The organism is Arthrobacter sp. SAFR-044 (genome assembly GCF_051965175.1).
Classification (GTDB): Bacteria; Actinomycetota; Actinomycetes; order Actinomycetales; family Micrococcaceae; genus Arthrobacter.
The window spans coordinates 253,736-311,406 of record NZ_JBQCMK010000005.1 but is presented as its reverse complement, the minus strand read 5'-3'; the positions used below and the strand labels follow the sequence as shown (position 1 = coordinate 311,406).

The window sequence follows — 57,671 nt, the reverse complement described above, 5'->3', positions numbered from 1 at the left end:
TTTTGCAAGTATGACGCATGAGCCTTTTCGTCACCTGCCCTGTCGAGAGCGTCGAGCGCGCGACCGCCTTCTACACCGCCCTCGGCTGGACCCTCAACCGGGAGATGTCCGATCATAATGTGTCATGCTTCGCGATCGCGCCCGAGCAGTACGTCATGCTCGGTAGCCGCGAGATGTATGCGAGCGTCGGCGGCGCCGAGGAGTTGGTCGGCGGACCCGATACCCCCTCGAAGGTCACGGTCTCGTTCGACCTCGGCAGCCGTCAGGCGGTCGATGAGCTCGTCGAACGTGCCGGTGCCGCTGGCGGTCGGATCGGGGATGTCGACGACTACCCATTCATGTACCAGCGCCAGTTCGACGATCCTGACGGCTATCATCACTCGCCGTTTTGGATGAAGCCGGACGCCGATCCGACGGTGTGAGCGACCTCGCCGCGGCCCTCGACAAAGTTGGAGCACGGTGGGCCCTGCTCATCGTGGAGCAGCTTCTTGACGGGCCGCAGCGCTACGGCGATCTGCAGCGCGACCTCGGAGTGCCGACCAACATTCTCGCGACCCGCCTGCGCGAGCTCGAAGCGGCCGGGGTACTGTCCCGTCTGCCCCTCCGGCACAACACCCGGGCCTACGCGCTGACTGATCGCGGGCTTGCCTTGCGTGAGGCCATCGTCGCGCTGGGACGCTGGGGCAGCGGGCAGGCCTAAGCGTGGCGCGCTCAATCGCGATACCCGCCGACGAGGCCCTCCGCAGCCTACCGTGCCGCTGCCAACCACAGGACAGAGGTAGCTGTTCCGCGGCGTGCAGCTCTGTACAACGAATACCGGCTCACGGGAGACTGGCCCATGCGCAAACTGACCTTCGGCATGAACGTAAGCGTGGACGGCTACATTGCCGCTCCTGGCGGCGACCTGGGGTGGAGCGCGCCAAGCGACGAACTGTTCCAATGGTGGTCCAACCGGGTGGGGACGACGGGGCTGTCGCTGTATGGGCGGAAACTATGGGAGACGATGAGCTCCCACTGGCCGACCGCCGACCAGCAGCCTGGCACGACACAGGCGGAGATCGAGTTTGCCCGCCGCTGGCGGAACATGCCCAAGGTGGTGTTCTCCTCGACGATCAGCACGGTCGACTGGAACTCGCGCCTGGTTACCGGCGACGCGGTTGCGGAGATCACCCGGCTCAAGGCCGACGACGGCGCCCCCATGGACATCGGCGGTGCCACACTGGCCGCGGCGGCCATGCGGGCCGGGCTGATCGACGAGTACCTGATCGTCACCCATCCGGTCCTGGTGGGAGGGGGCACGCCCTTCTTCACAACCCTGGACAACTGGGTGAACCTGAGCCTGGCGGGGACCCGGACGTTTCCCGACGGCGTGCTCCTCACCAGATACGAGACCAAGAGCTGAACGCGTCAGCAGTGAGAGTGCCCGGGCAAGAGCTACTGCGTAATATGCAACAGCGCTACCAAACTGCGCAGAGGCGGTTTAGAACGAAGGCCGCTGCCACAACCAGTCCTATAAGCGCGGAAGGCCAGATATACCGCAGCTAGTCACCGTCCACGCTGAAGAACCGGTCGTTGAAACCTAAGAAGCCATGGGCCTCCACCCGCTGTAACTGCACGGTGATGTACCCCGCCAGACGTATGACCAGCACGGACCCGGCAACGGCAATGACGACAGTGACCGCCGCTCAAAGGCGGGCACCGGATTGTTCCTTTGTGCCCAACCCAACGCACGCGCAACGGGCCTTAGTAGGACCCCTACAAAATGGCCCCTGTTCCGCCCCGGTAGCGTCGGCTGTACATTGGATTCCGCTTGTACAACCCCGACAGGACCATCATGAGCAACACCGAGACCACCACAGAAACCAGCAAACGGACGCAGCGCCGCCGCTGGAACGGAACCGACCTGGGACTGATCGCCGTCTTCGCCGCCCTCGTTGCCGGCGCAGCCCTGGTGCCGGGGCTGGCCCTGAACGGCTTCGGTGTCCCCATCACCTTCCAGACCCTGGCCGTGATGCTCACCGGCCTGGTGCTGGGCCCCGCCCGCGGATTCGCCGCCGTCGGACTTTACACCCTCCTGGGCCTGGCCGGCCTGCCCATCTTCAGCCAGGGCCGCAGCGGCCTGGCCATCCTTGCTGGGCCTTCGGCCGGCTACATCATCGCCTTCCCCATCGCCGCCGCGGTGGTGGGTTGGCTGGCCACTGTGGTCATCCGGCGGACCACGAAGGCCCGCGCCCTATGGTTCTTCCTGGCCGCAACGGCCACGAGCGTTGTCTTCGTGCATACGCTGGGCGTCCTGGGAATTGCCCTCAACTCCAAAGCCACCCTGGAGCAGGCCTTCCTCAGCGACCTGGTCTTCTATCCGGGGGACATCATCAAGAACGTCCTGGCCGCCGCCGTCGCCGTCGCCCTTCACCGGGCCTTCCCCGACGTCCTGGTGCGCCGCGTACGCCACCGCGCCCTGGGCGAAAGCGCTTAGGACGCCATGCCCGCAGTGGCCTTCGACCAGGTAACCGTCGCCGTCGAAACGGAGAATTCCCCGCAGCCCAAGGTCCTCCTTGACGCGGTCAACCTGAGGCTGGACGAAGCACGGGTAGGCGTCATCGGCGCCAACGGATCCGGCAAGTCAACGCTGCTGCGCCTGGTCAACGGGCTTATCCAGCCCACCACCGGCACCGTTACGGTCGACGGCGACGATACAGTGGGTGCCGCCCGGAAGGTCAGGCGCAACGTGGGGTTCGTCTTCACCGATCCCCTGTCCCAGCTGGTGATGCCAACGGGGCGGGAAGATGTGGAATTGTCGCTGCGCCGTTCGGTCCGCAACGGCACCGAGCGGCGGCGCCTGGCAGAAAAGGCCCTCGAACGCCTGGGCCTGCTGCACCTGGCAGACCAAAGCATCTACGAGCTGTCCGGCGGCGAACGGCAGCTGATGGCGCTCGCCGCCGTGCTGGCTGTGGACCCGGCGGTGCTGGTCCTGGACGAGCCCTCCACCCTCCTGGACCTGCGCAACCGCGAACTGCTTCGCAGGACCCTGACGGACCTGGACCAGCAGATCATCATGTCCACCCACGACCTTGACCTGGCCCTGGACATGGACCGGGTCCTGGTCATTGAACAGGGCCGCGTGGCCTTCGACGGCGCCCCGGCGGACGGCGTGGCGGCCTACCGCTCATGGTGCCTGCAGGGGCTCGACGCCACAAGGCGGGACGCGACGTGAGGGGCCACGGGTTCCTCCTGGCCAACTACGTGCCCGGTACCTCCCCGGTGCACCGGGCCCCGCTGGCTCTGAAGTTCCTCCTGGTCCTTGGTTTCGGCTTGCTTTCCTTCGTCATCGTGGACTGGCGTATCTCCGCGGCAGTCCTTGCCGTTCTGGCCGGACTGTGCCTGGTCAGCGGCGCCGGGGTAAAAAGGCTGTGGCGCGCCGTCCGCCCGCTGGCCCCCGTACTCGTTGTCATCGGACTGTTCCAGTGGTGGCAGCTGGGCGGACCCACCGCGGCACGGATCGTGCTGAACATCCTGGTCTGCGTCGTGGCAGCGTCCCTCCTCACGGCCACCACTCCCGTACAGCGGATCCTGGACGGTGTGGTCCACCTGGCACGCCCCTTCAGGAGGTTCGGAGCAGATCCTGAACGCTTCGCCCTGACCATCGGCATCATGCTCCGCAGCATCCCGTTCATCGCCGGCACCTTCGCCGACGTCCGCGACTCCGCCAAGGCCCGTGGCCTGGAGCGCAACCCCCGCGCCCTGGTCCTGCCGGTCTTTATCACGTCGGTGGCCTACGCCCGCCAAACAGGCGAGGCACTGGCCGCCCGCGGCCTGGGCGAAGCGGAAGACTGAGGGCCAGGACCGTCAGCTACAGCCGCCGGTACTCCAGGAGTGCCGCCGTCCCCATGCCACCGGCCATGCTGATCAGGGCCAGCCCCAGGGCGCCCTCGGTGTCCGCCCGCCGTGCCTGGGCCAGCAGCCGGGTCACCAGCACGGCACCCGACGCACCGTAGGCATGCCCCAGCGCCAGCGCCCCGCCGTCGAGGTTCGCCCGGCCGGGATCGATCCCCAGCTGGTCCAGGCACGCGAGTGTCTGCGAAGCGAACGCCTCGTTGAACTCCACCAGGTCCAGCTCGTCGGCTTTCACACCTGCCGCAGCCAGGACACCACTGGCAGCCGGGACAGCGCCCATCCCCAGCACCTGCGGAGCCACGCCGGCGGTACCGGTGCCGCGCACCAGCAGGCCATGGCGCACCCCCCGTTGACGGGCCCGTTCAAGGGACGTTACGACGACGGCGGAAGCGGCGTCCGCGTCGAAGCAGGAGTTTCCGGCGGTGACAGTTCCTCCGGGCACAAAGGCGGCCGGGAACCGCGCCATGACGGCCGGCGTCAGGTTGGCCCGCGGGCCGCCGTCCAAGGAGACGGTCCCCGCGGAGGTTTCCAGCGGCACGAGTTCGTTCGTGAAGCGTCCATCCTGGATGGCAGCGATGGCTTTCCTGTGGCTGGCCAGCGCGAAGGCGTCCTGCCGCTCGCGGGCAACGCCGTATTCTTCGGCCACCGTTTCCGCGGCCACGCCCATATCCGGGTCCCCGAAGCTGTCCGGCACAAACTGGGCGCGCCGGTAGAACTCCGGGCCGCCGTCGTCCTTTATGTGCGCCCGCAGGGGCGCGGTACTGGTGCTCTCCACTCCCCCGGCCAGGTACAGCGGGCTGCCGCCGGCGGCGACCAGTCGGGCGGCAAGGACGATGGCGTCCAGGCCTGAGCCGCACTGCCGGTCCACAGTGATGCCCGGCACCGTGACGGGAAGTCCGGCCTCCAGCAGGGCCAGCCTGGCCACGTTTCCGCCGCCGCCCACGGCGTTGCCGATAACGACGTCAGTGACGGCCGCGGGGTCCAGCGCTACTTCCGCCACAAGCGTCCGGAGGACCGGCGCCAGGAGTTCGTGGGCGCGCAGGCTCCGCAGGGCGCCGTTGACGGGGTACACCGGGGTCCGGCGTGCGGCGATGATGACCGGCTGGCGTTCGGGCGGCAGGAGGTCAGGCGCCAAGGGCACGCACCCTGGGGTCCCGGGTGTTGATCCACTCCAGCAGGAGGTTCCGGCTGACCTTTCCGCGGTCCGTGGTGGGAAGCTCCTGAAGCAGGTAGTACTGCAGGGGCCGCTTGTGCCGGGACAGGATGTCCTCCAGGCCGGCCCGCAGCTGGGTGGCAGTGATTCCGCCATGGGCCGGCACTACACCCGCGACGACGCGCTGGCCGCGCAAATCGTCCGGCATGCCGGCAGCGACGGCTGCCGCAACCCCGGGGACCGCTGCCAGGGCCAGTTCCACCTCGTGCGGGTAGACGTTCCGCCCGGCGGTGAGGATCATGTCGGCGCGCCGACCCAGGATGTGCAGCTCGCCGTCGGCCAAGTAGCCCTGGTCCCCTACCGTGTACCAGGCGCCGAAGGACCGCAGCGCTTCGCCGTCGTCGCCCCAGAGGTAGCCATTGCTCACCATGCCGCTGCGGACGCAGATGTTGCCGTACCCGCCGTCGGGGACAGGGGCGCCGTCGTCATCCAGGATCCGGACGTCGACGCCAGGAAACGGCCGGCCGATTCCGGTTCCACCGGCGGTGGCAGCCTGGCCGGGTGCCAGGCCAAGGCCGGACACGAAGCTCAGTTCGGAGGCGCCGTAGTACTCGTAGATGGTGGCGTTGGGCGCCCAGCGCCTGGCCGCTTCGAGGGTGCGGGCATCGAGCTTGGAACCGGCGCAGATGATAGTGCGGATACCGGACGCATCGACGCATCCGGTCATGCCGCGTTCGCTGAGCATCCGCAGCATGGTGGGCACCAGGACCAGCCGGGTGACGCGGTCGTGGGTGATGGCCGCATGGACGTCCCCGACGTCGAACGTCTCGAGGGTCTGGAACTCCGAACCGGCGTACAGGCACTCAGCCAGGGCGTAGAGGTTCAGGCTGGCGGCCAGCGGGCCCGGCGCAAGGGTCACGTCGTCCTGGCGCAGCCCGAAGAATTCGATCGACGCGTCGAAGGACTGCTGCCAGGACTGCCGGCAGCGGGTGAAGGCCTTGGGTATGGACGTGGTTCCGGAGGTGAGGCCGATCAGGAAGCTGGAGTCCGGCGGACCGTCTGCCAGCTGGTCATCCGGGGACACGGGGGCCGGATCAGCGCATGCTTCCACCCGCCGGGCAATGTCTTCCTGCAGCGGGGCGGCCCACGCCGGATCCAGGACGGCGCATTGCCGGCCGCCCGCCACGGCGGCTGCGAATTTCACGACAAAGTCCACGGAATTAGCCTCACACAGCGCCGTGACCGACTTGGTCCCGGCCATCAGTTCAGCCGCAGCGTCCCGCAGCTGTTCCCAATCGAGGCGGCGTCCGGCGATGACGACGGCGGTGTCGTGCGGCCGCTGCCCGGCCCAGCGCTGGAGCTTGTCGAGGAAAGGCACGGACCAACTTTACCGGCCGCGCGGATTGAGCGCCCGGCCCGCGGGTAATGTGACGTTATGAGTTTCAACGACAATGTGCAGCTTGATCCCTCCCAGGTCCAGGACCGCCGGGGCATGGGTACCGGCGTGAAAGTCGGCGGCGGCATCGGCGGCGGCCTGGTGCTGCTCGTTGCCCTCCTGCTGGGCATCAACCCCAACATGCTCGGCGGCCTGACTGACGGCGGCAATGCCGGTCAGTCCCAGGGCACCGCACCCGCCTGCAGCACCGGCGCGGACGCCGATGCCCGGCTGGACTGCCGGATCACGGGCACCGTGAACAGCCTCAACGCGTTCTGGCCTGGCTACCTTAAGCAGTACAACGTGCAGTACCCGCGGCCGGAGGCAGTGATCTTCAGCGGCGGCACCAACACCGCGTGCGGCGCCGCCACCTCGGAGGTGGGCCCGTTCTACTGCCCCACCGACACCACGGCGTACTTCGATCCCGGGTTCTTCCAGGAGCTCGTGGACCGCTTCGGTTCCTCCGGGGGTCCGCTGGCCCAGGAGTACGTGGTGGCGCACGAGTTTGGCCACCACGTCCAGAACCTGCTCGGCGACCTGAAGCGGGCGCAGCAGGATCCGCAGGGCCCGGAGTCCGGTTCCGTCCGCACCGAACTGCAGGCTGACTGCTACGCAGGGCTGTGGGCCAAGTACGCCTCCACCACGCCCGACCCCAAGACCGGGCAGCCCTACCTGGAGCCGCTCACCCCGCAGGATGTGAATGACGCCCTGTCCGCAGCCGCTTCCGTGGGTGACGACCGGATCCAGAAGGCAGCCACCGGACGGGTCTCCCCCGAAGGCTGGACCCACGGCTCAAGCGAGGAACGCCAGCGCTGGTTCTCCCGGGGTTACCAGACCGGCGACATCAACCAGTGCGACACCTTCAGCGCCGCGACCCTCTAACCCCATCGATTGCTCCGTAATTGTCGTTCTCAGCCCTGAGAACGACAACTACGGAGCAATCGATGTGGGACGACGACGGCGGGCCACCTTTCCTGCGAAAGGTGACCCGCCGTCGTCGTACTTTTTTAGATGTTGAAGCCGAGGGCCCGCATCTGGTCCTTGCCGTCATCGGTGATCCGCTCGGGACCCCATGGCGGCATCCATACCCAGTTCAGGCGCCAGTCGTCCACGACGCCGTCCAGGGCCTGGCCCACCTGCTCCTCGAGCACATCGGTGAGCGGGCAGGCGGCGGTGGTGAGGGTCATGTCGATCAGGAGCGCGCCGTCGTCGTCGGAGTACTTCAGGCCGTACAACAGCCCAAGGTCCACGACGTTCACGCCGAGCTCAGGATCGATGACGTCCTTGAGCGCCTCTTCGACGTCCTCCAGGGCCGTACGGCCCGGCTTGATTTCGGTCATGACAAGTCCTAACTAGGCCTGTACTACGGCTTCAGCGGCAATGGTGGCAGCGCCGGCGCCCTTGGCGTAGCGGTCGTAGCCTTCTTCCTCGAGGCGGTCGGCCAGCTCGGGGCCGCCCTCCTCGACAACCTGTCCGTCCACGAACACGTGGACGAAGTCAGGCTTGATGTAGCGCAGGATGCGGGTGTAGTGGGTGATGAGGAGCGTACCCATGTTGCCCTCGGAGTGCACACGGTTGACGCCCTCGGACACGATCTTCAGTGCGTCAACGTCGAGGCCGGAGTCGGTTTCGTCAAGGACGGCGAATTTGGGCTTGAAGAGCTCCAGCTGCAGGATTTCCACGCGCTTCTTCTCACCGCCGGAGAAGCCTTCGTTGACGTTGCGCTGGGCGAAGTCAGCGTCGATGCGCAGCTGCTCCATGGCAGCCTTGACGTCCTTGGTCCAGGTGCGCAGCTTGGGGGCTTCGCCGTCGATGGCGGTCTTCGCGGTACGCAGGAAGTTGGTCATGCTGACACCGGGGACCTCCACCGGGTACTGCATGGCCAGGAAGACGCCGGCGCGGGCACGCTCGTCCACGCTCATCTCCAGCACGTCCTCGCCGTCCAGGGTGATGGAGCCGCTGGTCACGTTGTAGCGGGGGTGTCCGGCGATGGTGGAGGCCAGAGTCGACTTGCCGGAGCCGTTGGGACCCATGATGGCGTGGTTTTCGCCGGTGCGGATGGTCAGGCTGACGCCCTTCAGGATTTCCTTGGTGCCCTGTTCCGTCTCAATGCTGACGTGCAGGTCCTTGATCTCAAGAGTAGACATATGTCTTGTTCTCCTCTGCGCCGCGCCTGCCGGCTGCGGTGCGCTCTGTGTCTGGAAGTGTGGTTCGTAATTCTGTGGTGCTAGCTGAAGTTAGGAGCTTCGGCGCCGTTAAGGACGTGGGTGACGTCCACGTAGACCTCATCCCCTGCGATCTCGACGGCGAATACCGGGACGGGATCGTAGGCGGGCAGCTGCAGCGGCTGGCCGCTGCGGAGGTCGAACTGCGAGCCATGGCCCCAGCATTCGATGGTGCAGCCCTCGACGTCACCTTCGGACAGTGAAATGTCCGCGTGCGAGCAGGTGTCGCCGATCGCGTGGATCTCCCCCATGGAATCCTTGACGATCGCCACAGGGTAGTCGTCGATCAGGATCCGCAGCGCCTGCTTCACCTGGATTTCGTCCACCTTGCAGACAAGCTCGCCCTTTGGCTGGTCAGTCATCTGAAAACCGTGCTCCGTAGCTTCTAGTTGTCCGTCAGTGCGAGTTCGTGCTCAACAGCCTCGGTCAGCCGCTCCTCGATGGAGGGGACCTTGATCTGCTGGATGATCTCGTTCAGGAAGCCCCGGACCACCAGTCGGCGGGCAACATCCTCGGGGATGCCGCGGGCCATCAGGTAGAACAGGTGCTCGTCATCCATCCGGCCGGTAGCGCTGGCGTGGCCTGCACCCTCGATCAACCCTGTCTCGATTTCGAGGTTGGGCACCGAGTCGGCGCGGGCACCGTCGGTGAGCAGCAGGTTGCGGTTGGCCTCGTAAGTGTCGGTGCCTTCTGCTTCCTTGCGGATCAGGACGTCACCAACCCAGACGGCGTGGGCGTTGCGGCCCTGCAGGGCACCCTTGTAGAGGACGTTGGACTTGCAGTTGGGTACCGCGTGGTCCACGAAGAGACGCTGCTCAAGGTGCTGGCCGGCGTCCGCGAAGTACAGGCCGAACAGTTCGGCCTCGCCACCGGGGGCGGTGAACCGGGCCGACGGCGTGACGCGGACCAAGTCGCCGCCCAGGCTCACCATGACGTGCTTGAGCTTGGCGTCGCGGCCGATCTTTGCCTGCTGGGAGGAGGCGTGGACGGCGTCGTCATTCCATTCCTGGAGCGAGACAACCGTGAGGTTGGCACCGTCTTCGACGATGATTTCCACGTTTTCCGAGACCACGGCGGAGCCCTTGTGGTTCAGGACCACAACAGCCTTGGAGAACTTTTCGGCGACGATCACCAGGTGCTGCGCGGCAGCGTCGAGGGATGTGCCTTCGATGTCGACGGTGATCTCCGTCAAGGCTTCGAACTCCGCTGGGATGGTCACCACCGTGGCCTGGGCGAAGTTCTCCCAGGCGTTGGCGGAGACACGGTCCTCGGGGATGCCGGCGGTACCGATCCGCTGGTCGTCGCGGCCGACGCCCTCGACAACGACGCCCTCCGGGCCCTTGACGATCACGGTGGGAGCCCCGCCGGACAGGACCTCCGAGTGAAGGCCGCGGAGGCGCTTGAGCGGGGTGAAGCGCCAGTCCTCCTCCATGCCGGTGAGCGGCTTGAAGTCAGCGAGCTTGTAGGACGTCAGCCGGCCGGCACGTGAGCTGTCCGGTACGCCGACCCCGCCGCCGTGGGAGTGGCTCTTGGCTGAAGCGCCCGCAAGCGGGGCCTTGCCGTTGGCGTTGATCGGCGAGAGGCTCTCGCCCTCTTCGGTGAAGCCGTCAATGAACGGCTGGGCTGAGGGCGCGCCGATGCGTGCCTTTTCAGTAGTGATTTCAGTCATCGTTATCCGACGGACCCTTCCATCTGCAGTTCAATGAGGCGGTTCAGCTCAAGTGCGTACTCCATGGGGAGCTCGCGGGCAATCGGCTCGATGAAGCCGCGCACGATCATCGCCATGGCTTCGTCTTCGCGCATGCCGCGGGACATCAGGTAGAAGAGCTGCTCTTCGCTGACCCGGGAAACAGTCGCCTCATGGCCCATCACAACGTCGTCCTCACGGATGTCGATGTACGGGTAGGTGTCCGAGCGGCTGATGGTGTCAACGAGCAGCGCGTCACAGCGGACGGTGTTGGCGGAGTGCTTGGCGCCTTCACGGACCTGGACCAGGCCGCGGTATGCTGCGCGTCCGCCGCCGCGGGCCACGGACTTGGAGATGATCGAGCTCTTGGTGTTCGGCGCAATGTGCACCATCTTGGAGCCGGTGTCCTGGTGCTGGCCTTCGCCGGCGAACGCGATGGACAGGGTCTCGCCCTTGGCGTGCTCGCCCACCAGGTACACGGCCGGGTACTTCATGGTGACCTTGGAGCCGATGTTGCCGTCGACCCATTCCATGGTGGCGCCTTCTTCGCAGATGGCACGCTTGGTCACCAGGTTGTACACGTTGTTGGACCAGTTCTGGATGGTGGTGTACCGGACGCGGGCGCCCTTTTTCACGATGATTTCCACCACGGCGGAGTGCAGCGAGTCCGACGTGTAGATCGGCGCGGTGCAGCCTTCGATGTAGTGGACGTAGGAGTCCTCGTCGGCGATGATCAGGGTCCGTTCGAACTGGCCCATGTTCTCGGTGTTGATGCGGAAGTATGCCTGCAGCGGGATGTCAACGTGGACGCCCTTGGGGACGTACACGAAGGAGCCGCCGGACCAGACGGAGGTGTTCAGGGACGCGAACTTGTTGTCGCCCACCGGGATGACGGTGCCGAAGTACTCCTGGAAGATCTCCGGGTGTTCCTTCAGTGCGGTGTCGGTATCCAGGAAGATGACACCCTGCCGCTCAAGGTCCTCGCGCAGCTGGTGGTAGACAACCTCGGACTCATACTGGGCAGCGACACCGGAAACAAGACGCTGCTTTTCGGCCTCGGGGATGCCCAGCTTGTCGTAAGTGTTCTTGATGTCCTCGGGCAGGTCGTCCCAAGTGGCGGCCTGCTTCTCGGTGGAGCGCACGAAGTACTTGATGTTGTCGAAGTCGATGCCGGAGAGGTCCGCGCCCCAGGTGGGCATGGGCTTGCGGTCGAAGTACTTCAGGCCCTTGAGGCGCAGGTCAAGCATCCATTCGGGTTCGCTCTTCTTGGCCGAAATGTCCCGGACTACCTCTTCGTTGAGCCCACGGCGGGCATTGGCGCCGGCGTCGTTCTTATCAGCCCAGCCATACTCGTAGGTGCCGATGCCGTGGAGCTCGGGATTCTTTTCCAGAATCTCCGAGATCACAGTGTTTTCGGCGACTGCTTTCTCTGATAGTTGGTCCGTCATCACGGCCTTTCTTGCTGATGGTTGTTTACTTCATTCAGGCTGGCGGGGGCTGCCTCCGGCGCGAGGGCCGGCCTGGCAGACAGCCTGCCTGTGGGAATGTGGGTGGTGCAGACATGGCCACCACGGGCCAGGGTGGAGAGCCTGCGTACGTCAACTCCCACCAGCCTTGAGAAGACTTCGGTTTCGACGTCGCAGAATACCGGGAAGCGCGTGGCGAGCTGCTGGATGGGGCAGTGGCCCTGGCAGAGCTGCACGCTGGAAAGCGCCGCCGGAAGGGGTGCCTTGGCCTCGATGGAGGCTGCGGACGCCACGAAGTTGTCGCGGCTCAGGGCGGCCGACAGTGCTGTGGCACGGTCCCGGATGTCCGGCCCGGCTTTTTCTATTTCGGGTGCATATCGCCGTTCCATGTCCGCGAACCGCTCCTCAGCGAAGGCACGCACCGCGTCCGGGCCCGCGGCTTTCTGCAACTGCTGCAGTGCAAGCGCGGCAATGTCCAGGTAGTCGTTGCCCAGGCTCGACTGGCCCTGTGAACTAAGGACGTAGCGGCGGGCGGGGCGGCCGGCACCAGCTCCGGGCTTGGCCACCCGCTTGACTTCGATGACGCCGGCACGCGACAGGTGGTCCAGGTGGCGGCGGACTGCGGCAGGGGTGAAACCGAGCATGTCCCCCAGCTCGGCCGCACTGATTGGTCCGTGTTCCAGGACGGCTGCGAGGACCCGGTCCCGGGTTCGCTCGTCGGCATCAGCCACAGGGCTGGATACCGCGGGCGCGGGGCCGGCCACGGGCACAGCAGTATCGTTGGTCATGGAATACACAACACAATCATGTCGTAATTTAGTCCCGGGCTCCAGTAAGGGCAGGCTGACCTTGGGTCCGGCACGAATATGACCGGCGCCCTTCCGGGCCTGCGGCGCCTGACGTCCGGGGCGCTGCCCTGCGGACGGCACTAAATACTACATCCCGTAGAATACTGTGGTGCGATCCCCCCAGTCCCCCGTCCTGTCCATCCATGGGCTCATCAAGGATGTTGGCCCGCTTTCCAGCCTGGACGGAAAGATGCTCAGGGTTGTCAGCGGCGTCTCCCTCGTCGCCGAGCGCGGCCAGGTCACCGCCCTGTTGGGCGCGAATGGCGCCGGAAAGACGACTACCCTCGAGTGTGCCCAAGGACTGCAGAAACGCAGCGGCGGCAGCATCTCCCTGCTGGGCCAGGACCCCGCCACGGCCGGCGCTGACCTTCGCTCCCGCGTGGGCGTGATGCTGCAGGACGGCGGGCTCCCGCCGTCGGCACGGCCCCTGCCGCTGTTGCGGCATATCGCCGGGCTGTATGCCCGCCCCTGGCCGCTGGAAGACCTGGTGGGCCGGCTCGGCATCGATACCTTCAGCCGGACCAGTGTCCGGCGTCTGTCCGGCGGCCAGAAGCAGCGCCTGGCACTCGCCGCCGCCCTGATCGGCAGGCCCGAAGTCCTCTTCCTGGATGAGCCCAGTGCCGGCTTGGATCCGCAGTCCCGGCAGCTGGTGTTCGACCTGATTGCCGAACTGCGTGACGGCGGCATGGGAATCATCCTGACCACGCACCTCATGGACGACGCCCAGCGCCTTGCCGACTATGTGTACATCATCGACGGCGGCCGCAACGTCGCCGAAGGAACCGTCCAGGAGCTGCTGCGGCGCAGCCCGGTGGCAGACCACGCCGGCGAGCACGTCCGGACCCTCGTGTTCGAGGCACCCGCCGGGCTGGACCTGGCTGCCGTGCTGCCGGACGACGTCGACGTCTCTGAAACCCGCGCCGGCAGCTACGCCGTCACCGGCGCCCTCACGCCGCACCACCTCTCCGCGCTTGCGCAGTGGTGGGCAGCGAAAGGCATCATGCCGGCGTCGATGAGCCTCCAGGCGCGTAGCCTTGAAGACGTCTTTTTGGACATATCGGGAAAGGACATCCGATGAGTACCGCAGCGATCCGGGAGGTGCAGCAGCCCGCGTCCCTGCTGCGCCGCGTCCTCCTGCAGGGCAAATACGAGGCACTGACCATGCTGCGGAACGGCGAACAGCTGATCCTTGCGGTGGTGTTGCCGCTGCTGGCCCTTGTGGGCCTGACCGTGACGCCCTTCCTGGACGGCATGGGTTCCAGCCGCATCAACGTGGCCGTTCCGGGGATCCTTGCCCTCTGCGCCATGTCCACCGCTTTCACCGGCCAGGGCATCGCCACCGGTTTCGACCGCCGCTACGGCGTGCTCCGGTTCCTGTCCACGACGCCCCTGGGCCGTGGCGGCCTGATCGCCGGCAAGGTCCTCTCGGTCCTGGCCGTCCTGTGCCTCCAGGTGGTGGTGGTGGGCCTTGTTGCCTTGGCACTGGGGTGGCAGCCGACGGCGGCGGGCTGGCTTCCGGGGCTGGCGCTGCTTGCGCTGGGTGCAGCGGCTTTCACCGCGCTGGGGCTGCTTGTGGCCGGAACCGTCCGGCCGGAAGCGACACTGGCGATCACCAACCTGCTGTGGATCCTCCTCGGGGCCATGGGCGGCATCGTCATCCCGGCCGAACGGCTGCCCGCCGCGGCGCAGGCCGTTGTCCATTTCCTGCCTTCCGGCGCCCTCGGTGAATCGATGCGCGCCGCTTTCCTGGGCGGGGCCGTGAACGGCGGTGCCGCCCTTATCCTGCTGCTCTGGACGGTCATTGCCGGTGCCGCAGCCATCCGTTGGTTCAAGTGGAATTGAGATAATCGTGACCACGGCTTCACGCCTTCCCCAGTTCGCCGGCCGCCTGGCGTCGCGGCTTCCCCGCACGGTGGACGTCCGCATCCGCCGCCTTGCCGTCGCCTCCCTGATCGGCCAGACGCTTTTGGTGGTCACGGGCGGGGCTGTCCGCCTCACCGCCTCGGGCCTCGGCTGCCCCACCTGGCCCCGCTGCACGTCAGACTCCCTGGTGAACACCCCTGCGATGGGTATCCACGGCTTCATCGAGTTCGGCAACCGGCTCCTGACCTTCGCCCTGGCCGCCGTGGCCGTGCTCATGCTGGTCTATTTGTGGAACCTGCGGAAGGAACGCAAGGACCTCTTCCTGTTGGCCCTCGGGCTGCTCGCCAGCATCCCCGCACAGGCTGTCATCGGCGGCGTCACCGTGCTTACCAACCTCAACCCGTGGGTGGTGGGCCTGCACTTCCTGGTGTCGATGGCCCTGGTGGTGTTCGCCACCCTGCTGGTGAACCGCGCCTTCGGCCGGACCGGCCGCTTCCCCGCCGGCCGCCCCGCGGAACTGCCCGCCGTGCTGCGCCCGGTGACGGCCGCCGTCGCCCTTTTCTCCGCAGTGGCAGTCATGCTCGGCGTGGTGGTCACGGGTGCGGGTCCGCACGCGGGTGACGCCGACGCTCCCCGCAATGACCTCGACTGGGACCTGTTCTCCCACATCCACGCGGTGCCGGCGTACCTGGTCACCGCCGGAACCGTGGTGGCGCTGGTGCTGGTCATCCGGCGCCATATCACCGGCCCCTTCCGGACAGCCGTCCTGATGCTCCTGGGCGTCACCATCCTCCAGGCCATCATCGGGTTCACGCAGTACTACAACGGCATCCCCGCGTTGCTGGTGGCAGCGCACATGCTCGGCGCGGCGCTGCTCATGGCAGCATCGACGAATGCCTGGGACATCGCGCGGTCCAGCAGGGTGAAATAGGCCGAGGCCCGCAGGCGCCCCCGTCCCTTCCCGGGACCGGGGCGCCTGGCGCGTTTAAGGCGGCTGGCTAGCGGCCTGCTGCGAGGGCGCTGCCCTAGCGCGCGGGGTCGAACGCAGGATCCAGGGTCTTGATGCCGTCGGCGGAGACCTGGACGACCCGGGCCGTCGCAATGTCGTAGAAGAGTCCAGTGGCCTGCACCCTTCCGCCGGCAAGGGCAGGGCCGGCCACCGGGTGGTCCTGCAGCTTGGCCAACTGCACCGCTACATTAACCAGTGAGAGCTGGTCAAGGGTGCCGTAGCCCGCTGCTGCGGCCTGCCTGCCCACCGGGTGCCCTGCCAGCAGTGCGGCATAGCTGGGCCGTGCATGGTCCAGCCACAGCTTAAATGCCGGGCCCAGGGAACTGTTGTCCCCGCCGTCGGCTTCCGCAAGCAGCGCCTTCATGGCACCGCAGTTGGAGTGTCCGCAAATGACCAGGGAATGCACGCCAAGGCCGGTGACGGCAAATGACAGGGCCGAATCGATCGAGGCGTCCCGCCCGTGGCTGCACACCACGTTGCCGATGTTCCGCAGCGTGAGCAGATCACCGGGACCACTGCTGGTGATCAGATTCGGGTTGACGCGGGAATCGACACAGGCGACGAACAGGCTGTCGGGATTCTGGCCTTCCGTCAAATCATTCCCCAGCGGGCGGACCTGGTGGGCAAACCGGCGGTGGTATTTGTTGATGCCCGCCAGCAGCGGTGCCTTCCGGGGCGGGAGCGGCAGTTCGGCGGCTTCCTCCCGCCTTGGCGCCTGGTGTCCGGCATCCTGGAAAACGGTGTTGCCGTGCTCCTCAATGCTCACGGCGCCGCCGGTGGCCTGGTGCTGGAGTTGCCAGGCGAGCAGGGCTTCGCGGAATGAGTGGTCAACGTAGTCAGCGTTCAGCTCCACCACCACATCCCTGCCGGCCGGTACAACCTGGAGGACGGGGTTGAGCTTTGGCAGCGCGAAGAAGCTGCAGGAACCGGCGACGGTCACACGCCATGGCGACGACGGCGCCGCCGGCGGATGCGCATGGATCTGTGCCCGCAGGACGCGCCAGAGCACGTTGGCGGCGGCGAGGGCGAGGCCGATCATGACGCCCTCGAGCAGGTTCAGGAACACCACGCAGGCCAGGGTTACGGCATAGACCGGCAGGTCCCCGGTCCGCAGGCTGGTGCGGATGTCCGCCACTTTTACCAGCCGGGCACCGATCACCACCAGCAGGCCCGCCAGGACGGCCAGCGGGATCAGCTGGATCAGGCCGCCGAAAAGGGCTGAGAACGCAAGGATCCAAACGCCATGCAGCACCGCGGACATGCGGGTGGCCGCGCCGGCTTCCACATTGGTGGCGCTGCGCACGATCACCCCCGTCACGGGCAGGCCGCCCAGCGAGCCGGAGATGATGTTTGCCGTGCCCTGGCCAATGAGCTCCCTGTTGAGGTCTGTCCGTGGACCGGTTTGCATCTTGTCCACGGCCACCGCGGATAGAAGGGATTCAATGCTGGCAATCAGGGCCATGGTCATGACGGCGAACGCGAAGGCGCGCCAGTTTCCGTCGGGGAGCTGCGGCAGGGCGATGGCGTCGAAGATCGAACCATCGAGGGAGATGCGTTCAACGCCGGGCGCAAAGGCCACGGCAAGGGCGGTTCCTGCCGCGACGGCGGCCAAGGGCCCGGGAATCCGCCGCACAAAGCCGGGCAGGAACTTCCAGCACAGCAGGATCGCCACGACGGCCAGCCCCAGCAGGGCAGCGTGCAGTTCGAGGTTGGTAATAGCCGCCGGCAGTGCGGCGAGGTTCTCGAGGGCGGATCCTGCCGGGCGGGATCCGAGGATCACCTGCAGTTGCTGCAGGATAATGGTGACGCCGATCCCGGCGAGCATGGCCTTGACCACTACCGGCGAAACGGCCAGGGCGGCCCGGCCCACGCGGCTGATGCCCAGCAGGAGCTGGACGACGCCGGCTGCCGCGGTGATGGCACACGTAACCTGCCAGCCAAACTCCTGGACCAGGCCGGCCACGACGACGGTCAGCCCGGCTGCCGGTCCACTCACCTGCAGGGGTGAGCCGCCGAGGCTTCCGGCCACGATGCCGCCAATGGCTGCGGCGATGAGTCCCGCCATGATCGGCGCGCCGGAGGCGGCTGCAATCCCGAGCGAGAGCGGGAGTGCCACCAGGAACACCACCAACGATGCCGGCACGTTGGCGGCCGGGCGGGCGAGGAACCGGGGCCTGCGGAACTTGAAGCGATCGCCGCTCCCACCTGGCGGGCTGTGGCTGGGGGCGGGGACGGCGGTGGGACGGGCTTCCATGGATCTTCCTTTGTTCGGGGGAAGGGTCCGCCCCACCCTAAGCAGGCATTCACGGCAAATGACATCGAAAGTGATAGATATGACAAATATGTCATATCGTTCGCAAGGGCAACAAAATCGAGGGTCGACGGCGCTTTCGGCCAACAAGCCGGGCCCCATTAGCGCCTTTTAACGAGCAATGGCGGCCCCCAGGTGACGTGGGGCCGCCATTGCTTACTCGGACCCGGCTATCCGGTAATGGCCTGTCCAACAAACGGGTCCACCGCGAGGGCGATAAACAGCAGCGTCAGGTAGCTGATGGAACCGTGGAACACCTTCATGGCGCGCTTGTCGGAAATATCCTCGCGGTGGGCGCGGGAGTACAGCGCGTGGGATTCATAGAGGAACCAGGCGCCCGCGACGACCGCCGTCACCGTATACACCCAGCCTGCCCCGCCGGCCGGGATCATGAGCAAGGAGGAGGCCACCATGGCCCAGGCGTACAGCACCACCTGGACAGAGACGACCTTGGCCCCGGCGATGGCCCCGAGCATTGGGACGTTGGCGTTGCGGTAGTCCTCGCCGTAGCGCATGGACAGGGGCCAATAGTGCGGCGGCGTCCAGAGGAAGATCACCATGAACAGGATGACGGCGGGCCACTCCACCGAGTTGGTCACGGCAGCCCACGCGATCAGCACGGGGAAGCAGCCTGCGGCGCCGCCCCACACGATGTTCTGTGCCGTGCGGCGCTTGAGGATCATGGTGTAGATGACCACGTAGAAGAAGATGGCGCCCAGGCCCAGCCAGGCAGAGAGCGGATTGGCTCCGAACCAGAGGATCACGATGGCAGCCGCGCCCAGCAGCCAGGAAAAGACCAGGGCTTCCCGCGGGGTGACTTCCCCGGTGACCAGCGGCCTGTTTTCCGTCCGGTGCATCAGTTTGTCGATGTCCCGGTCGATGTAGCAGTTGAAGGCTCCGGCACTGCCGGCAGCAAAGGCACCGCCCACCAGCGTGGCAAGGATCAGTCCAATGGAAGGAAAGCCCCGCTCGGCGTAGATCATGGTGGGCAACGTGCTTACCAGGAGCAGTTCGATCACGCGCGGCTTGGTGAGGGCGAGATACGCCTTGGCCTTACGGGCAAATCCGGCGCCGGAGGCCCGGGATGCGTTCAGCGGCGTATCTGTTGTGCTCACGGTGGCAGTCACCCGTTCTGTGTGGCAGTTGAGGCTGGCAGGGCAGCTCCGGTCGTGCGGCCCGGACCCGGGCACGGCACTCAAGGAAGAAGGAAACGCTTCAGGTGCGTGCAACAGCCGGGACACCCCGGGCGGCGATGGGGATGCGCACCCGGCGTTGGCCTCCAAATATCATACCGCGCCGCAGGCCCGCTCCCTGCCCTGCAATATGCGCAATTGATTGCTCGCGGGCCTATTCGAGCAGATTAACTCAACCTCTTGAGATGGTGATTCACAATAGGGGAAATTGCGTCCAAAACGTGAGATTTGCGCCGCCCGCAGTATGGATACGGGCTAAGCTGTCACCAGATCAGCACGCAGCAGGAAAGCGGTGGAAAACGCATTCCCGCTTGCTGTCCGTGACTGAATGCAAGGATCAACGTTTCGATGGTGAACGGCTGGTACACACCGCAGCGGGCGCCAAACAGCGCGCCCTTGGCCGGATCCGGTGTACCGCCGCCATCAGCACAGAGAGGGGCCCGGTTTTCGTGCCACATTTGGAAGAGCAAGAACTGTCATGGACCAGCTTGGACCAGAAGGCTGTAGACACCATCCGCATCCTGGCCGCGGACGCCGTGGAGAAGGTGGGCAACGGACACCCGGGAACCGCCATGAGCCTGGCCCCGGCCGCATACCTTCTCTTCCAGAAGCTGATGCGCCACGACCCGCGCGACCCGCAGTGGCTTGGCCGTGACCGGTTCATTTTGTCCCCCGGCCACACCTCCCTGACCCTTTACATCCAGCTGTTCCTGTCCGGTTACGGCCTGGAACTGAAGGACCTGGAGGCGCTGCGCACCTGGGGTTCGCTGACCCCGGGGCACCCTGAGTACAAGCACACCGCCGGCGTGGAAATCACCACCGGCCCGCTTGGGCAGGGCCTGGCGTCCTCAGTGGGCTTTGCCTACTCCCAGCGCCGCCAGCGCGGCCTGTTCGACGCCGATGCTCCCGCCGGCGAATCGCCGTTTGACCACACCATCTGGGTCATCGCCTCCGACGGCGACCTCCAGGAAGGTGTCACGGCCGAGGCTTCCTCCCTTGCCGGGCATCAGGAACTGGGCAACCTCGTGGTCATCTACGACGAGAACCACATCTCCATCGAGGACGACACTGACATCTCGTTCACCGAGGATGTCCTGAAGCGTTACGAGGCCTACGGCTGGCACACCCAGCGTGTGGACTGGACCCGGACCGGCGAATACAAGGAAGACGTCCAGGAGCTCTACAGCGCCCTGCTCGCCGCCAAGGCCGAAACCTCCAAGCCGTCCATCATTTCGCTGCGCACCATCATCGGCTACCCGGCCCCCAAGAAGCAGAACACCGGCAAGATCCACGGTTCCGCCCTCGGCGCCGACGAGGTCGCCGCACTGAAGGAGGTCCTGGGCTTCGACCCCGCCAAGTCCTTCGAGGTGGACCAGGAAGTCCTGGACCACGCACGCGCAGTGGTGGAACGCGGCGCTGCAGAGCACAAGGCATGGGAGGAGTCCTTCAACGCCTGGCGCGAAGCCAACCCCGAGGGCGCCGGGCTCCTCGAGCGCATCGAGGCGCAGGAGCTTCCCGAAGGCATTGACGCCGCCCTTCCCGTCTTCCCGGCCGGCAAGGATGTCTCCACCAGGGCAGCTTCCGGCAAGGTCCTCAACGCCCTGGGCCCGGTCCTGCCCGAGCTTTGGGGCGGCTCCGCCGACCTTGCGGAGTCCAACAACACCACCATCGAAGGTTCCCCGTCGTTCGTGCCTGCCTCCAAGCAGACCGGAGCCTGGTCGGGCAACCCGTACGGCCGGGTGCTGCACTTCGGCATCCGCGAGCACGCCGCAGCGTCGATCGTGAACGGCATCAGCCTGGCGGGCAACACCCGCGCGTTCTCCGGAACCTTCCTGATCTTCAGTGACTACCAGCGCCCTGCCATCCGCCTCGGCGCCCTGATGGGTGTGCCGTCGCTGTACGTCTGGACGCACGACTCCATCGGCCTGGGCGAGGACGGCCCCACCCACCAGCCCGTGGAGCAGCTGGCCTCGCTGCGTGCCATCGTGGGCCTGGACGTGGTTCGCCCCGGCGACGCCAACGAAGTGGCAGCGGCCTGGAAGGCCATGCTGGAGAACCACGCCAACCCTGCAGGCATCGTGCTGACCCGCCAGAACATCCCCACCTGGGAACGCGGTGCGGGTGACGCCGACGGTGACACCTTCGCGTCCACGGCAGGTGTGGCAAAGGGCGGCTACGTCCTGGCTGAGGCTTCGAAGGACGGCGCCACGGTCCCTGCTGACGTGATCCTCATTGCCACCGGCTCCGAGGTCCAGCTGGCCGTCCAGGCCCGCGAGGCCCTCCAGGCCGACGGCATCGCCGCCCGCGTGGTGTCCATGCCCTGCGTCGAGTGGTTCAAGAAACAGGACGCCGCCTACCGCGAGTCCGTCCTGCCCGCCGCCGTCAAGGCGCGTGTGTCGGTTGAAGCCGGACTGGCCCTGGGCTGGCGTGAATTCGTCGGCGACGCCGGCCGGTCCGTCAGCCTTGAGCACTACGGTGCTTCCGCAGACTACAAGCGCCTCTTCCAGGAGTTCGGCATCACGGCAGAAGCAGTTGCCGCCGCCGCCAAGGACTCCCTCTCCAGCCTGCAGGCCTGAAACCTAAACTTTTAGGAGATACAACAATGACTACTCCCACCCAGCAGCTCTCCGACGCCGGAGTCTCCATCTGGCTCGACGACCTCTCCCGCGGACGCCTCCAGACCGGCACCCTCCGCAAGCTCATCGAAGAGAAGAATGTGGTTGGTGTGACCACCAACCCGTCCATCTTCCACGCCGCCATCACATCCGGCACCGACTACGACCACATCATCGCCGGAAAGGCAGCCGAAGGCGCCAGCGTCGAGGACACGATCTTCGAGATCACCACCACCGACGTCGCCGACGCCTGCGACCTGTTCGCCCCGGTCGCTGCCGCTACCAGGGGCGTCGACGGCCGCGTCTCCATCGAGGTCGACCCGCGCCTGGCCTGGGACACCGCAGGAACCATCGCCGAGGCCAAGCACCTCCACCAGCGCGTCAACAAGGACAACGTCCACATCAAGATCCCGGCGACGCTCGAAGGCCTCGAAGCCATCACGGCTACCCTGGCCGAGGGCATCAGCGTCAACGTCACCCTGATCTTCTCCCTTGAGCGCTACCGCGCAGTCATCAACGCCTTCCAGTCCGGCCTGGAGCAGGCCAAGGAAAAGGGCCACGACCTCGCGAAGATCCACTCCGTTGCGTCCTTCTTCGTTTCCCGCGTGGACACCGAGATCGACAAGCGCCTTGACAAGATTGGCACCGACGAAGCCAAAGCCCTCAAGGGCAAGGCCGGCGTGGCCAACGCCCGCCTGGCCTACCAGGTCTACGAGGAACTCTTCGCCACCGAGCGCTGGGCCCTGCTGGCTGACGCCGGCGCACTCCCCCAGCGCCCCCTGTGGGCCTCCACCGGAGTGAAGGACCCGGCGTACCCGGACACCCTGTACGTCACCGAACTCGTGGCCCCCGGCGTCGTGAACACCATGCCGGAAAAGACGCTGGACGCCACCTTCGACCACGGCGTGGTCACCGGTGACACCGTCACCGGCACCTATGATGAGGCGAACGCAACGCTCGACGCCCTGGAAAACCTCGGTGTCTCCTACAACGAGGTCGTCGCGCTCCTTGAAACCGAAGGCCTGGACAAGTTCGTGGCCAGCTGGAAGGAACTGCTGGCCGACGTCGAAGGTGCCCTCGCCTCTGCACGGAAGGCTTCCTAACACCCATGAGCACTCTCAGCTACGACGCCACTGGCGCTGCCCAGCAGGCGCTTGAACAGCACCTTCCCGCCCTCGTCGAAGACCGGATTGCCACCCGGCTCTTCGCCAAGGACCACACCCTGTGGGGTCCGGACGCCGAATCCGAGTCCGCAGTCCGCTTGGGCTGGGTGGAGGCCGCAACGGTCTCGCAGCCCTTGGTCAAGGACATCCTTGAACTCCGTGACTCGCTGCGCGCCGAAGGCGTCAGCAGGATCGTGCTCTGCGGCATGGGCGGATCCTCGCTGGCTCCCGAAGTCATCGCGGGAACGGCCGGCGTCGAGCTGACAGTGCTGGACAGCACGGACCCGGACCAGGTCCGTGCTGCCCTCGCGGACCGCCTGGCCGCCACGGCCATTGTGGTCTCGTCCAAATCAGGCTCAACCCTGGAAACGGACTCCCAGCGGCGAATCTTCGAGCAGGCCTTCACCGAGGCCGGCGTGGATGCAAAGAGCCGGATCATCATCGTGACCGACCCGGGTTCACCGCTGGATAAGGCTTCCCGCGAAGCCGGCTACCGCGCAGTGTTCAACGCAGACCCCAACGTCGGCGGGCGCTACTCGGCCCTGACCGCGTTCGGCTTGGTTCCCTCCGGCCTGGCGGGTGTGGATATCCAGGCGTTCCTGGACGAAGCCGAGGAAGCTGCCGAGATCCTCAACGATGACGCCCCGGAAAACATCGGGCTCGCGCTGGGCGCGGCGCTGGGCGGGACCACCCCGCTGCGGAACAAGATCGTCATCGTCGAGGACGGCTCCGGCATCGTTGGCTTCGCCGACTGGGCTGAACAGCTCATCGCCGAATCCACCGGCAAGCTGGGCACGGGCGTCCTGCCGGTCGTCGCAGGTCCGCAGGCCCCGGAGGTAACATCCGGCGCCCCCGATGTGCTGGTGGTTCGGCTCGTGGCAGCGGATGCCGATGTTGAGCTAGGCGAAAACCAGGTGGCCATCGCAGGCGGCCTTGCCACCCAAATGATGGTGTGGGAGTTCGCCACCGCCGTTGCCGGCCGCCTGCTGGGGATCAACCCCTTCGACCAGCCCGACGTCGAAGCCGCCAAAGTGGCGGCACGCGGACTGCTGGACGCCCAGCCGGAGCCCACGCCGGCGGCATTCGTTGACGGTGCCATCGAGGTGCGCGGCGGCGACTGGCTTGGCGATGCTGCGACCGCTGAGGGCGCGGTCAAGGCGCTGCTGGGTACCTTGGCTTCCGACAGCTACCTGAGCGTCCAGGCATACTTCGACCGGTTGGCCTTTGCCGGCCTCGAGGGGATCCGCGACGAACTGGCCGCTGCCACCGGCCGTCCGGTCACATTCGGCTGGGGTCCCCGCTTCCTCCACTCCACCGGGCAGTTCCACAAGGGCGGCCCCGCCATCGGCGTGTTCCTCCAAGTAACTGCCGCTCCCGCGGAAGACCTCGGCATCCCGGACCGGCCGTTCACCTTTGGTGAGCTCATCGCTGCCCAGGCAGCAGGCGACGCCCAGGTCCTGGGTGAACATGGCCGTCCTGTGCTGCGCCTCCACCTCACCGACCGTGCCGCCGGCGTGGCCCAGCTGCAGGACGTTGTTGCTGCGCTGTCCACCCGCGCATCCGCAACCGAAAGCTAAGGCGCAGAAGCAACCATGCCAGAAACTGAATACGGCAGGAAGGGCGCGGGCCGCGGGCGTAATCCGTTGCGCGACCCGCGTGACCGCCGTTTGAACCGGATCGCCGGTCCGTCGTCGCTTGTGTTGTTCGGGGTCACGGGGGACCTTGCCCGGAAGAAGCTGATGCCGGCGGTGTACGACCTCGCCAACCGTGGCCTGTTGCCGCCCAGTTTCGCCTTGGTCGGGTTTGCCCGCCGGGAGTGGGACAAGGAGGACTTCGCCGCGGAGGTGAAGGCCTCGGTGCAGGCCCACGCCCGGACGCCGTTTGATGAGGCGGTCTGGAACCAGCTGTCCGAGGGCATCCGGTTTGTCCAGGGCGAGTTCGACGACGACGCGGCCTTTGAGCGGCTCGGCGAGACGATCAAGGAACTCGACGATGTCCGGGGCACCCGCGGGAACCACGCGTTCTACCTGTCCATCCCGCCGAAGGCGTTCGAGCAGGTCTGCCGGCAGCTCTCCAAGCATGGCCTGGCCCAGGCGGACGGAGATAAGTGGCGGCGGGTGGTGATCGAGAAGCCGTTCGGTCATGACCTGGAATCGGCCCGGCAGTTGAACAACATTGTCGAGTCGGTGTTCCCGCCGGACGCGGTGTTCAGGATCGACCATTACCTGGGCAAGGAAACGGTACAGAACATCCTGGCGCTGCGCTTCGCGAACCAGTTGTTCGAACCGTTGTGGAACGCGAACTACGTGGACCATGTCCAGATCACTATGGCCGAGGACATCGGCACCGGCGGCCGGGCTGGGTATTACGACGGCGTGGGCGCGGCCCGGGATGTGATCCAGAACCACCTTTTGCAGCTGCTGGCGCTCACGGCGATGGAGGAACCGATCTCGTTCAACGCCGATGACCTGCGGGCGGAGAAGGAAAAGGTCCTGGCCGCGGTCAAGCTCCCGGAGGACCTGTCCACGCATTCGGCGCGGGGGCAGTTCACCGGCGGCTGGCAGGGCGGGGAGCAGGTCCAGGGGTACCTGGAGGAAGAAGGCATCCCTGCCGATTCCACCACGGAAACCTATGCCGCGGTCCGGGTGGACATCCATACCCGCCGCTGGTCAGGGGTTCCGTTCTACCTGCGCGCGGGCAAGCGCCTGGGCCGGCGGGTGACGGAGATCGCGGTGGTATTCAAGCGCGCCCCGAACCTGCTCTTCCGCGACCATGCCGAGGACGACTTCGGGCAGAACGCGGTGGTCATCCGGGTCCAGCCGGACGAGGGAGTGACCATCCGTTTCGGGTCCAAGGTCCCCGGTACCCAGATGGAAGTCCGCGATGTAACGATGGACTTCGGCTACGGGCACTCGTTCACCGAGTCCTCCCCGGAAGCGTATGAGCGGCTGATCCTGGACGTGCTGCTCGGTGAGCCGCCGCTGTTCCCGCGGCACGAGGAAGTGGAACTGTCCTGGAAGATCCTTGATCCGTTCGAGGAATACTGGGCAACCCTGGACGAGCAGCCCGAGCCCTACGCCCCCGGCTCCTGGGGGCCGGCCTCTGCTGATGAGCTGCTGGCCCGTGACGGACGAACCTGGAGAAGGCCATGATCGTTAACCTGCCCGATACCACCACCTCGAAGGTGTCCAAGAAACTCATGTCCCTGCGCGAGCAGGGCGGCGTGATTGCCCTGGGCCGGGTCCTGACCCTTGTGGTGGTGACCAAGTCCGGCCTTGAGGAGGAAGCGATCGAGGCCGCGAACGACGCCTCGCGGGAACACCCCTGCCGGATCATCGTGCTTGCCGACGCGGGGAAGGACGCGCAGGACCGGCTGGACGCGCAGATCCGGGTGGGCGGGGACGCCGGTGCGTCCGAGGTGATTGTGCTGCGCGGCTACGGGCAGCTCGCGCACGAGTCCGAGTCCCTGGTGGCTGCGCTGCTGCTGCCGGACGCCCCGATCGTGGCCTGGTGGCCGCATGGCGCTCCCGAGAACGCGTGCGAAACCTCCATCGGTGCGATCGCGCACCGCCGCATCACGGATTCCGCGAACGAACCCGACCCCCAAGCCGCCCTGGAACGGATCCACCGGACCTATAAGGCCGGTGACACGGACCTCGCCTGGACCCGCCTCACCAACTGGCGGATCCAGCTCGCAGCAGCCCTGGACGAAGTGGACTCCTCGCCCGTGACCGCCGTCGCCGTCGAAGGGGCCTCGGACTCACCCTCGACCATCCTGCTCGCCGCCTGGCTCACCCTGACGCTGGACGCGCCCGTCACCATCGTCGCGGACCCCGCGGGAACCGGCATTCGCCGAGTCCGGCTGACCCGTCCCGGCGGCGACGTCCAGCTCTTCCGGCCGGGTCTCTCCATCGCTGAACTCACCCAACCAGGCCAACCCGCCCAACGGATCTCCCTTCCACGCCGCAGCCTCCGTGACTGCCTCGCCGAAGAACTGCGCCGCCTGGACCCCGACGAAGTATTTGGTGAAGTGATTACTATTGGACTGCCACGTACCAATCTAAGGAGTGTCCGGCCCAGTGAGCGTTGACCCACGAGTAAGCATCCATCCTGATTCGTCCGTCCTCATGGCCGCCATAGCGGCACGCCTGATCACCAAGCTCGTTGATGTCCAGGACAAGTACGGCGAAGCCACCGTGGTGCTCACCGGGGGAACGGTGGGGATCGGCACGCTGAAGGCTGTGGCAGACTCTCCGGCGGCGCCCGCCGTCGACTGGTCCAAGGTCAACTTCTGGTGGGGTGACGAACGCTTTGTTGGTTCCGCTGACCCGGAACGCAACACCAAGCAGGCGTTCGATGCGTTGCTTTCGCATATTGCGGTGGACCCGGAACGGGTCCACTCGCCCGGTTCTTCGGACGAGTTCGGCACGGCCGAAGAAGCGGCTGAGGACTACGCACGCCAGCTGCGGGACGCCGCGGCAGCCGAGCACGCGGCTGACATGTCCGACGACAGGCCGGACGAGCCGTCCTCGCTCCCGCGCCTGGATGTGGTGCTGCTCGGGGTGGGTCCTGACGCACACATTGCTTCCCTGTTCCCCGAGCAGGCCGGTATCCGGGAGAAGGAGCGGACTGTCGTTGGTGTCCGGAACTCCCCCAAGCCGCCCCCGCTTCGGATCTCCCTGACCCTGCCTGCCATCAACACGGCCGCCGAGGTCTGGATGGTTGTGGCAGGCGAAGACAAGGCCGGAGCAGTAGGACTCGCCCTGGCCGGGGCCAATCCGGTGCAGGTACCTGCGTCCGGCCCCCGGGGAACCTCCCGTACCCTGTGGCTGATCGACGAGAATGCAGCGTCACGTGTCCCCGAGCAGCTGGTCCGGAAGGACGCCGCGGGCGCGTAGCTTTTCTAGCGCTCCGGCCAGGACGTCTTCGGCGTCCTGGCCGGAGCGCCGTTCTTTAACGTATTCCAGATGGGTCTTGTAGCCGTCGTCGAACGGGTCATCCGGCGCCGCCGCCTGGCCGTCGCGGGAAGCGGGCGCACCGCACCGCCGGCAGTCCCATGTCTGGGGAATCTGGTCCTCAGGCATCTTCAGGAACACGGGCTGGGTCTCATGGCCCTTGGCACACCAGTAGGACACCCTGATCCGCGGCAGTGGCCGCGACGACGGGTCATTGTCCTGCAGGCTCGACCCTGAGCCCGCGACAACCCCGGCACGGGTGCCCCGAAAGCCTGATGCTGGATGGACCATGACAACTCCTGCCTCGAAGCGGACGCCGTAGCCCTGCAGCTTAAACAAAACTGTGGCTGCCGGGTGAACCGACAGCCACAGTTTAGATGCCCGGGCAGGGCGGCGGGAGTGCCACAGGACCCTATCCGGCGGATCCTTTAGGAGTCGCCGGCACCGCTGAACCGCATGATCAGGCCAAGTGCGATGATCACGACGCCCCAGGTGACGCCCAGGACGATGGTGAAGCGGTTCAGGTTGCGTTCTGCCACGCCTGAGGAGCTGAGCCCTGAGCTCATGCCGCCGCCAAACATGTCGGACAGACCGCCCCCGCGTCCCTTGTGGAGGAGGATCAGCAGCGTCAGCAGGAGGCTGGTGATGCCCAGGAGGATCTGCAGAATGACATGAAGAACGTCCACGACGGCCTTTCGAAGTTGGAAATGCGGGAGTTTGTACCGGTGACGGACTAGTCCGTGACCAGGTGGCTCTCGAACCTGACAATATTAGCAAACTCGGCCGGGTCAAGGCTGGCGCCGCCCACCAGGACGCCGTCCACATCCGGCTCCTGCAGGATGGCCGCGGCATTGTTGGCCTTGACCGAGCCGCCGTACAGCAGGCGGGTTTTGGCTGCCACGTCGGCGCCGAAAAGGTTCTGGAGCTCGGCGCGGATGGCAGCGCACATCTCCTGCGCGTCTTCGGGTCCGGCTACTTCGCCGGTGCCGATGGCCCAGACGGGTTCGTACGCAACAACCAGTTCGGCTGCCTGTTCGTTGGTCAGGCCCGCCACGCCGGCGCGGAGCTGCTGCAGCGTGTGCTCCACATGGGTCCCCGCCTGGCGGATCTCCAGTCCTTCGCCCACGCAGAGGACGGGGGTGACGCCGTGCTTGAAGGCGGCTTTGACCTTGGCGTTGAGGACGTCGTCGGACTCATTGTGGATGGTGCGGCGTTCGCTGTGGCCCACCAGGACGTAGGCGCATCCGAGCTTGTTCAGGAACTGCCCGGAAATGTCACCGGTATAGGCGCCTGAATCGAACTGCGAGAGGTCCTGGCCACCGTAGGCGATGTGCAGGTCATCACCCTGGACCAGGGTCTGCACGCCGCGGAGGTCCGTAAACGGCGGGAAGACGGCAACCTCTACGCGGTTGTAGTCATGCTTGGCGTCGGACAGCGTCCAGGCGAGTTTCTGCAGGAGGGTAATGCCCTGCACGTGGTCCATGTTCATTTTCCAGTTGCCCGCGATGAAGGGCTTGCGGTCGAAAGCGCCGTTCGTTGACGTAGTCACGTAATCTCCAAAAAGTTCTTGATATGTGTTCGGCCGGCAGGTTGCCGCGGGCAACCTGCCGGCCGGAGGACTGCGAGGCCGCGTACTACCGGTCCAGGACGCTAAGTCCGGGAAGTTCCTTGCCCTCGAGGTATTCCAGGCTGGCGCCGCCACCGGTTGAAATGTGGCCGAACTGGTCGTCACTGAAACCGAGCGTGCGCACAGCGGCAGCCGAATCGCCGCCACCCACCACGGTGAACCCATCAGTCTCAGTCAAGGCCTGGGCGATGGCACGGGTGCCTGCAGAGAATGCCTCGAATTCGAAGACTCCCATGGGGCCGTTCCAGAAGACGGTCCGGGCTCCCTTGATGCGCTCCGCAAAGGCAGCAGCGGTATCAGGCCCAATGTCCAGGCCGATGCCCTGGGCACCAAAACTGCTGCCCTCAATGGCGTCAGCCGCAACCGTTTCGTACCCAGCGTCGGCAGCAAACTTCTCTGCCACCACCACATCAGTGGGAACCACGAATTCCGTGCCGGCATCCGCGGCACGCTTCAGGTAGTCCTGGACGACCGGAATCTGGTCCTCTTCAAGGAGGCTCGAGGCAACCTTGTAGCCCTGGGCGGCCAGGAACGTGAAGAGCATGCCGCCGCCCACCAGGATGGTGTCAGCTTTGCCGATCAGGTTGTTGATGACCGCGAGCTTGTCCGAGACCTTGGAACCGCCGAGAACCACCACGTAGGGGCGCTGGGTGTCGGTGGTCAGCTTGCGCAGGACCTCCACCTCGGTGTGCACCAGGTCGCCCTGGTACGACGGCAGCCGGGTGGCGACGTCGTAGACGCTGGCGTGCTTGCGGTGGACGGCACCGAAGGCATCGTCCACGTAGGCGCCGTTGCTGCCAGTGAGCGCCACCAGCTCGTCAGCGAAGGCGCCGCGTTCGGCGTCGTCCTTGCTGGTCTCGCGGGCGTCGAAGCGGACGTTTTCCAGAACCAGGGCTTCACCGTCCTGAAGGGAGGCCGCGGCTGCCTTGGCAGCGTCACCGACGGTATCGGCAGCCAAGGTGACCTTGAAGCCTGCAAGTTCGGCGAGGCGGTCCACTGCGGGGCGAAGGGAGTATTTGTCCTCCGGGGCGCCCTTGGGGCGTCCGAGGTGGGCTGTTACCAGCACGCGGGCACCGGCGTCCGTGAGCTTTGCCAGCACTGGGAGCGAGGCCTTGATGCGGCCGTCGTCAGTGACTGTAGAGCCGTCGAGCGGCACATTCAGGTCACTTCGAACCAGAATGTACCGCCCGCGGACACCTTCAGCGATCAGTTCGTTGAGGGTGTGTGATGTCATGTGTCTAACCCTAGCCCAGCTTGGCTGCCACAAGCTCCGTGAGGTCGACGAGGCGGTTGGAGTAGCCCCATTCGTTGTCATACCAGGAAACAACCTTGACCTGGTTGCCGATCACCTTGGTCAGGCCGGCGTCGAAGATGGACGAAGCGGGGTCGCCGACGATGTCGGAGGACACGATGGGCTCTTCCGTGTAGGTCAGGAAGCCCTGCAGCTCGTCGGACTCAGAGGCACGCTTGAGTGCTGCGTTGACTTCCTCCACGGTGGTTTCGCGGGACACGGTGACGGTGAGGTCGGTGGCAGAGCCGGTGGGCACGGGTACACGGATGGCGTAGCCGTCCAGCTTGCCCTTGAGCTCCGGCAGGACCAGGCCGATGGCCTTGGCGGCACCCGTGGAGGTGGGAACCATGTTGATGGCGGCAGCGCGCGCACGGCGCAGATCCTTGTGCGGGCCGTCCTGGAGGTTCTGGTCGGCAGTGTAGGCGTGGACGGTGGTCATGAGCCCGCGCTCGATGCCGAATTCGTCGTTAACGACCTTTGCCAGCGGGCCCAGGCAGTTGGTGGTGCAGGACGCGTTGGAAATGATGTTGTGCTTGGCGTTGTCGTAGAGGTTGTGGTTGACACCCATCACAATGGTGATGTCCTCATCCGAAGCCGGAGCGGAGATCAGGACCTTCTTGGCGCCGGCATCGATGTGCTTCCTTGCGTCGGCTGCCTTGGTGAAGAAACCGGTGGACTCGATGACAATGTCAACACCCAGTTCGCCCCAGGGGAGGTTGGCGGGATCGCGTTCGGCCAGGACCTTGACCACATTGCCGTTGACGACGATGTTGCCGTCCTTGACCTCGATGGTTTCCTTGAGCCGGCCGCCGACAGAGTCGTACTTGAACAGGTGGGCCAGGGCTTCGGGGCTGGTGAGGTCGTTGACGGCAACGATCTCGAGGTCAGCGCCTTGGGCAAGCGCTGCGCGGAAGTAGTTGCGGCCGATGCGGCCAAAGCCGTTGATACCAATACGGGTCGTCACTTTTACAGTCTCCTTGGTGCTTTGAAAAGCACTACTAGTTGAGCGGGCGTTGAAGCCAACTAACAGATCCCGCACGCCATTGGGCAGAGATGATTTACACGGAGGGCGACCAGCCTCATTGCTGAAGGCTAACCGCCTTCCGTGACCTATCTTACGTTTAACTGGGTCCGCCCCCGCAAGTGCGGGGGCGGACGGTCCACATCCCGGCCGGTTTAAGTCGGAATGTGAAGTTTGTTACAGCGATGTATAACGCCGGTCACTACGGAAGGGTGATCAGTCCCGTGGCGTTGGCGCGGGCTGCTTCGAAGCGCTGGGCGACGTCCGCCCAGTTGACGATGTTCCAGAACGCCTTGACGTAGTCGGCCTTGACGTTGACGTAGTCCAGGTAGAAAGCGTGCTCCCACATGTCCAGCATGAGCAGCGGGGTGGTGCCGAGTGCGACGTTGCCCTGCTGGTCGTAGAGCTGCTCGATGACCAGGTTTCCACCGATGGGTTCGTAAGCCAGGAAACCCCAGCCCGAGCCCTGCAGGCCAAGGGCTGCTGCGGAGAACTGGGCGCGGAACGCATCGAACGAGCCGAAGGCGTCATCGATCGCTGCGGCCAGTTCGCCCTCGGGCTTGTCGCCGCCGTCCGGGGAGAGGTTCTTCCAGAACACGGAGTGGTTGATGTGGCCGCCGGTGTGGAACGCGAGGTCCTTGGAGAGCCGGTTGATGTTGGCGAAGTCGCCCTTTTCGCGGGCCTCCGCCAGCTGGGCCAGGGCGTTGTTGGCGCCAGCCACGTAGGCGGCGTGGTGCTTGCTGTGGTGCAACTCCATGATCCGCGCAGAGATGTGCGGTTCGAGGGCGGCGTAATCGTAGCTGAGTTCCGGCAATACGTACTCGGTCACAAAATCCTCCAATATCGTGGACCAGAAAGGCCCGGTTGGTAACTCTCGGATTGTGCATCCGGGCAGCTGGTGCCCGGAATTATTTCTGATTCTAGGGGGCGCCTACTCGTCCAGCATTTCAGGCGTCACATTGGCGTCCGTTCCGGGAATGCCCAGGTCAAGCGCGCGCTTGTCCGCCATGGCCAGCAGGCGGCGGATCCGGCCCGCGATCGCATCCTTGGTCATCACGGGGTCGGCAAGCCGGCCCAGCTCGTCAAGGCTTGCCTGTTTGTGCGCCACCCGCAGTTCACCTGCATACTTCAGGTGGTCCGGGACATCATCACCCAGGATTTCCAGGGCCCTGTCCACGCGCGCGCCCGCCGCGACGGCTGCCTGGGCGGAGCGGCGCAGGTTGGCATCATCGAAGTTGGCAAGCCGGTTGGCGGTGGCCCTGACCTCTTTGCGCATCCGGCGTTCCTCCCACACCATCAGCGCGTCGTGGGCGCCCATGCGCGTCAGGAGCGCGGCGATCGTGTCGCCGTCGCGGATGACGACCCGGTCCACTCCCCTGACCTCGCGGGCCTTGGCCTGGATATCCAGCCGGCGGGCGGCGCCGACCAGCGCCAGGGCAGATTCGGGTCCCGGGCAAGTGACTTCCAACGACGATGACCGGCCGGGTTCCGTGAGCGAACCGTGCGCCAGGAACGCCCCGCGCCACACGGCTTCGGCGTCTGCTGCCGAACCGTTGACGACGGCGGATGGCAGGCCGCGCACGGGGCGGCCGCGGCCATCCAGGAGGCCGGTTTGGCGGGCCAGCGCCTCGCCGTCGCGGACCACGCGGACCACGTAGCGGCTGGCGCGGCGCAGTCCCCCGGCGGAGACGACGATGATTTCGCTCTGGTGTCCGTACACCTCGGCGATGGCGGCGCGGAGCCTGCGGGCGGTGGAGGCCAGGTCAACCTCCGCCTCGATGACGATCCTGCCGGAAATGATGTGCAGTCCCCCGGCGAACCGGAGCATTGCGGAGACTTCAGCCTTGCGCACTGATGACTTCTTGATGTCCAGACGGGACAGTTCTTCCTTGACCGATGCTGTCAGTGCCATGGCACCTTCCTAACTGTTCCCAAAAATGTCCTGGTACGCCGTGGCCAGCCGGAGCGGCTCGTGGACGGGGCGGCGTCCCGACGCCCCTACTTTACCCAAGACCACCTCCGCGCCGATCATGCCGGCGGCCTTCTCGAACTCCTGCCGGTCCGGTACGGACGCGGGGTCGGCCAGGACCACGTCCACGCTGAACCCAGGCGCATAGCGCCGGAGGACGTGGAGGTGGTCTGCCGCCGTCATACCGCTGGTTTCCTTGGTGTCCGTGGCGAGGTTCATGGTGAGGCAGCGTTTGGCGGAGGTGCTGCACAGCGCCTGCCGCATCTCGGGCAGGAGCAGGTGCGGCAGGACGGACGTGTACCAGGAGCCCGGGCCCAGGACCACCCAGTCCGCCAGTTCAATGGCCGTCAGGGCGTCGGTGCAGGCAGGCGCTGCTTCCGGGAGGAGCCGGACTTCCTCCAGCGAGCCGGCCACGGCGCAGCGTGCCTGGCCGTGGATGGTCTGGAGGGCGGTTCCTCCGTCGGGTGCGGTGACGCGAACGTCGCCTTCGATGGTGAGCGGGACTGTTGACATGGGCAGGACCTGGCCACGGGCGCCAAGCAGCGCACCGGCCCACTTGAGCCCTGCGACGGCGTCGCCCAGCAGCTCCCACAGCGTGACGATCAGCAGGTTGCCCATGGCGTGCTCGTCCAGGGACCCTCCGGGGTGCTTTCCGGCGCGGAACCGGTGCTGCATCACATCGCGCCAGGTGCGTCCCCAGTCGGTGTCGTCGCAGAGTGCCGAAAGGGCCATGCGCAGGTCTCCGGGCGGAAGGACGCCGTACTCTTCGCGCAGGCGCCCGGAAGAGCCGCCGTCGTCCGCCACTGTGACGATGGCTGTCAGCTCTGAGGTGAGCAGGCGCAGCGCCGACAGCGAGGCCGCCAGGCCGTGGCCGCCGCCCAAGGCCACGACGTTGGGGCCCTTGTCCTGCTGGCTCGAGCCCTTACCAGCGGCCGGCGGCACCAGGGGCAGGGCTCCGGTGAACAACGACATTACTCGCGGCCCAGATCCCGGTGCGCGGTGGTCACCGTCACCCGCGGATACTGCGCGAGTTTCTTGGAAAGTTCCACCGCGACCGCTACGGAGCGGTGCTTGCCGCCGGTACAGCCGACAGCGATGGTGGCGTAGTGCTTGTTCTCCCGGCGGTACCCCTCGAGGACGGGTTCCAGGGCCAGGACGTAGCGGTCCACGAAGTTCTTGACGCCCTCAGCCTCCAGCACGTAGTCGCTGACGTCCTTGTCCAGGCCGGTCTGCGGGCGAAGTTGCGGCACCCAGTGGGGGTTTGGGATGAAGCGGACGTCGGCCACATAGTTGGCATCCACCGGCAGCCCGTATTTGAAGCCGAAGCTCATGACGTTGAGGCGCAGGGCCACCGGGCCGGTTTCACTGAACAGTTCCGTGATGGCGGTGGCCAGGCCGTGCACGTTGTAGTTGGAGGTATCAAGGACGACGTCGGAGCTGTCGCGCAGTTCCTGCAGCAGCTCACGTTCGGCAGCGATGCCGTCCAGGATGCGTCCGCCGCCCTGCAGGGGGTGCGGGCGCCGGCCCTGTTCGAACCGCCGGACCAGGACGTTGTCGCTGGCGTCGAGGAACAGGACGCGGAAGGTGACCCCGCTGGCCGCGAGTGCCCCCAGGGCTGCACGGATATCCGCAAAGAGGCCCTTGCTGCGGACGTCAACCACCACTGCCAGCCGGGGAATCGACTGCGGGGCGTGCGAGACCAGCTCCGCGAGCGTGCCCAGCATCTGCGGCGGCAGGTTCTCCACGACATACCAGCCGTGGTCTTCCAGCGCGTCCGCCGCGGTGCTCCGACCGGCACCCGACATTCCGGTGACCACCAGCAGCTCCGCCTCGAGCGGCTTAACGGGCTCCAGCCCATCGTGGCCCGCGCCGGATCCCGCCGTTGTGTCTGCCATGAAGCCTGCCCCGTTTCGTCGTCGTCTCAAGGGCCGCCGCGATGGCGTTGCCCCGTCCTTTACCCTAGCTAAGTTTCAATGATTTCGCCGGTGGTCATGTTGATGGCCGGCACCGCCAGAGGCTCGGATCCCTCTGCGGCGAAGTGGCTAATGATGGCTCCGGCCAAGGCAGGGCCAATGCCTTTCGCCTCTGAGAGCTCCTCCACCGTGGCGGCCTTCACGCCCTTGACCGATCCGAAGTGCGCCAGCAGGGCTTTGCGCTTGGAGGCGCCGAGGCCCGGGACGGCGTCCAGGGCCGACACGGTCATGGCCTTGCCGCGCTTCTGCCGGTGGAAGGTGATGGCGAAGCGGTGGGCCTCGTCGCGGATCCGTTGCAGCAGGTAGAGGCCCTGCGAGGTGCGGGGCAGGATCACCGGGAAGTCGCTGTCAGGAAGCCAGACTTCCTCCAGGCGCTTGGCCAGCCCCACCACGTAAACATCGTCGATCCCCAGGTCCCTGAGTGCACGGGCGGCGGCGTTCACCTGGGGCTGGCCGCCGTCCACCACCACGAGGTTGGGCGGGTACGCGAACTTGGCCTTGGGCGCCGGAGTGGTGGTGTCCAGCACGGCGGCATCCGATGCCCTGTCCTGGCTGTCCCCTTCCAGCACCGATTCGTCCACCTGCGCCGACTTGTCCTGGAGGTAGTGGCGGAACCTGCGGGTCAGGACGTCATGCATGGCGGCAGTATCATCAGCGGCCGCGGGGCCGGTGATGGAGAACTTGCGGTAGTCGGACTTCTTGGGCAGCCCGTCCTCCACCACCACCATGGAGGCCACCACGTTGGTGCCCTGGACGTGGGAAACGTCGAAGCACTCGATCCGGAGCAGGGGGACGGGCAGGTCCAGTGCTTCCTGTAGCTCCTGGAGGGCCTGCGACCGGACGGTGATGTCCCCCGCCCGCCTTGTTTTGTGGAGCTTCAGCGCGTGTTCGGCATTTACGCGGACGGTGGACATCAGGGCCGCCTTGTCCCCGCGCTGCGGCACCCGGATGTCGACTTTGGCGCCCCGGATCCCGCCCAGCCAATTGGCCAGGTCCTCCTGGTTGCTGGGCGCCACCGGTACCAGGACTTCGCGGGGCAGCCGGCCGTGCGTGTCGCCGTCCTCCCCGTAGACCTGCTGCAGCAGGTGCTCCACCAGGTCCGGGGTGGTGAAGTCCTCCACCTTTTCCACCACCCAGCCACGCTGGCCCCGGATCCGGCCGCCGCGGACGTGGAACACCTGGACGGCCGCTTCCAGCTCGTCTTCGTGCAGGGCGAAGACGTCGGCATCGGTGTCCTCGGCCAGCACGACGGCATTGCGCTCGAAAACCTTCCGCAGTGCCGTGATGTCGTCGCGGAGCCGGGCTGCGTGCTCGTAGTCGAGTTTCGCCACGGCGTCCGCCATCTGCTTTTCAAGCTTGTTGATGAAGCGCTTGGCTTCACCGCCCATGAAGGCGCAGAAATCTTCAGCGAGTGCCCGGTGGTCCTCCGGCGAGATCCGCCCGACGCACGGCGCCGAGCACTTGTCGATGTACCCCAGCAGGCAGGGCCGGCCGCTGGCCTCGGCCCGCTTGAAGACGCCGGCGCTGCAGCTCCGGACCGGGAAGACCCGGAGCAGGGTGTCCATGGTTTCCCGGATGGCGCCGGCGGTGTAGGGGCCGAAGTAGCGGGTTCCCTTCCGCTTGTCCCCCCGCATGACCTGCACCCGGGGGTACTTTTCGCTCATGGTCACGGCAAGGTAGGGATAGGTCTTGTCATCCCGGAACACCACGTTGAAGCGCGGCTTGAATTCCTTGATCCAGGTGTATTCCAGCTGCAGCGACTCCAGTTCGCTGCCCACCACGGTCCACTCGACGCTGCTGGCCGCGTGGACCATCGCATAGGTCTTCGGCAGCAGCCCCGCCGGGTTGGCGAAATAGGAGTTCAGCCTTGACCGGAGGCTCTTGGCTTTGCCTACGTAGATGACCCGGCCGTGCGGATCACGGAACCGGTAGACGCCCGGGTTGGTGGGGATTTCACCCGTCTTGGGCCGGTAACTTGCTGGATTTGCCACCCATCAAGTCTACTGAGTCGCGCCGGGTCTCCTCGCCAGCCGGCGAATTTGGACCGGCCCAGGCGCTGCCGGAGGAGGTGCTGCTGGACCGGGGGCTGGACTACTCCGCGGACTTGCTTTGGTTGTAACTGGTGGAACGCTCCTGGCCGCTGAGCACAGCGATTGCGTCCATAATGCGGTCCGTGACCTCGCGGCGGGCCGGCAGCGAGTGGTCCGGCCCGGTCTTGTCGAAGTACAGCGGCTCCCCCACCTTCATGGTGAAGTGCTGTGGCCTGACACCCTTTTCCCCGGCGCGTTGCAGCTTTTCGGTGCCGATCAGGCCTACGGGGATGACGGGCGCGCCGGTGGTGAGCGCCAGCCAGCCGACGCCGGTGCGGCCGCGGTACAGGATGCCGTCACGGGACCGGGTGCCCTCCGGGTAGATGCCGATGCCGCGGCCGGCCTCCAGGATGTCCAGCAGGGTTCTCAGTGCCTGGACGCTGGCGGCCTGCTCACCGCGCTCCACTGGAATGGAGCCCACGGATTCGAAAAAGGCCTTCATGACCTTGCCCTTGACACCGCCGGTGGTGAAGTACTCGGCCTTGGCGAAGAAGGCAACCGGCCGCGGCATCAGGGCCTGGACGATCACGCTGTCGAAGAAGGACAGGTGGTTGGGCGCCACGATAAAGGGACCGTCGGAAGGGACGTTTTCAAGTCCGACGACGGTGGGCCGGCAGGTGCCGCCGATCAGGTTGCGCGTGGTCCAGCGGACGGCATCAAACATTTCCATCGTTGCTCACCCCGCTCATGGCCGCGGTGTGGACCGCCTGGAGCCGTTCGATGACCGCTACCAGCTCCTCGCCGGTGCTGACGACGGCCACGGATCCGGCCTCCTCCAGCTCTCCGTCGGGAGCGAAGCCCCAGACAACGCCGATGCAGTCCAGCCCGTTGGCGATGGCACCGGACACGTCCTGGGCACGGTCGCCCACCATGATCGCGTGCCGGGTATCGAGGTCCCTCAGCGCGGCGGCGATGATCTGGGTCTTGCCGAGCGGAACGCCTTCCACAGCCGCTTCGTCGTCGCCCGAGCCGTGGATGCCATGGAAGAAACCATCGATGCCATGGTGTGCCAGGACCTTGTGGGCAAGCCGCTGGGGTTTCTGGGTTGCTACCGCGACGGGCCGGCCCGCCTCCGCGAAGGATTCCAGGATTCCGCGGATGCCCGGGTACAGCCGGCTTTGGGCGATTCCCTTGGCGACGTAGTGCTCGCGGTAGCGGCGGACCACCTCTTCCAGGCGGTCCGCCGGCACGTTGGCCACGTTGAGCAGGGAATCGCTGAGCTTGGGGCCGATCATCGAATCGAGCAGGTCCTGGCCGGGAACGGGGAGCCCCAGCCCGCGGAGGGCTGAGGCAATCCCCTCAGTTATTCCACCGGCCGGATCGACAAGAGTGCCGTCCAGGTCAAAGATCACGGGCACTGTTGTTGAAGTCACCGGGTTAGTTTCTCACGACAGCAGTAATGCCTGAAACTCGCATTCCAGCTGCGGAATATTTCGGTGCAGTTTCCTCCGGTCAGCCGAGTATTTCGGCGAGGAATTTCCCGGTGTGGCTGGTGCTGGACTTGGCAACCTGCTCCGGTGTTCCTGCCGCAACGATCTGGCCACCGCCTGAACCGCCGTCCGGCCCAAGGTCCACCAGCCAGTCGGCGCTCTTGATGACATCGAGGTTGTGCTCAATGGTGATCACCGTGTTGCCCTTGTCCACCAGGCCCTGCAGGACCATGAGCAGTTTCCGGATGTCTTCGAAGTGCAGGCCCGTGGTGGGTTCGTCCAGGACATAGATGCTGCGGCCGTTGGACCGCTTCTGCAGTTCCGCCGCGAGCTTGACGCGCTGCGCCTCGCCGCCGGAGAGGGTGGTGGCAGGCTGTCCAAGGCGGACGTAGCCCAGTCCCACGTCCACCAGGGTGTTCAGGTGGCGTGCGATGGGTGAGAACGCCGCGAAGAACTCGGCGCCCTCCTCGATGGGCATGTTCAGGACATCGGCGATGGTCTTGCCCTTGTAGTGCACTTCCAGGGTTTCCCGGTTGTAACGCGCCCCGTGGCACACCTCGCACGGGACATACACGTCCGGCAGGAAGTTCATCTCGATCTTCAGCGTGCCGTCACCCGAACACGCCTCGCAGCGGCCGCCCTTGACGTTAAAGGAGAACCGCCCCGGAAGGTAGCCGCGCACCTTGGCCTCGGTGGTCTCGGCAAAGAGCTTGCGGATGTTGTCGAAGACGCCCGTGTACGTGGCAGGGTTGGATCGCGGAGTACGGCCGATGGGGCTTTGGTCCACGTGGACCACCTTGTCCAGGTGCTCCAGGCCCTGGACCGTCTTATGCCGCCCGGCCACCTGCTTGGCGCCGTTGAGCTTATTGGCCAGCACCTTGTAGAGGATCTCGTTGACGAGCGTGGACTTGCCCGAGCCACTCACTCCGGTCACCGCGGTGAAGAGCCCCAGCGGGAAGGCGGCGTCGACGTTCAGGAGGTTGTTCTCCCGTGCGCCCAGCACCTTGATCTCGCGCTTCTTGTCGTACTTGCGGCGCTTCTTCGGTACCTCGATGGCCTTGCGGCCGGACAGGTAGTCGCCGGTCAGCGATTCCCGGTTGTCCAGCAGTTCCTTGTAGGTCCCCGAGTGGACCACCTGGCCGCCGTGTTCGCCGGCGCCGGGTCCGATGTCCACGATCCAGTCGGCCACGTGGATGGTGTCTTCGTCATGCTCAACCACGATGAGGGTGTTCCCCATGTCGCGGAGCCGGGTGAGCGTTTCGATCAGCCGGCGGTTGTCGCGCTGGTGCAGGCCGATGGAGGGTTCATCGAGAACGTAGAGGACCCCCACCAGGCCGGAGCCGATCTGGGTGGCGAGCCTGATGCGCTGTGCTTCGCCGCCGGAGAGGGTGGCGGACGGGCGCTCAAGGTTGAGGTACTCCAGGCCCACGTCCAGCAGGAAGGTCAGGCGGGCCTGGATCTCCTTGAGGACCTGGTGGGCGATCTGGGCTTCTCGTCCGGTCAGCACCAGGTTGTTCAGGAACTCTGCGCAGTCCCGCATGGGCAGCGCGGCCACCTCGGCGATGGACTTGCCGTTGATCAGGACCGACAGGGATGCGGGGTTGAGGCGTGCGCCGTTGCAGGCGGGGCAGGGGACCTGCCGCATGTACTCCTCGTAGCGGTCGCGGGCCCAGTCGGAATCGGTCTCGCCGTGCTTGCGGTGGACGTACTGGATGGCGCCTTCGAACCCGGTGCTGTACTTGCGTTCGCGGCCAAAGCGGTTGCGGTACTGCACCACCACCTTGTGGTCCTTGCCGTGCAGGACGGTCTGGCGCACATCCTTGCCCAGCTTCTCCCACGGCGTGGTCATGGAGAAGCCCACTTCCTTGGCCAGGCCTTCCAGGAGCCGGTTCCAGTACTCAGTGGTGGCCGTCCCCAGCGACCACGGTGCAATGGCGCCCTCCGACAGGGACAGCTCCGGGTTGGGAACGATGAGTTCCTCATCCACCTCCAGGCGGGTACCGATTCCACTGCAGGCCGCGCAGGCGCCGAACGGGTTGTTGAACGAGAAGGAGCGGGGCTCGATCTCGTCGATGGCGAGGGGGTGCTCGTTGGGGCATGCGAGGTTTTCGGAGAACGCCCGGATCCGCCCCGGCGCGTCGGCCTCGAGGTCCACGAATTCAGCAAGGACCCGGCCCTCGGACAGACCCAGGGCTGTTTCGATGGAGTCCGTGAGCCGCTGGCTGATGCCCTCCTTGACCACCAGGCGGTCCACCACCACTTCAATGGTGTGCTTGAACTGCTTGCCCAGCTTGGGGGGATCGCTCAGCTGGACCAGGTTGCCGTCCACCCGTGCCCGGGAGTAACCCTTGGCGGTCAGTTCCTTGAAGAGGTCCACGAACTCGCCCTTGCGTCCGCGCACCACCGGCGCCAGGACCTGGAAGCGGGTGCCCTCGTCGAGTTCAAGGAGCTGGTCGACGATTTGCTGCGGCGTCTGCTTGGACACCGGCTCACCGCACACCGGGCAGTGGGGCCTGCCCACGCGCGCCCACAACAGACGCATGTAGTCATAGATTTCGGTGATGGTTCCCACCGTGGACCGCGGGTTCTTGCTGGTGGATTTCTGGTCGATGGAGACCGCCGGGGAGAGGCCTTCAATGAAGTCGACATCGGGTTTGTCCACCTGGCCAAGGAACTGGCGTGCATAGGCGGACAGCGATTCAACGTAGCGCCGCTGGCCCTCCGCGAAGATGGTGTCGAATGCCAGCGACGACTTGCCGGATCCGGAGAGGCCGGTGAAGACGATCATGGCATCGCGGGGCAGGTCGAGGTCCACGTTGCGCAGGTTGTGCTCCCGCGCGCCCTTCACCACGAGGCGGGAGAGGTCCGGACGCTGCGGGACGGCAGCAGCGGGGACGGCTGGGGAAGCGGAGGGGGCAGGGGTTTCTTCAGCTAAGGCTTTAGGCACCCAATAATGCTAATCGAAAACTTTTTCGAACTTGGACGGTTCCGCCCTCAGGGAACATCGTAGGCGGCCGCCAGGAGCTTCACGGCTTCGGCGAAGCTGGCGCCTTGGGATTTGGCGACGGCGGCGTACGCGGCAGCGGCCTCCGACAGGCCTCCCAGCCTCTCATCCCGGGCCGAGACCACGGTCCCGTTGCGTCCCCGGGTGGCAACGATGCCCGCCGCCTCCAGTTCCTTGTACGCCCTGGCCACGGTGTGCGGGGCAACGTCGAGTTTCTCCGCTAGGGCGCGCACGGCGGGGAGCCTGGTGCCGGCCGCCAGTGCACCGTTGTCCGCGAGGTGGATGACCTGGAGCCGCAGTTGTTCGAACAGCGCCACACTGCTGGCAGGATTGGGCCGCCATGATCCCGGAAACTCTCCTGTGCTCACAGGCCGCCCTCCAGGACCCCGGCCCTGCCGTCCCGTTCAGCGAACTGGGCGTTATACAGGGTTGCGTAGTAGCTGTTGGCTTCAAGCAGGCTCGCGTGCGTACCCTGCTCGACGATGCGTCCATGGTCCATGACGAGAATTAGATCAGCGTTCCGGATAGTGGACAAACGGTGGGCGATCATGAAGCTGGTCCGTCCGTGGCGGAGCCGCTGCATCGCCTGGCGGATGAGCAGTTCCGTCCTGGAATCCACGGAACTGGTTGCTTCGTCCAGGACCAGGACGGTGCGTCCGGCTAGCTGTGCCCTGGCGATGGTGAGGAGCTGCCGCTGGCCCTGGCTGAGGGGTTCGCCGCCATTTTCCAGCACTGTGTCGTACCCGTGCGGCAGGGACCTGATGAAGCGGTCCGCGTGGGTGGCTTCCGCGGCCGCGACAATAGCTGCATCCGGCGCGCCGGGCCGGCCGTAGGCGATGTTTTCGCGAATGCTGCCGTCGAAGAGCCAGGAATCCTGGAGCACCACACCGAACTGCGCCCGCAGCTGGTCCCGGGGAATTGACGCGATGTCCCGGCCCCCCATGGTGATCCGGCCGGATGAGGGTTCCAGGAATCGCATGAGGAGGTTCACCACGGTGCTTTTGCCCGCGCCAGTGTGTCCCACGATGGCCACCGCCTGGCCAGGCTCCACGGTGAAGGTGAGGTCGCGGACAGCGGGCACGGAGCCGGGGTAGCCAAATGTGACGTGGTGGAAGCCTATGCGGCCGCCGGGCAGCGCGCCGGTGCCCTGCCTTTCGGGGTCGGGCGGGTCTTCCCCGGCGTCGAGGAGAACGAAGACCCTGGCGGCTGACGCTGCGCAGGATTGCATGACGTTCAGCAGCCCGCCGATCTGTCCCACCGGCTGCGTGAACAGCCGGCTGAACTGGATGAAGGCCTGGACGCCCCCGATGGTCATTGCGCCGGCGATGACCTGCAGGGCACCAACCACCGCAACCGCGATGTAGTTGAGGTTGGACATCAGCACCATCAGCGGCTGGACCACCCCGGCTGAATACTGTGCCTTCGCGGCCGCCCGGGCCAGGCGGCCATTGCTGCGGGTGAAGACGTCCGCCGCCTGTTCCTGCCGGCCGAACGCCTTGATGACTTCGTGGCCACTGATGAATTCCTCCACATGGCTGTTCAGCTCGCCGGTCTCCTTCCACTGCCGCGCGAAATGCTCTTGGGACCGCCTGGCCACCATGACGGTGATCAACGTGGAGACGGGGACGGTGGCGATGGCGATGGCGGCGAGCAGCGGTGAGATCCACAGCATCATGGCCAGCGAGCCGCAGAGCATCAGGACCGAGACGATGAGCTGGGTCAGGACCTGGTTCAGGGCCTGGGCGATGTTGTCGATGTCATTGGTGGCGCGGCTCAGTACGTCACCGCGGGACCGTGCCCGGAAGTAGGTGGAGGGCAGGTGGTGCAGCTTGTCCTCCACCGATGCGCGAAGGCCGTACATGAGCCCTTGCACGGCCCGGGCGGTCAACGCGCCCTGGACCCAGTTGAACAGGGAAGCGAAAACATACATCATGGCCACCGCAGCCAGCAGGATTCCGAGGCGCTGGTCCAGGCTGCCTTGGAAGACGCCCTCCACCACCTCGTCGGTGGCATCACCGAGGTATTTCGGGGCTGCCACGTTGAGGACGGCAAAGGCGCAGGTGGATCCCACTGCTCCGAGCATCTGCAGGCGGAAGGGACGCAGGAGGCCAAGGAGCCTCGCGGCTGTTGGCCAGAATTTGTAGGCCGTTTCCCCGGGTTCGTCCCCTGCCGTCACAGCGTGCCGCCCAGCGCGAGCTGCGATTCGGCAATTTCGCGGTAGGTGGTGGACGTTTCCAGCAACTCCCGGTGCGTGCCCTGACCGACGAGGTGGCCGTCGTCGAGTACCAGGATGAGGTCTGCGTCCTCCACGGCGGAAATGCGCTCGGCCACAATGATGACCGTTGCGGCGGCGAGTGCCTGCCCCAGTGCATTCCGCAGCCTGGTGTCCGTGTCGTAGTCGAGGGCGGAGAAGCTGTCGTCAAAAATGTAGAGGGGCGCCCTGCGCAACAGTGCGCGGGCGATGCACAGTCGTTGGCGCTGGCCGCCGGAAAGGCTGGCGCCCCCCTGGCCCACGGGGGTGGCAAGCCCAAGCGGGAGGTCATCCATGAACCGCATGGTCTGCGCCGTCTCGAGGGCGGCCCACAGGTCCCCGTCCGTGGCGTCGGGGGCAGCCATCCTCAGGTTGTCGGCGATTGTCCCGGTAAACAGGTGGGAATGCTGGGGCACGATGGCCATGGCAGCGCGGAGTTGGTCCAGGGGCAGGCCGCGGATGTCGTGGCCGGCAAGTGAGATGCGGCCTTCAGTGGGGTCGAGGAAACGTGGGATCAGGTTCAGCAGCGTCGTCTTGCCGCTGCCGGTTGAGCCGACGATTGCGGTGGTGGTACCGGGAGAGGCGGTAAAGCTGATGTCAGCAAGCACGGGCGCTTCGGCTCCGGGATAGGAGAAGCGAACGCCCTGGAAGGCCAGTGTTGCCGGCTGCGTCGGGTCCAGCCGGAACTGCGGCGGCCCTGCGGGACTGTGGACGGACGCTTCGGTGTCCAGCACCGCCTGGATGCGTTCGGCACAGACGGCGGCCCGCGGCGCCGTCATCAGGACGTACATGGACATCATGATTGCCAGCAGGATCTGCATGATGTAGGCGATGAACGCCGTGAGCGCGCCGAGGTTCATCAATCCCGCCTGGATGCGGTGGCCGCCGAACCACACCACGGCAACCGAGCTGGTGTTGACCACCAGCATGATCATTGGCAGCATCCCGGCCACCAGGAGCGCAGATTTGAGGTTATTGGCGGTCAGCCCGGCATTGGTCGCCGCGAACCGCCGTGCTTCGTGGCCCTGGCGGACAAAGGCACGGATCACGTCCACGCCGATGATCTGCTCGCGCAGGATGCTGCCTGACCGGTCCAGCATCTCCTGGCCCTCGCGGTAAAGCGGAATGAGCCGGCGCACGATCAAGTACATGATCAGCAGGAGCAGGGGCACAATGACAATCACCACGACGGACAGTGCCATGTCCTGCTGGACGGCCAGGACGATCCCGCCGATGCCCATGGCCGGGCCGGCGAAGAGCATGGTGAAAACCAGCAGGGCAAACGCCTGGACCTGTTGGACATCGTTCGTGGCGCGGGTGGTCAGGCTTTGCGTTCCGAACAGGGCCACATCCTGCGAGGACAGTGTCTGGATCCGGCCGAAAACTTCCGCGCGCAGGCAGTGCCCGATACTCATGGCCACGACGGCGCCGAGGTAGCCGGCGGCGATGGCGGACACTGCCTGGACCACGGCAATAGCGGCCATGAGCGCGCCAAGCCGGGAGATTACCTGGGGCTGGCCTGCCACGATTCCATCATCGATGATGGCTGCATTCACGGTGGGCAGCAGGAGGTTCGCCGCCGCCTGGACCAGCTGGAGCACAACGATCGCCCACAGTTGCGCGTGCTTGCCCGCAAGCTGCCGCTTTAAGAGTCCGACCAGCAAAATACCCCCTGCAAATGCCTACGGCCGAAGAGGGGGCCGGCGGCTTGACCCCTGAAGCATAGTGGCCATTGTAAGCCACATCACTTTCCGGTGCTGTCACATCCTGTGACTGGCTGGAAAACACGGGAACTGGGCCCCGTTTACTCCGCCTTCTGGCCCACGGCGAAGATCCGCCGGAAGGGGAAGACAGTGCCGTGCGCCCCCCGGGGGTAGGCCTTCCGCAGGGCCGCTGCGTACTCCGTTTCGAAACGCTGGGCGTCATCATCGCCAAGAACGGCCATGACCGGCCGCAGTGCCGTGCCGCGGACCCACTCCAGCACCGGGTCCGGCCCCTGGAGGACCTGCTGGTAGCTGGTTTCCCACGCATCGGCCGCGCAGCCGGCGTCGAACAGGATGCCCAGGTAGTCCTCGGGCTCCCCCACCGACTCCCCGCCCCGCAGCACCCCGCCCAGCTTGCCGGACCAGCGGTCCGACGCCGCGAGCTCCCGCATGAGGGAATGCGAGGGGGCGTTGAAGTTTCCCGGCACCTGCATGGCAAACCAGGCGCCCGGCCGGAGGGCTTCGAGCCATCTGCGCATCAGTTCCTGGTGGCCGGGTACCCACTGCAGGGCTGCGTTGCTTACCACGACGTCTGTCTCCGAACCGGGCATCCAGGCGGCGATGTCGGCCCGTTCAAATGCCAGGCCCGGAACTTCCTCCGCCAGGGGTGCCGCCTTGGCCAGCATCTCCTCGGAGGAATCCAGGCCAACCACCTGGGCGCCGGGCCAGCGCTCAGCCAGGGTGGCTGTCAGGTTCCCCGGCCCGCAGCCAAGGTCGACGACCCGCGCGGGACGGTCAGCATCGACCCGGCCCACCAGGTCGAAGAACGGCCGGCTCCGGTAGTCACCAAACCGGATGTACTTTGCGGGGTCCCATTTCATCAATTTCTCCAGGTCTTAACACGCACACGGGCAAGGCGAAGCCTAACCCGGCCGGGGCGCCGGGTCCGTCCGCAACGTGGCACTAAGGTTTAAGTCAATGAAACTCGTTGACCAGCTGAGCGACCTGTCCGTCCCCAACGCCGCCGCCGTCGACCCCGACGCCCTTTACAGCCGTTTTGTGGAGTGGACGGAAAGCCGGGGCCTTTCGCTGTACCCGGCCCAGGACGAGGCCATCATGGAACTGGCAACGGGCGCCAACGTCATCCTTGCCACGCCCACCGGGTCAGGGAAATCGCTGGTGGCAATCGCCGCGCACTTCCAGGCCATGGCGCAGGGGCGGCGGAGCTACTACACCGCCCCGATCAAAGCCCTGGTGTCGGAAAAGTTCTTCGCGCTGTGCGACATCTTCGGTGCCGGGAACGTGGGCATGATCACCGGCGATTCCGGGGTCAACCAGGATGCGCCCATCATCTGCTGCACCGCGGAGATCCTGGCCAACATCGCCTTGCGGGAGGGCCCGGCGGCCGAGCTCGGTGCGGTGATCATGGATGAATTCCACTTCTACTCCGACCCGCAGCGCGGCTGGGCCTGGCAGGTCCCGCTCCTGGAGCTTCCGCAGGCACAGTTCCTGCTGATGTCCGCCACCCTGGGTGACGTCACCCGGTTCGAGGAGGGGCTGACGGCGCTGACCGGCCGCGCCACCACCACGGTGAGTTCTGCGGAGCGGCCCATTCCGCTGCACTACTACTACCACCAGACCCCGGTCCACGAGACGCTGGAGGAACTGCTCTCCACCCGGCAGGTGCCGGTCTATGTGGTGCATTTCAGCCAGCTTGAGGCGATCGACCGCGCCCAGAACCTGATGAGCATCAACGTGTGCACCCGGGAGGAAAAGGACAAGATCGCGGAGCTGATCGCCAACTTCCGGTTCGCCGCCGGGTTCGGCAAGACGCTGAACCGGTTGGTGCGCCATGGGATCGGCGTGCACCACGCCGGCATGCTGCCCAAGTACCGCCGGCTGGTGGAACAGTTGGCCCAAGCGGGACTCCTGAAGGTGATCTGCGGGACGGACACGCTGGGCGTGGGCATCAATGTGCCCATCCGCACCGTGCTGCTGACCGCCCTCAGCAAGTACGACGGCGTCCGCACCCGCTTGCTCAACTCACGCGAGTTCCACCAGATTGCGGGCCGGGCCGGCAGGGCGGGCTACGACACCGCCGGGACGGTAGTGGTGCAGGCTCCCGAGCACGTGATCGAGAACGTCAAGGCCATGGCGAAGGCCACCGCCAAGTTCGGCGACGACCAAAAGAAGCTGCGTCAAGTGGTCAAGAAGAAACCGCCCGAAGGTTTCGTGTCCTGGGGCGAACCGACGTTCAACCGGCTGGTGGAATCAGTCCCCGATCCGCTGACGTCCAGCTTCACGGTCACGCACGCCATGCTGATGAACCTGATGGAACGGCCCGGTGACCCGTTCGCGGCGGCCCGGCGGCTGCTCACCGAGAACCACGAGTCCCGTTCCAGCCAGTTGCGGCTGATGAAGAAGGCGCTGGGCATCTACCGCGAACTCCTCGCCGCCGAAGTCATTGAGCGGATCCCGCCGGAGGAGCAGGGGCCGGATGGCCGATCGGTCCGGTTGACCGTGCACCTGCAGCCCAACTTCGCCCTGAACCAACCACTCTCCCCCTTCGCGCTTGCCGCGCTGGACCTACTTGACCCGGAGTCGCCGTCTTACGCCCTCGACGTGGTGTCCGTTATCGAGGCGACCCTGGAGAAACCGCGGCAGATCCTGTCCGCGCAGCAGAAGAAGGCCCGCGGCGAGGCGGTGGCCGCCATGAAGGCTGACGGCATCGACTATGACCAGCGGATGGCCATGCTGGACGATGTCACGTACCCCCAGCCGCTCGCCGAAATCCTGGGCGAAGCGTTCGAGGTATACCGGAAGGCCGCGCCGTGGGTGGGCGACTTCGAGCTTGCCCCCAAAGCCGTGGTCCGCGACATGTACGAGCGCGCCATGAACTTCGGCGAATTCGTCCAGTTCTACGGCCTGGCCAGGTCCGAAGGCATCGTGCTGCGTTATCTCGCGGATGCCTTCAAGGCGTTGCGCCAAACTGTTCCGCAGGACATGCTCCGGGAGGACCTCGAAGACCTTGTGGCCTGGCTGGGTGAGCTGGTCCGGCAGGTGGACTCCAGCCTCCTCGACGAATGGGAGGAACTCACCTCCGGTGCGGCACCTACGCCGCACGACGCGCCGCCGCCCCCGCCGCCGTCGCTCACCTCCAACATCCGCGCGTTCCGGGTGATGGTGCGCAACGAGATGTTCCGCCGCGTGGAACTGTTCGCCGACGAGGACGCCACCGCGCTGGGAGAGCTCGACGGCGGGTCCGGCTGGGGTGCCGAACGCTGGGAAGATACGCTGGACGACTACTTCGACGAACACGATGATATCGGGACGGGACCGGATGCGCGGGGGCCGGGCCTGCTCATCATCACCGAAGAACCGGGGACCTGGAAGGTGCGCCAGATCTTTGACGATCCGGCGGACAACCACGACTGGGGCATCTCGGCGGAGGTGGACCTGGCGGACTCGGACGCGACCGGAACAGCCGTGGTGAAGGTAACGGACGTCAACCGGCTCTAACCCGGGTCTGGCCCTTCCGTTGCCCTGCGGCTGCCACGCCCGAGCCGGCGGTAAGCTCGAACAATGAGTGTAATCCGCCCCGCAACCCGGCATGACGTTCCCGCAATCCTCCGGATGATCCACGAACTGGCGCACTACGAGAAGGAACCCGACGCCGTCCGGAACACACCGGAAATGCTGGAGCAGGCACTGTTCGGTGAGAACCCGCGGGTCTTCGCGGCCATCGCGGAAGACGCGGCGGGCACTATGCAGGGCTTTGCGCTGTGGTTCCTGAACTATTCCACATGGGAAGGCGTCCACGGGATCTACCTGGAGGACCTTTACGTCTCCCCGGACGCCCGGGGAGACGGGCACGGCAAGGCCCTGCTGCAGCACCTTGCCGCGATCGCCGTGGAGAACGGCTACGCACGCGTGGAATGGAGCGTGCTGGACTGGAACGAGCCCTCCATCAACTTCTACCGGCGCCTGGGCGCCCGCCCCATGGACGGATGGTCCACTTTCCGGCTCACCGGCGAGGCGCTGGACCAGTTTGGAAACGCGGGCTCCCGCGGCTCCCTTTCCGCTCCTGCCCGTGGCTGACGTGCGCCGGGGAGCGGCCCCGGTCGCCGGGCATGAGGTCAGGGCCAGGCACGAATTCCGTGGGATGCGCACCCTGGAGCACTACTTCGAGGTCCCCCTGGACCACTCCGCGCCGCCCGGCGGTTCCGCGGAGACCATCACGGTTTTCGCCCGCGAGTACGTGTCAGCGGCGCACAGCGAGGAGGCTGCCGCCCAGCTTCCCTGGCTCCTCTTCCTGCAGGGCGGCCCGGGCGGGCGCGGCAACAGATGGGGGTCCCTGGGCGGCTGGAGCAAGGCCGCAGCGCAGGACTTCCGCATCCTGATGCTGGACCAGCGCGGCACCGGGCTCTCAACGCCCCTGGACCGCAGAACCCTGCCCGGCCGCGGGTCCGCTGCGGACCAGGCAGCCTATTTGGAGCACTTCAGGGCCGATTCGATCGTGGCAGATGCGGAACTGATCCGCGGTGCCCTCGAATCACCCGCCTGGACCATCTATGGCCAGAGCTACGGCGGCTTCTGCGCATTGACGTACCTGTCCTTCGCCCCCGAAGGACTGCGCGAAGTCCTCATCACCGGCGGCCTGGCACCTCTGACCGGAAGCGCTGATGACGTGTACCGGGCCACCTATCAGCGCGTGGCGGCACGGAACGACGAATACTTCGGCTGGTATCCGGAGGACCGGGACGCAGTGGAGCGGATTGCCCGCCACCTGCGCTGCACAAGGGAGCTCCTGCCCGACGGCAGTCCCCTGACCGTGGAGCGGTTCCAGATGGCCGGCGCATTCCTGGGCGGCAACACGCGCGTGGACAGCCTGCATTACCTGCTGGAGGACGCGTTCGTGGACACCGCCGGCGGTCCCAGGCTTTCGGACGCCTTCCTGGAACAGTTCCTCCACAGCGTGGTGTCGCGCCGCTCTAATCCGCTGTATGCCCTGATGCATGAATCCATTTACGGCCAGGAGCAGGCAACCAACTGGTCAGCCTGGCGGATGCTCGGCGAAAACCCGTGGTTCAGGCCGGACGCGGAACCGCTGCTGCTGACCGGCGAAATGGTGTACCCGTGGTACTTCGAGCAGGACCCGGCCCTGCAGCCGCTGCGGGAGGTGGCTGACCTGCTGGCAGCCAAGCAGGACTGGAAACCGCTCTACGACCCGGAGGTCCTGGCCGCCAACACCGTCCCCGCGGCCGCTGCGGTCTATTCGGACGATATCTACGTGGACCGCGACCTTTCCCTCCGCACGGCAGCTTCGGTGCGCGGGCTGCAGGTTTGGGAGACTGCGGACTTCCATCATGACGGGATCGCCGACGACGGTGAGAGGATTTTCGCCCGCCTCCTGGGTATGGCGCGCTCAGGCGGCCGCTGAGCGCCGGCGTGACGTGCGGGTGACGACGGCGGCGGCCAGGACGGCCGCCCCGATGGCTCCACCGAGCAGGTTGAGGCCGAGGTAGCCGGCAAAGCCCAGGACCAGCCCGGACACGGCGCCTCCTACGGCGCCTGCGGCACCCATCAGCATGTCGGAGACGCCTTGCACAGCCACGCGGGCGTCCTGGCCCACGCTTTCGGCCAGCAGGGTGGATCCTGAAATCGTGGCCGCGGACCAGCCCATGCCAAGCAGCACCAGTCCTGCGGCCACCGCGCCGGTGGAGGACTGGCCGAACCCGGCAATGGCCACGGCAGCGATCAGCAGCGTGAAGCCGATGATGATCGTCTCTATCCTGCCTGCCCGGTCAGTCAGCCAGCCCATGACCGGGGAGAGTGCGAACATCCCGGCGATATGCAGCGAAATGGTAAAGCCGATGATGACCAGCACGTCCCCCTCCGCGATGTGGCCTGCATGGGGACCGGGTCCTTCCACCAGGTGCTGCAGGTGGAGCGGCGTCATGGACATGACGCCAACCATCACTGCGTGGGCCGCTACGACGCCGGTGACCGCCAGCAGTGCCGTCCGGGAGCCGCGGATGGCCCGCAGCCCACGGTCCAGCGATCCCCGGGAAGCCGCCCCGGTGGCCTGGGTCCTTGCCGGCGCGCCGTTCGGTGGGGCAGTTGCCGGGGTGCTGCCGGCGGGCGCGGTGGCGGTGGGCAGCGCTTCCCGGTCCCGTGGAATCGGCGAGACGTTGTTGGCCGCGGCAAGACTGCGTGCCAGCAGCAGCGGGTCCGGGCGAAGACCGGCGAACAGGAGCACGGCGGCGATGAGGAGCCCGGCCGCGGAGATCACAAACGGGCCCGCGATGGGCGGCAGGCCCAAGGCAGTTCCGACGGCCGTTCCGGGCTGGATCAGGTTGGGCCCGGCCACGGCGCCGACTGTGACCGCCCAGACCACGGTGGATAAGGCGCGCCCGCGGTGTTCGGCGGCAGCGAGGTCCACCGCGGCGAACCTGGCCTGCAGGCTGGCGGCGGTGCCCACGCCGATGCCTGCCGCTCCCAGGACCAGCAGGATGAAGGCACTGGACGTCACCGCCAGCACCATGAGCACGGCACCTGCCAAGGCGGCGGAGAGGCCTGCCACTTGGCCCGCCCGGCGCCCGCGCCGTTCGGCCAGCGATGCCAGCGGCAGTGCGGCGGCCGCTGCCCCGAGGGTCATTACTGTTGCCACGGAGCCAGCCCAGGCTCTGGAACCGGAGAGTTCCACGGCCAGGATGGAACCAATGGAGACGGTCGATCCGGTCCCGAGTCCACCAAACACCTGGGCCACGCTCAAGAGCAGTACGGTACGCCGCTGCACCTGGCGGGCACCCCGATCCATCACAAGCGTGCGGGCCATGATCCGAGCATAGTCCTGCGCGGGCACGACCCACAGGGGTGGGACCCCATGCGTCCCGTGGAGGCTTAAAGGGGTAATCCCGGCCGCCTGAGCGGCCGGGATTACTGGACTGGAACGCGCCGGAGCGCGCTTACTCGGCGTCGCTGTGGCTCTTCCGGGCGTCTTCCTCGAGGCGCGGATCCACCTTGGCAGCCTGGGCCTTGGAGCTGAGCAGGCTGGCGACGACGGCCACGATGATGGTGCCCACAATCACGGCGAGCGACACGAAGGTGGGGATTTCGGGGGCCCACTCGATGTGGTGTCCGCCGTTGATGAAGGGCAGTTCGTTGACGTGCATGGCGTGCAGGACAAGCTTGACGCCGATGAACGCCAGAATGAAGGACAGCGCGTGCTTCAGGTAGATCAGCCGGTTCATCAGGCCACCCAGCAGGAAGTACAGCTGGCGCAGGCCCATCAGCGCGAACAGGTTGGCGGTGAAGACAATGAAAGGACTCTGGGTCAGGCCGAAGATCGCGGGGATGGAGTCCACTGCAAACAACAGGTCCGTGAGCCCGATGGTAACGAAGACGATCACCATGGGGGTGAAGACCTTCTTGCCGTTGACCACGGTGCGCAACTTGCCGCCGTCGAACTTCTCAGACATCGGGATGACCTTGCGGATCTTCGCAATCAGCGGGTTCTCGCGGTCTTCTTCCTCTTCGCCCTCGTCCTGGGCCTGCTTCCAGGCCGTCCACAGCAGGAACGCGCCGAAGATGTAGAACACCCAGCTGAACTGTTCGATGACGATTGCGCCCAGCATGATGAAGATGCCCCGCAGGATGAGCGCGATGATGATGCCCACCATCAACACTTCCTGCTGGTATTTCCGGGGCACGGAGAACCTGGCCATGATGATGATGAAGACGAAGAGGTTGTCTATGCTGAGGCTGTACTCAGTCACCCAGCCCGCGACAAACTGGCTGCCGAATTCCGGCCCGGTGAAGGCAAACATAGCGCCGGCGAAGGCCAGGGCAAGGGTGACGTAGAAAGCCACCCACAGACCGGCTTCCTTCATGGACGGCTCGTGCGGGCGCCGCACCACCAGGAGGAGATCGATCAGGAGAATCAGGCCGAGGACGGCAAATGAGCCAACCTCGAACCATACGGGCAAATCGAGCACAGGGCGGCCTTTCGCAGGGTACACAAAAATGGTGTAAGTCTCTCCGGCCTGCCTGTGCACTTGGTGCTGATGTGGCGGCCCGCTACGCCCGGCGGGGCAACTGTGCCCTGCGTGTTGACGATCGTAGCGCTTGGGATACTCCCCTACGTGCCTATAACTCTACCCCAGGCAGCCGGGGGACCGCTTCCGCGCCCGCGGGATAACGTTTTCCGATTTCCATTGACGCTCGGCGTTGGCCCTTGCAATAATCGCTCGCAGCGAGAAAGCGGTTTCTCGTCCAACCTGGGTCACTTTCAGAAAGTCAGGGTCAATGAAGACTTCCCTTTGCTCCGGCATCGTGCTCAAAACGCTCGCCGCGGCCGCCACGGTCGCCATGCTCGCCGCTGGCTGTACTCCCGCATCGTCGACCGACAGCGGCGGAAACGTCACGGTCCGCTTCACCTGGTGGGGCAACGACCTGCGGAACAAACAGACGCAGCAAGTGATCGACGCCTTCCAAGCCTCGCATCCCAACATCAAGATCCAGGCTGAACCCGGCGTGTGGAGCAGTTACTGGGACAAACTGGCCACCACCACGGCCGCGAACGACTCTCCGGACGTGATCCAGATGGACCAGGCCTACATCGCTGAGTACGGCGGCCGGGGTGCACTCCTGGACCTGTCCAGGCAAAGCAACATCGACACGTCGAAGATCGACCAGGATGCTTTGAAGTCCGGGCAGGTGGGCGGCAAGCAGTACGGCCTGAGCACCGGGCAGAACGCCAAGGCCGTGATGATCAACACCAAAATGTTCCAGGATTACGGGGTGCCCGTCCCGGACGACAAGACCTGGACCTGGGATGACTACGCAAAGACTGCCTCCGCTGTGGCCGCTGCGGCAACCAAGGCGGGCCAGACCAACTACGGCAGTTCATACTCGCTGACGGACTCCGACCTGAACACCTGGGCCATGCAGCACGGCGAGTCGCTTTACTCGGCCGATGGCGGACTTGGCTTCAAGGAGGCCACGGCCACGTCCTTCTTCCAGAACGTGCTGAACCTGCGCAACAAGGGAGCTGCCCCTCCGGCCAACATCGCCACGGAGGACATCAGTGCGCCCGTGGAACAGACCCTGTTCGCCACCGGCAAGACGGCAATGTCCTGGTGGTGGACGAACCAGGTCAACGCCCTTCAGTCTGCACTGAAGACCGACGTGAAGATCCTCCGCGCCCCCAGCTCCGCCGGCAGCGCCAAAGAGAACGGCATGTCCTACAAGCCCTCAATGTTCTGGTCCGTTTCCTCGAGGAGCAAGCACCCTAAGGAGGCTTCAGAAGTTGTCAACTACATGCTCAACAACCTGGATTCGGCGAAAACGATCCTGACCGAGCGCGGCTTTCCCACGAACACGGATGTCCAGGCGGCCATCGATCCACAGCTGACGCCAGCGGATAAGGCCGCTGCGGCATTCCTGAAGGACATCAAGCCGGATCTCAGGAGCGGCCCTCCTGTCCCTCCCACCGGTTCTTCCGGGGTCCAGGCGTTGATCCAGCGCTACAGCACCGACGTCCTCTTCGACCGCAAGTCCCCCGCCGACGCTGCCAACGGCCTGATGCAGGAAGCAAAGGCCATGATCGACTCGGCCAGGAAGTAAGTCAGGAAGCACATCGCCAACAAGAACGGCGGACACCCCACCAGCAGGGTGTCCGCCGTTCCTGGCTCCCAGGCCAGCGCGCTGCCGGCACAGGGTGCCCGGACCTCCGTGCTAGGCGTGGCCTGCCGCCTGCATCTGGCGCAGCTCCTTCTTCAGTTCGCTGACCTCATCGCGGATCCTTGCCGCCACCTCGAACTGCAGTTCAGCCGCGGCTCCATGCATTTGTTCCGTAAGTTGCTGGATCAGGCCCACCAGGTCCTCGGCCGGCGCGGCCGCCAGGCCATCGGTACGGACCTTCGCCGCGCCCTTCTTAGCCCCGGCTTTGTTTGCCCCCGTGATGCCTCGCTTGCCCTTGCCGTAGTCGAAGCTGCCCAGCAGTGCATCCGTATCGGCGTCTTCCTTGGCCAGTTGGTCGGTGATGTCGGCGATCTTTTTCCGCAGCGGCTGCGGGTCAACGCCGTGCTCGGTGTTGTACGCCACCTGGATGGCCCGGCGCCGGTTGGTTTCGTCAATGGCGTGCGCCATGGAGTCGGTGATCCGGTCCGCATACATGTGCACCTGGCCGGAGACGTTGCGGGCGGCACGTCCGATGGTCTGGATCAATGAGGTGGAGGACCGCAGGAAGCCTTCCTTGTCTGCGTCAAGGATGCTGACAAGGGACACTTCGGGCAGGTCCAGGCCCTCACGGAGCAGGTTGATGCCAACCAGGACGTCGAACTTGCCCATCCGAAGTTCGCGGAGGAGCTCGACGCGCCGCAGGGTGTCAACATCCGAGTGCAGGTACTCCACCTTGATGCCGTGGCCCATCAGGTAGTCGGTGAGGTCCTCCGCCATCCTCTTGGTCAGGGTGGTGACCAGGACGCGCTCGTCCTTCGCTGTACGGGTCTTGATTTCCCCCAGCAGGTCATCGATCTGGCCCTTGGTGGGTTTGACCACCACCTCGGGATCGATGAGGCCGGTGGGACGGATGATCTGCTGCACGAATCCGTCGGCCTTGCCGAGTTCATACTTGCCCGGCGTGGCGGACAGGTAGACGGTCTGGCCGATGCGTTGGAGGAATTCGTCCCATTTCAGCGGCCTGTTGTCCATCGCCGAGGGGAGTCGGAAACCGAAGTCCACCAGGTTCCGCTTCCGGGACATGTCACCTTCATACATGGCGCCGATCTGCGGGATGGTCACGTGGGATTCATCCACCACCAGCAGGAAGTCGTCGGGGAAATAGTCCAGGAGGCAGTGCGGCGCTGTTCCGGGTGCACGGCCATCAATATGCGAAGAGTAGTTCTCGATGCCGTTGCAGAAGCCCATCTGCTGCATCATTTCGAGGTCATAGGTGGTCCGCATCCGCAGCCGCTGTGCTTCCACCAGTTTGTTCTGGCTTTCCAGCACCTTAAGCCGGTCGGCGAGCTCGTCCTCGATCCGCTTGATGGCCCTTGCCATACGTTCGGGGCCGGCCACGTAGTGTGAAGCCGGGAAAACATACATTTCCTCTTCATCCCGGATTACCTCACCGGTCAGTGGGTGAAGCGTGTGGATGTTCTCGATCTCATCGCCGAAGAATTCGATCCGGATGGCCAGTTCCTCGTACATCGGGATGATCTCCACGGTGTCGCCCCGGACCCGGAACGTTCCGCGGTGGAAGTCCATGTCATTGCGCGCATACTGCATGGAAACGAACTTGCGCAGGAGGTCGTCCCGGTTCATCTCCGCCCCCTTCCGCAGCGTGACCATCCCGGCGATGTATTCTTCGGGCGTACCCAGGCCGTAGATGCAGGACACGGTGGCCACCACGATCACATCGCGGCGCGTCAGCAGCGCGTTGGTGGCGGAGTGGCGGAGCCGTTCCACTTCCTCGTTGATGGAGGAATCCT

The 57,671-nt window shown here is 65.8% G+C and carries 50 protein-coding genes (1 of these 50 cut by a window edge); 20 read left to right on the top strand and 30 right to left on the bottom strand.

Features of this window, described 5'->3' with window-relative positions:
- Nucleotides 1-17 precede the first annotated feature (17 nt).
- From ACTHQS_RS10605 to ACTHQS_RS10580, 6 genes are all read left to right on the top strand, one after another.
- Nucleotides 18-422 (top strand): VOC family protein, encoded by a 405-nt coding sequence (locus tag ACTHQS_RS10605; protein ID WP_440168447.1) that lies wholly within the window; start codon nt 18-20, stop codon nt 420-422.
- The gene (locus ACTHQS_RS10600) at nt 419-700 is read left to right on the top strand and encodes a winged helix-turn-helix transcriptional regulator (RefSeq protein ID WP_440168445.1); all 282 of its coding nucleotides are present in this window, start codon (nt 419-421) and stop codon (nt 698-700) included. The genes ACTHQS_RS10605 and ACTHQS_RS10600 overlap by 4 nt, the downstream gene beginning before the upstream one ends.
- Before the next feature lie 138 nt (nt 701-838).
- Nucleotides 839-1,402 carry a dihydrofolate reductase family protein gene (locus ACTHQS_RS10595; RefSeq protein ID WP_440168443.1) on the top strand — a complete coding sequence of 188 codons (564 nt, stop codon included), beginning with the start codon at nt 839-841 and terminating at the stop codon, nt 1,400-1,402.
- A gap of 432 nt (nt 1,403-1,834) precedes the next feature.
- Nucleotides 1,835-2,476 carry a biotin transporter BioY gene (locus ACTHQS_RS10590; RefSeq protein WP_440168441.1) on the top strand — a complete coding sequence of 214 codons (642 nt, stop codon included), beginning with the start codon at nt 1,835-1,837 and terminating at the stop codon, nt 2,474-2,476.
- A gap of 6 nt (nt 2,477-2,482) precedes the next feature.
- Nucleotides 2,483-3,214: an energy-coupling factor ABC transporter ATP-binding protein gene (locus ACTHQS_RS10585; RefSeq protein WP_440168439.1), complete on the top strand. Its 732-nt coding sequence runs from the start codon at nt 2,483-2,485 to the stop codon at nt 3,212-3,214.
- Nucleotides 3,211-3,834: an energy-coupling factor transporter transmembrane component T family protein gene (locus ACTHQS_RS10580; protein WP_440168437.1), complete on the top strand. Its 624-nt coding sequence runs from the start codon at nt 3,211-3,213 to the stop codon at nt 3,832-3,834. The genes ACTHQS_RS10585 and ACTHQS_RS10580 overlap by 4 nt, the downstream gene beginning before the upstream one ends.
- A 16-nt stretch (nt 3,835-3,850) precedes the next feature.
- Here the strand turns inward: ACTHQS_RS10580 and ACTHQS_RS10575 are convergent, their stop codons facing one another.
- On the bottom strand, nt 3,851-5,029 hold the full coding sequence (locus tag ACTHQS_RS10575; protein WP_440168435.1) for a thiolase family protein: 1,179 nt from the start codon (nt 5,027-5,029) through the stop codon (nt 3,851-3,853).
- Nucleotides 5,019-6,425 carry a class I adenylate-forming enzyme family protein gene (locus ACTHQS_RS10570; protein ID WP_440168433.1) on the bottom strand — a complete coding sequence of 469 codons (1,407 nt, stop codon included), beginning with the start codon at nt 6,423-6,425 and terminating at the stop codon, nt 5,019-5,021. The genes ACTHQS_RS10575 and ACTHQS_RS10570 overlap by 11 nt, the downstream gene beginning before the upstream one ends.
- 57 nt (nt 6,426-6,482) lie before the next feature.
- Between ACTHQS_RS10570 and ypfJ the strand changes: the two genes are divergently transcribed.
- The gene (gene ypfJ / locus ACTHQS_RS10565) at nt 6,483-7,364 is read left to right on the top strand and encodes a KPN_02809 family neutral zinc metallopeptidase (RefSeq protein WP_440168431.1); all 882 of its coding nucleotides are present in this window, start codon (nt 6,483-6,485) and stop codon (nt 7,362-7,364) included.
- A gap of 125 nt (nt 7,365-7,489) precedes the next feature.
- On the opposite strand, the gene ACTHQS_RS10560 is transcribed toward ypfJ, so the two are convergent.
- The 6 genes from ACTHQS_RS10560 to ACTHQS_RS10535 form a co-directional block, all read right to left on the bottom strand.
- Nucleotides 7,490-7,822 (bottom strand): metal-sulfur cluster assembly factor, encoded by a 333-nt coding sequence (locus ACTHQS_RS10560; protein ID WP_018761278.1) that lies wholly within the window; start codon nt 7,820-7,822, stop codon nt 7,490-7,492.
- 12 nt (nt 7,823-7,834) lie between these two features.
- On the bottom strand, nt 7,835-8,629 hold the full coding sequence (gene sufC / locus ACTHQS_RS10555) for a Fe-S cluster assembly ATPase SufC (RefSeq protein ID WP_440168429.1): 795 nt from the start codon (nt 8,627-8,629) through the stop codon (nt 7,835-7,837).
- 80 nt (nt 8,630-8,709) lie between these two features.
- Nucleotides 8,710-9,069 carry a non-heme iron oxygenase ferredoxin subunit gene (locus ACTHQS_RS10550; protein WP_440168427.1) on the bottom strand — a complete coding sequence of 120 codons (360 nt, stop codon included), beginning with the start codon at nt 9,067-9,069 and terminating at the stop codon, nt 8,710-8,712.
- A gap of 23 nt (nt 9,070-9,092) precedes the next feature.
- Nucleotides 9,093-10,376, bottom strand: a complete 1,284-nt coding sequence (sufD, locus tag ACTHQS_RS10545; protein ID WP_440168425.1) for a Fe-S cluster assembly protein SufD — start codon at nt 10,374-10,376, stop codon at nt 9,093-9,095.
- Between the two features lie 2 nt (nt 10,377-10,378).
- Entirely contained in the window at nt 10,379-11,842 is a 1,464-nt protein-coding gene (gene sufB / locus ACTHQS_RS10540; RefSeq protein ID WP_440168423.1) for a Fe-S cluster assembly protein SufB, read from the bottom strand.
- Nucleotides 11,842-12,648, bottom strand: coding sequence for a helix-turn-helix transcriptional regulator (locus ACTHQS_RS10535; RefSeq protein ID WP_440168421.1), 807 nt, complete (start codon nt 12,646-12,648; stop codon nt 11,842-11,844). The genes sufB and ACTHQS_RS10535 overlap by 1 nt, the downstream gene beginning before the upstream one ends.
- Nucleotides 12,649-12,817: 169 nt before the next feature.
- Here ACTHQS_RS10535 and ACTHQS_RS10530 point away from each other — a divergent pair, with 169 nt between their 5' ends.
- The 3 genes from ACTHQS_RS10530 to ACTHQS_RS10520 are packed head-to-tail and all read left to right on the top strand — an operon-like array spanning nt 12,818 to nt 15,502.
- Entirely contained in the window at nt 12,818-13,786 is a 969-nt protein-coding gene (locus ACTHQS_RS10530) for an ABC transporter ATP-binding protein (protein WP_440168419.1), read from the top strand.
- Nucleotides 13,783-14,550, top strand: a complete 768-nt coding sequence (locus ACTHQS_RS10525; RefSeq protein ID WP_440168417.1) for an ABC transporter permease — start codon at nt 13,783-13,785, stop codon at nt 14,548-14,550. Before ACTHQS_RS10530 ends, ACTHQS_RS10525 begins: the two co-directional genes overlap by 4 nt.
- 7 nt (nt 14,551-14,557) lie before the next feature.
- Nucleotides 14,558-15,502, top strand: a complete 945-nt coding sequence (locus ACTHQS_RS10520) for a COX15/CtaA family protein (protein ID WP_440168415.1) — start codon at nt 14,558-14,560, stop codon at nt 15,500-15,502.
- A 94-nt stretch (nt 15,503-15,596) separates the two neighbouring features.
- Here ACTHQS_RS10520 and ACTHQS_RS10515 read toward each other — a convergent pair whose 3' ends face one another.
- Entirely contained in the window at nt 15,597-17,834 is a 2,238-nt protein-coding gene (locus ACTHQS_RS10515) for a SulP family inorganic anion transporter (protein ID WP_440168413.1), read from the bottom strand.
- A 227-nt stretch (nt 17,835-18,061) separates the two neighbouring features.
- Nucleotides 18,062-19,018 (bottom strand): heme o synthase, encoded by a 957-nt coding sequence (locus ACTHQS_RS10510; protein WP_440168411.1) that lies wholly within the window; start codon nt 19,016-19,018, stop codon nt 18,062-18,064.
- Nucleotides 19,019-19,542: 524 nt separating this feature from the next.
- Here ACTHQS_RS10510 and tkt point away from each other — a divergent pair.
- The 6 genes from tkt to pgl are packed head-to-tail and all read left to right on the top strand — an operon-like array spanning nt 19,543 to nt 27,760.
- Nucleotides 19,543-21,660, top strand: a complete 2,118-nt coding sequence (gene tkt, locus ACTHQS_RS10505; RefSeq protein ID WP_440168471.1) for a transketolase — start codon at nt 19,543-19,545, stop codon at nt 21,658-21,660.
- A 26-nt stretch (nt 21,661-21,686) separates the two neighbouring features.
- The gene (tal, locus tag ACTHQS_RS10500) at nt 21,687-22,802 is read left to right on the top strand and encodes a transaldolase (RefSeq protein ID WP_440168409.1); all 1,116 of its coding nucleotides are present in this window, start codon (nt 21,687-21,689) and stop codon (nt 22,800-22,802) included.
- Between the two features lie 5 nt (nt 22,803-22,807).
- The gene (locus tag ACTHQS_RS10495; RefSeq protein ID WP_440168407.1) at nt 22,808-24,439 is read left to right on the top strand and encodes a glucose-6-phosphate isomerase; all 1,632 of its coding nucleotides are present in this window, start codon (nt 22,808-22,810) and stop codon (nt 24,437-24,439) included.
- A gap of 15 nt (nt 24,440-24,454) precedes the next feature.
- Nucleotides 24,455-26,014: a glucose-6-phosphate dehydrogenase gene (gene zwf, locus ACTHQS_RS10490; protein ID WP_440168405.1), complete on the top strand. Its 1,560-nt coding sequence runs from the start codon at nt 24,455-24,457 to the stop codon at nt 26,012-26,014.
- The gene (locus tag ACTHQS_RS10485; protein ID WP_440168403.1) at nt 26,011-26,952 is read left to right on the top strand and encodes a glucose-6-phosphate dehydrogenase assembly protein OpcA; all 942 of its coding nucleotides are present in this window, start codon (nt 26,011-26,013) and stop codon (nt 26,950-26,952) included. The genes zwf and ACTHQS_RS10485 overlap by 4 nt, the downstream gene beginning before the upstream one ends.
- A complete protein-coding gene (gene pgl, locus ACTHQS_RS10480) occupies nt 26,942-27,760 on the top strand; it encodes a 6-phosphogluconolactonase (protein WP_440168401.1) in 819 nt (272 codons plus the stop codon). The genes ACTHQS_RS10485 and pgl overlap by 11 nt, the downstream gene beginning before the upstream one ends.
- Here pgl and ACTHQS_RS10475 read toward each other — a convergent pair.
- The 17 genes from ACTHQS_RS10475 to ACTHQS_RS10395 all read right to left on the bottom strand — a co-directional run bounded on the left by ACTHQS_RS10475 (nt 27,713) and on the right by ACTHQS_RS10395 (nt 47,057).
- Nucleotides 27,713-28,108, bottom strand: a complete 396-nt coding sequence (locus tag ACTHQS_RS10475) for an RNA polymerase-binding protein RbpA (protein ID WP_440168399.1) — start codon at nt 28,106-28,108, stop codon at nt 27,713-27,715. The genes pgl and ACTHQS_RS10475 overlap by 48 nt on opposite strands.
- 137 nt (nt 28,109-28,245) lie before the next feature.
- The gene (secG, locus tag ACTHQS_RS10470; RefSeq protein WP_440168397.1) at nt 28,246-28,503 is read right to left on the bottom strand and encodes a preprotein translocase subunit SecG; all 258 of its coding nucleotides are present in this window, start codon (nt 28,501-28,503) and stop codon (nt 28,246-28,248) included.
- Nucleotides 28,504-28,550: 47 nt separating this feature from the next.
- A complete protein-coding gene (tpiA, locus tag ACTHQS_RS10465; protein ID WP_440168395.1) occupies nt 28,551-29,366 on the bottom strand; it encodes a triose-phosphate isomerase in 816 nt (271 codons plus the stop codon).
- A gap of 85 nt (nt 29,367-29,451) precedes the next feature.
- Complete coding sequence (locus tag ACTHQS_RS10460; RefSeq protein ID WP_440168393.1) at nt 29,452-30,678, bottom strand: phosphoglycerate kinase; 1,227 nt, start codon at nt 30,676-30,678, stop codon at nt 29,452-29,454.
- Between the two features lie 10 nt (nt 30,679-30,688).
- Nucleotides 30,689-31,699: a type I glyceraldehyde-3-phosphate dehydrogenase gene (gene gap, locus ACTHQS_RS10455; protein WP_159632061.1), complete on the bottom strand. Its 1,011-nt coding sequence runs from the start codon at nt 31,697-31,699 to the stop codon at nt 30,689-30,691.
- Between the two features lie 259 nt (nt 31,700-31,958).
- Nucleotides 31,959-32,585 (bottom strand): superoxide dismutase, encoded by a 627-nt coding sequence (locus ACTHQS_RS10450; RefSeq protein WP_440168390.1) that lies wholly within the window; start codon nt 32,583-32,585, stop codon nt 31,959-31,961.
- 102 nt (nt 32,586-32,687) lie between these two features.
- The gene (gene whiA / locus ACTHQS_RS10445; RefSeq protein WP_015937022.1) at nt 32,688-33,668 is read right to left on the bottom strand and encodes a DNA-binding protein WhiA; all 981 of its coding nucleotides are present in this window, start codon (nt 33,666-33,668) and stop codon (nt 32,688-32,690) included.
- Between the two features lie 9 nt (nt 33,669-33,677).
- The gene (locus ACTHQS_RS10440; RefSeq protein ID WP_440168388.1) at nt 33,678-34,697 is read right to left on the bottom strand and encodes a gluconeogenesis factor YvcK family protein; all 1,020 of its coding nucleotides are present in this window, start codon (nt 34,695-34,697) and stop codon (nt 33,678-33,680) included.
- Nucleotides 34,697-35,620 (bottom strand): RNase adapter RapZ, encoded by a 924-nt coding sequence (rapZ, locus tag ACTHQS_RS10435; protein WP_440168386.1) that lies wholly within the window; start codon nt 35,618-35,620, stop codon nt 34,697-34,699. Before rapZ ends, ACTHQS_RS10440 begins: the two co-directional genes overlap by 1 nt.
- Before the next feature lie 68 nt (nt 35,621-35,688).
- Nucleotides 35,689-37,689, bottom strand: a complete 2,001-nt coding sequence (gene uvrC, locus ACTHQS_RS10430; protein WP_440168384.1) for an excinuclease ABC subunit UvrC — start codon at nt 37,687-37,689, stop codon at nt 35,689-35,691.
- Nucleotides 37,690-37,789: 100 nt separating this feature from the next.
- Nucleotides 37,790-38,458 (bottom strand): lysophospholipid acyltransferase family protein, encoded by a 669-nt coding sequence (locus tag ACTHQS_RS10425; RefSeq protein WP_440168382.1) that lies wholly within the window; start codon nt 38,456-38,458, stop codon nt 37,790-37,792.
- Nucleotides 38,445-39,161 carry an HAD hydrolase-like protein gene (locus ACTHQS_RS10420; protein ID WP_440168380.1) on the bottom strand — a complete coding sequence of 239 codons (717 nt, stop codon included), beginning with the start codon at nt 39,159-39,161 and terminating at the stop codon, nt 38,445-38,447. The genes ACTHQS_RS10425 and ACTHQS_RS10420 overlap by 14 nt, the downstream gene beginning before the upstream one ends.
- 79 nt (nt 39,162-39,240) lie before the next feature.
- Nucleotides 39,241-42,165, bottom strand: a complete 2,925-nt coding sequence (gene uvrA / locus ACTHQS_RS10415; RefSeq protein WP_440168378.1) for an excinuclease ABC subunit UvrA — start codon at nt 42,163-42,165, stop codon at nt 39,241-39,243.
- Nucleotides 42,166-42,212: 47 nt separating this feature from the next.
- A complete protein-coding gene (locus tag ACTHQS_RS10410; RefSeq protein ID WP_440168376.1) occupies nt 42,213-42,590 on the bottom strand; it encodes a GntR family transcriptional regulator in 378 nt (125 codons plus the stop codon).
- On the bottom strand, nt 42,587-44,398 hold the full coding sequence (locus tag ACTHQS_RS10405; RefSeq protein ID WP_440168374.1) for an ABC transporter ATP-binding protein: 1,812 nt from the start codon (nt 44,396-44,398) through the stop codon (nt 42,587-42,589). The genes ACTHQS_RS10410 and ACTHQS_RS10405 overlap by 4 nt, the downstream gene beginning before the upstream one ends.
- Nucleotides 44,395-46,137: an ABC transporter ATP-binding protein gene (locus ACTHQS_RS10400; protein WP_440168372.1), complete on the bottom strand. Its 1,743-nt coding sequence runs from the start codon at nt 46,135-46,137 to the stop codon at nt 44,395-44,397. Before ACTHQS_RS10400 ends, ACTHQS_RS10405 begins: the two co-directional genes overlap by 4 nt.
- A gap of 140 nt (nt 46,138-46,277) precedes the next feature.
- Complete coding sequence (locus tag ACTHQS_RS10395; RefSeq protein WP_440168370.1) at nt 46,278-47,057, bottom strand: trans-aconitate 2-methyltransferase; 780 nt, start codon at nt 47,055-47,057, stop codon at nt 46,278-46,280.
- 97 nt (nt 47,058-47,154) lie between these two features.
- On the opposite strand from ACTHQS_RS10395, the gene ACTHQS_RS10390 reads away from it, so the two are divergent.
- From ACTHQS_RS10390 to ACTHQS_RS10380, 3 genes are all read left to right on the top strand, one after another.
- Nucleotides 47,155-49,695, top strand: coding sequence for a DEAD/DEAH box helicase (locus tag ACTHQS_RS10390; RefSeq protein ID WP_440168368.1), 2,541 nt, complete (start codon nt 47,155-47,157; stop codon nt 49,693-49,695).
- A gap of 63 nt (nt 49,696-49,758) precedes the next feature.
- Nucleotides 49,759-50,274, top strand: coding sequence for an N-acetyltransferase family protein (locus tag ACTHQS_RS10385; RefSeq protein WP_440168366.1), 516 nt, complete (start codon nt 49,759-49,761; stop codon nt 50,272-50,274).
- A 64-nt stretch (nt 50,275-50,338) separates the two neighbouring features.
- Nucleotides 50,339-51,616, top strand: a complete 1,278-nt coding sequence (locus tag ACTHQS_RS10380; protein ID WP_440168469.1) for an alpha/beta fold hydrolase — start codon at nt 50,339-50,341, stop codon at nt 51,614-51,616.
- Here the strand turns inward: ACTHQS_RS10380 and ACTHQS_RS10375 are convergent.
- Nucleotides 51,602-53,014: an MFS transporter gene (locus ACTHQS_RS10375; RefSeq protein ID WP_440168364.1), complete on the bottom strand. Its 1,413-nt coding sequence runs from the start codon at nt 53,012-53,014 to the stop codon at nt 51,602-51,604. The genes ACTHQS_RS10380 and ACTHQS_RS10375 overlap by 15 nt on opposite strands.
- A gap of 130 nt (nt 53,015-53,144) precedes the next feature.
- Nucleotides 53,145-54,173 (bottom strand): TerC family protein, encoded by a 1,029-nt coding sequence (locus ACTHQS_RS10370; protein ID WP_440168362.1) that lies wholly within the window; start codon nt 54,171-54,173, stop codon nt 53,145-53,147.
- A gap of 310 nt (nt 54,174-54,483) precedes the next feature.
- Here ACTHQS_RS10370 and ACTHQS_RS10365 point away from each other — a divergent pair, with 310 nt between their 5' ends.
- The gene (locus ACTHQS_RS10365; RefSeq protein WP_440168360.1) at nt 54,484-55,803 is read left to right on the top strand and encodes an ABC transporter substrate-binding protein; all 1,320 of its coding nucleotides are present in this window, start codon (nt 54,484-54,486) and stop codon (nt 55,801-55,803) included.
- A gap of 111 nt (nt 55,804-55,914) precedes the next feature.
- Here the strand turns inward: ACTHQS_RS10365 and uvrB are convergent, their stop codons facing one another.
- Nucleotides 55,915-57,671, bottom strand: partial view of an excinuclease ABC subunit UvrB gene (gene uvrB, locus ACTHQS_RS10360; protein WP_440168358.1) — the 3' portion only. Its footprint extends 358 nt past the window's final position; only the last 1,757 of its 2,115 coding nucleotides appear in the window; its start codon lies off the right edge, out of view; it ends in the stop codon at nt 55,915-55,917.

Excerpts from the sequence above, each read along its gene's own strand:
- ACTHQS_RS10605 (WP_440168447.1), top strand. The coding sequence starts at position 18 with ATGAGCCTTTTCGTCACCTGCCCTGTCGAGAGCGTCGAGCGCGCGACC.
- ACTHQS_RS10595 (WP_440168443.1), top strand. The coding sequence starts at position 839 with ATGCGCAAACTGACCTTCGGCATGAACGTAAGCGTGGACGGCTACATT.
- ACTHQS_RS10590 (WP_440168441.1), top strand. The coding sequence starts at position 1,835 with ATGAGCAACACCGAGACCACCACAGAAACCAGCAAACGGACGCAGCGC.
- ACTHQS_RS10585 (WP_440168439.1), top strand. The coding sequence starts at position 2,483 with ATGCCCGCAGTGGCCTTCGACCAGGTAACCGTCGCCGTCGAAACGGAG.
- ypfJ (WP_440168431.1), top strand. The coding sequence starts at position 6,483 with ATGAGTTTCAACGACAATGTGCAGCTTGATCCCTCCCAGGTCCAGGAC.
- ACTHQS_RS10560 (WP_018761278.1), bottom strand. The coding sequence starts at position 7,822 with ATGACCGAAATCAAGCCGGGCCGTACGGCCCTGGAGGACGTCGAAGAG.
- sufC (WP_440168429.1), bottom strand. The coding sequence starts at position 8,629 with ATGTCTACTCTTGAGATCAAGGACCTGCACGTCAGCATTGAGACGGAA.
- ACTHQS_RS10550 (WP_440168427.1), bottom strand. The coding sequence starts at position 9,069 with ATGACTGACCAGCCAAAGGGCGAGCTTGTCTGCAAGGTGGACGAAATC.
- sufD (WP_440168425.1), bottom strand. The coding sequence starts at position 10,376 with ATGACTGAAATCACTACTGAAAAGGCACGCATCGGCGCGCCCTCAGCC.
- sufB (WP_440168423.1), bottom strand. The coding sequence starts at position 11,842 with ATGACGGACCAACTATCAGAGAAAGCAGTCGCCGAAAACACTGTGATC.
- ACTHQS_RS10535 (WP_440168421.1), bottom strand. The coding sequence starts at position 12,648 with ATGACCAACGATACTGCTGTGCCCGTGGCCGGCCCCGCGCCCGCGGTA.
- ACTHQS_RS10525 (WP_440168417.1), top strand. The coding sequence starts at position 13,783 with ATGAGTACCGCAGCGATCCGGGAGGTGCAGCAGCCCGCGTCCCTGCTG.
- ACTHQS_RS10515 (WP_440168413.1), bottom strand. The coding sequence starts at position 17,834 with ATGGAAGCCCGTCCCACCGCCGTCCCCGCCCCCAGCCACAGCCCGCCA.
- tal (WP_440168409.1), top strand. The coding sequence starts at position 21,687 with ATGACTACTCCCACCCAGCAGCTCTCCGACGCCGGAGTCTCCATCTGG.
- ACTHQS_RS10495 (WP_440168407.1), top strand. The coding sequence starts at position 22,808 with ATGAGCACTCTCAGCTACGACGCCACTGGCGCTGCCCAGCAGGCGCTT.
- zwf (WP_440168405.1), top strand. The coding sequence starts at position 24,455 with ATGCCAGAAACTGAATACGGCAGGAAGGGCGCGGGCCGCGGGCGTAAT.
- ACTHQS_RS10485 (WP_440168403.1), top strand. The coding sequence starts at position 26,011 with ATGATCGTTAACCTGCCCGATACCACCACCTCGAAGGTGTCCAAGAAA.
- ACTHQS_RS10475 (WP_440168399.1), bottom strand. The coding sequence starts at position 28,108 with ATGGTCCATCCAGCATCAGGCTTTCGGGGCACCCGTGCCGGGGTTGTC.
- ACTHQS_RS10460 (WP_440168393.1), bottom strand. The coding sequence starts at position 30,678 with ATGACATCACACACCCTCAACGAACTGATCGCTGAAGGTGTCCGCGGG.
- whiA (WP_015937022.1), bottom strand. The coding sequence starts at position 33,668 with ATGGCACTGACAGCATCGGTCAAGGAAGAACTGTCCCGTCTGGACATC.
- ACTHQS_RS10440 (WP_440168388.1), bottom strand. The coding sequence starts at position 34,697 with ATGTCGTTGTTCACCGGAGCCCTGCCCCTGGTGCCGCCGGCCGCTGGT.
- rapZ (WP_440168386.1), bottom strand. The coding sequence starts at position 35,620 with ATGGCAGACACAACGGCGGGATCCGGCGCGGGCCACGATGGGCTGGAG.
- ACTHQS_RS10425 (WP_440168382.1), bottom strand. The coding sequence starts at position 38,458 with ATGGAAATGTTTGATGCCGTCCGCTGGACCACGCGCAACCTGATCGGC.
- ACTHQS_RS10395 (WP_440168370.1), bottom strand. The coding sequence starts at position 47,057 with ATGAAATGGGACCCCGCAAAGTACATCCGGTTTGGTGACTACCGGAGC.
- ACTHQS_RS10390 (WP_440168368.1), top strand. The coding sequence starts at position 47,155 with ATGAAACTCGTTGACCAGCTGAGCGACCTGTCCGTCCCCAACGCCGCC.
- ACTHQS_RS10385 (WP_440168366.1), top strand. The coding sequence starts at position 49,759 with ATGAGTGTAATCCGCCCCGCAACCCGGCATGACGTTCCCGCAATCCTC.
- ACTHQS_RS10380 (WP_440168469.1), top strand. The coding sequence starts at position 50,339 with ATGCGCACCCTGGAGCACTACTTCGAGGTCCCCCTGGACCACTCCGCG.
- ACTHQS_RS10375 (WP_440168364.1), bottom strand. The coding sequence starts at position 53,014 with ATGGCCCGCACGCTTGTGATGGATCGGGGTGCCCGCCAGGTGCAGCGG.
- ACTHQS_RS10365 (WP_440168360.1), top strand. The coding sequence starts at position 54,484 with ATGAAGACTTCCCTTTGCTCCGGCATCGTGCTCAAAACGCTCGCCGCG.